At 50.0% G+C, this 57,671-nt stretch carries 50 protein-coding genes and 1 pseudogene (1 of these 51 running past the window's edge); 4 read left to right on the forward strand and 47 right to left on the reverse strand.

All coding sequences use genetic code 11. The features are described from left to right. Positions 1-50 precede the first annotated feature (50 nt). From BLT35_RS14025 to BLT35_RS14035, 3 genes and pseudogenes are all read right to left on the reverse strand, one after another. Positions 51-350, reverse strand: a pseudogene (locus tag BLT35_RS14025) (HNH/ENDO VII family nuclease); the annotation flags it as partial. A gap of 79 nt (positions 351-429) precedes the next feature. Further along, entirely contained in the window at positions 430-2,304 is a 1,875-nt protein-coding gene (locus BLT35_RS14030; protein ID WP_074728502.1) for a PAS domain-containing sensor histidine kinase, read from the reverse strand. 279 nt (positions 2,305-2,583) lie between these two features. After that, the gene (locus BLT35_RS14035) at positions 2,584-2,811 is read right to left on the reverse strand and encodes a hypothetical protein (RefSeq protein WP_054817559.1); all 228 of its coding nucleotides are present in this window, start codon (positions 2,809-2,811) and stop codon (positions 2,584-2,586) included. Positions 2,812-3,576: 765 nt separating this feature from the next. Here BLT35_RS14035 and BLT35_RS14040 point away from each other — a divergent pair. Beyond that, positions 3,577-4,029 (forward strand): Fur family transcriptional regulator, encoded by a 453-nt coding sequence (locus BLT35_RS14040; RefSeq protein WP_074728504.1) that lies wholly within the window; start codon positions 3,577-3,579, stop codon positions 4,027-4,029. A gap of 91 nt (positions 4,030-4,120) precedes the next feature. Here the strand turns inward: BLT35_RS14040 and BLT35_RS14045 are convergent, their stop codons facing one another. The 7 genes from BLT35_RS14045 to BLT35_RS14075 all read right to left on the reverse strand — a co-directional run bounded on the left by BLT35_RS14045 (position 4,121) and on the right by BLT35_RS14075 (position 13,294). Beyond that, positions 4,121-4,966: an ABC transporter permease gene (locus tag BLT35_RS14045; RefSeq protein WP_082660869.1), complete on the reverse strand. Its 846-nt coding sequence runs from the start codon at positions 4,964-4,966 to the stop codon at positions 4,121-4,123. 3 nt (positions 4,967-4,969) lie between these two features. Further along, positions 4,970-5,746, reverse strand: coding sequence for an ABC transporter ATP-binding protein (locus BLT35_RS14050; protein WP_054817557.1), 777 nt, complete (start codon positions 5,744-5,746; stop codon positions 4,970-4,972). A gap of 4 nt (positions 5,747-5,750) precedes the next feature. Beyond that, positions 5,751-6,812 carry an ABC transporter substrate-binding protein gene (locus tag BLT35_RS14055; RefSeq protein WP_074728506.1) on the reverse strand — a complete coding sequence of 354 codons (1,062 nt, stop codon included), beginning with the start codon at positions 6,810-6,812 and terminating at the stop codon, positions 5,751-5,753. 304 nt (positions 6,813-7,116) lie between these two features. After that, complete coding sequence (locus BLT35_RS14060; protein ID WP_249929595.1) at positions 7,117-7,536, reverse strand: PaaI family thioesterase; 420 nt, start codon at positions 7,534-7,536, stop codon at positions 7,117-7,119. A 342-nt stretch (positions 7,537-7,878) separates the two neighbouring features. Further along, the gene (locus BLT35_RS14065) at positions 7,879-9,651 is read right to left on the reverse strand and encodes an acyl-CoA dehydrogenase FadE (RefSeq protein WP_083351299.1); all 1,773 of its coding nucleotides are present in this window, start codon (positions 9,649-9,651) and stop codon (positions 7,879-7,881) included. Positions 9,652-9,687: 36 nt separating this feature from the next. Further along, positions 9,688-10,872 carry an acetyl-CoA C-acyltransferase gene (locus BLT35_RS14070; RefSeq protein ID WP_054817554.1) on the reverse strand — a complete coding sequence of 395 codons (1,185 nt, stop codon included), beginning with the start codon at positions 10,870-10,872 and terminating at the stop codon, positions 9,688-9,690. A 25-nt stretch (positions 10,873-10,897) separates the two neighbouring features. Further along, the gene (locus BLT35_RS14075; protein ID WP_074728510.1) at positions 10,898-13,294 is read right to left on the reverse strand and encodes a 3-hydroxyacyl-CoA dehydrogenase/enoyl-CoA hydratase family protein; all 2,397 of its coding nucleotides are present in this window, start codon (positions 13,292-13,294) and stop codon (positions 10,898-10,900) included. Positions 13,295-13,492: 198 nt separating this feature from the next. Here BLT35_RS14075 and fadR point away from each other — a divergent pair, with 198 nt between their 5' ends. From fadR to BLT35_RS14090, 3 genes are read left to right on the forward strand one after another with little or no spacing between them, the layout of a single operon-like run. Beyond that, entirely contained in the window at positions 13,493-14,080 is a 588-nt protein-coding gene (gene fadR, locus BLT35_RS14080) for a fatty acid metabolism transcriptional regulator FadR (protein ID WP_074728513.1), read from the forward strand. A 38-nt stretch (positions 14,081-14,118) separates the two neighbouring features. Then, on the forward strand, positions 14,119-14,886 hold the full coding sequence (locus BLT35_RS14085) for an electron transfer flavoprotein subunit beta/FixA family protein (RefSeq protein ID WP_054817553.1): 768 nt from the start codon (positions 14,119-14,121) through the stop codon (positions 14,884-14,886). A 25-nt stretch (positions 14,887-14,911) separates the two neighbouring features. Beyond that, on the forward strand, positions 14,912-15,889 hold the full coding sequence (locus tag BLT35_RS14090) for an electron transfer flavoprotein subunit alpha/FixB family protein (protein WP_074728515.1): 978 nt from the start codon (positions 14,912-14,914) through the stop codon (positions 15,887-15,889). A 51-nt stretch (positions 15,890-15,940) separates the two neighbouring features. Here the strand turns inward: BLT35_RS14090 and BLT35_RS14095 are convergent, their stop codons facing one another. From BLT35_RS14095 to BLT35_RS14280, 37 genes are all read right to left on the reverse strand, one after another. After that, positions 15,941-17,215: a TRAP transporter large permease gene (locus tag BLT35_RS14095; RefSeq protein WP_074728517.1), complete on the reverse strand. Its 1,275-nt coding sequence runs from the start codon at positions 17,213-17,215 to the stop codon at positions 15,941-15,943. After that, positions 17,212-17,748 carry a TRAP transporter small permease gene (locus BLT35_RS14100; protein ID WP_074728519.1) on the reverse strand — a complete coding sequence of 179 codons (537 nt, stop codon included), beginning with the start codon at positions 17,746-17,748 and terminating at the stop codon, positions 17,212-17,214. The genes BLT35_RS14095 and BLT35_RS14100 overlap by 4 nt, the downstream gene beginning before the upstream one ends. A gap of 11 nt (positions 17,749-17,759) precedes the next feature. Continuing rightward, positions 17,760-18,809: a TRAP transporter substrate-binding protein gene (locus BLT35_RS14105; RefSeq protein WP_074728521.1), complete on the reverse strand. Its 1,050-nt coding sequence runs from the start codon at positions 18,807-18,809 to the stop codon at positions 17,760-17,762. Between the two features lie 355 nt (positions 18,810-19,164). Then, entirely contained in the window at positions 19,165-19,515 is a 351-nt protein-coding gene (locus BLT35_RS14110; protein WP_062409752.1) for a cupin domain-containing protein, read from the reverse strand. A 2-nt stretch (positions 19,516-19,517) separates the two neighbouring features. Continuing rightward, the gene (locus BLT35_RS14115) at positions 19,518-20,192 is read right to left on the reverse strand and encodes a DUF2848 family protein (RefSeq protein ID WP_054817547.1); all 675 of its coding nucleotides are present in this window, start codon (positions 20,190-20,192) and stop codon (positions 19,518-19,520) included. Between the two features lie 28 nt (positions 20,193-20,220). Next, a complete protein-coding gene (locus BLT35_RS14120; protein ID WP_062409753.1) occupies positions 20,221-20,991 on the reverse strand; it encodes a carbon-nitrogen family hydrolase in 771 nt (256 codons plus the stop codon). A 34-nt stretch (positions 20,992-21,025) separates the two neighbouring features. Continuing rightward, a complete protein-coding gene (locus BLT35_RS14125) occupies positions 21,026-22,501 on the reverse strand; it encodes a 4-hydroxyphenylacetate 3-hydroxylase family protein (protein ID WP_054817545.1) in 1,476 nt (491 codons plus the stop codon). An 80-nt stretch (positions 22,502-22,581) separates the two neighbouring features. Further along, positions 22,582-23,034, reverse strand: a complete 453-nt coding sequence (locus tag BLT35_RS14130; RefSeq protein WP_062409754.1) for a PNPOx family protein — start codon at positions 23,032-23,034, stop codon at positions 22,582-22,584. 457 nt (positions 23,035-23,491) lie between these two features. Continuing rightward, a complete protein-coding gene (locus BLT35_RS14135) occupies positions 23,492-24,151 on the reverse strand; it encodes a GntR family transcriptional regulator (RefSeq protein WP_054817543.1) in 660 nt (219 codons plus the stop codon). 223 nt (positions 24,152-24,374) lie between these two features. After that, positions 24,375-25,772, reverse strand: coding sequence for a dihydrolipoyl dehydrogenase (gene lpdA, locus BLT35_RS14140; protein ID WP_074728523.1), 1,398 nt, complete (start codon positions 25,770-25,772; stop codon positions 24,375-24,377). 381 nt (positions 25,773-26,153) lie between these two features. Continuing rightward, positions 26,154-27,320, reverse strand: a complete 1,167-nt coding sequence (locus BLT35_RS14150) for a dihydrolipoamide acetyltransferase family protein (protein ID WP_074728527.1) — start codon at positions 27,318-27,320, stop codon at positions 26,154-26,156. A 41-nt stretch (positions 27,321-27,361) separates the two neighbouring features. After that, entirely contained in the window at positions 27,362-28,336 is a 975-nt protein-coding gene (locus BLT35_RS14155) for an alpha-ketoacid dehydrogenase subunit beta (protein ID WP_062409757.1), read from the reverse strand. A gap of 14 nt (positions 28,337-28,350) precedes the next feature. After that, entirely contained in the window at positions 28,351-29,298 is a 948-nt protein-coding gene (locus BLT35_RS14160; RefSeq protein ID WP_062409758.1) for a thiamine pyrophosphate-dependent dehydrogenase E1 component subunit alpha, read from the reverse strand. Positions 29,299-29,331: 33 nt separating this feature from the next. Continuing rightward, on the reverse strand, positions 29,332-30,093 hold the full coding sequence (locus BLT35_RS14165) for an SDR family NAD(P)-dependent oxidoreductase (RefSeq protein WP_054817535.1): 762 nt from the start codon (positions 30,091-30,093) through the stop codon (positions 29,332-29,334). Between the two features lie 26 nt (positions 30,094-30,119). After that, positions 30,120-31,640, reverse strand: a complete 1,521-nt coding sequence (locus tag BLT35_RS14170) for a sugar ABC transporter ATP-binding protein (protein ID WP_074728529.1) — start codon at positions 31,638-31,640, stop codon at positions 30,120-30,122. A gap of 42 nt (positions 31,641-31,682) precedes the next feature. Then, the gene (locus tag BLT35_RS14175; protein WP_074728531.1) at positions 31,683-32,813 is read right to left on the reverse strand and encodes a TMAO reductase system protein TorT; all 1,131 of its coding nucleotides are present in this window, start codon (positions 32,811-32,813) and stop codon (positions 31,683-31,685) included. A 23-nt stretch (positions 32,814-32,836) separates the two neighbouring features. After that, a complete protein-coding gene (locus BLT35_RS14180) occupies positions 32,837-33,820 on the reverse strand; it encodes an ABC transporter permease (protein WP_074728533.1) in 984 nt (327 codons plus the stop codon). A 15-nt stretch (positions 33,821-33,835) separates the two neighbouring features. Continuing rightward, the gene (locus tag BLT35_RS14185) at positions 33,836-34,732 is read right to left on the reverse strand and encodes an NAD(P)-dependent oxidoreductase (RefSeq protein WP_074728535.1); all 897 of its coding nucleotides are present in this window, start codon (positions 34,730-34,732) and stop codon (positions 33,836-33,838) included. Positions 34,733-34,808: 76 nt separating this feature from the next. Continuing rightward, entirely contained in the window at positions 34,809-35,276 is a 468-nt protein-coding gene (locus BLT35_RS14190) for a cupin domain-containing protein (RefSeq protein WP_054817529.1), read from the reverse strand. A gap of 189 nt (positions 35,277-35,465) precedes the next feature. Beyond that, complete coding sequence (locus BLT35_RS14195; RefSeq protein ID WP_074728538.1) at positions 35,466-36,266, reverse strand: IclR family transcriptional regulator; 801 nt, start codon at positions 36,264-36,266, stop codon at positions 35,466-35,468. Between the two features lie 219 nt (positions 36,267-36,485). Further along, the gene (locus BLT35_RS14200; RefSeq protein ID WP_074728540.1) at positions 36,486-37,760 is read right to left on the reverse strand and encodes a molybdopterin molybdotransferase MoeA; all 1,275 of its coding nucleotides are present in this window, start codon (positions 37,758-37,760) and stop codon (positions 36,486-36,488) included. A 7-nt stretch (positions 37,761-37,767) separates the two neighbouring features. Then, positions 37,768-38,790 carry a GTP 3',8-cyclase MoaA gene (gene moaA, locus BLT35_RS14205; protein WP_074728542.1) on the reverse strand — a complete coding sequence of 341 codons (1,023 nt, stop codon included), beginning with the start codon at positions 38,788-38,790 and terminating at the stop codon, positions 37,768-37,770. A gap of 12 nt (positions 38,791-38,802) precedes the next feature. Then, positions 38,803-39,852 (reverse strand): XdhC family protein, encoded by a 1,050-nt coding sequence (locus BLT35_RS14210; RefSeq protein ID WP_074728544.1) that lies wholly within the window; start codon positions 39,850-39,852, stop codon positions 38,803-38,805. A 58-nt stretch (positions 39,853-39,910) separates the two neighbouring features. Next, positions 39,911-41,029 (reverse strand): acyl-CoA dehydrogenase family protein, encoded by a 1,119-nt coding sequence (locus BLT35_RS14215; protein WP_074728546.1) that lies wholly within the window; start codon positions 41,027-41,029, stop codon positions 39,911-39,913. Positions 41,030-41,162: 133 nt separating this feature from the next. After that, positions 41,163-41,600 carry an SRPBCC family protein gene (locus BLT35_RS14220; RefSeq protein ID WP_062409768.1) on the reverse strand — a complete coding sequence of 146 codons (438 nt, stop codon included), beginning with the start codon at positions 41,598-41,600 and terminating at the stop codon, positions 41,163-41,165. Positions 41,601-41,672: 72 nt separating this feature from the next. Further along, positions 41,673-44,042, reverse strand: a complete 2,370-nt coding sequence (locus BLT35_RS14225) for a xanthine dehydrogenase family protein molybdopterin-binding subunit (RefSeq protein WP_074728548.1) — start codon at positions 44,040-44,042, stop codon at positions 41,673-41,675. Positions 44,043-44,081: 39 nt separating this feature from the next. Further along, complete coding sequence (locus BLT35_RS14230) at positions 44,082-44,633, reverse strand: (2Fe-2S)-binding protein (RefSeq protein ID WP_062409770.1); 552 nt, start codon at positions 44,631-44,633, stop codon at positions 44,082-44,084. Then, positions 44,633-45,526: an FAD binding domain-containing protein gene (locus BLT35_RS14235; RefSeq protein ID WP_074728550.1), complete on the reverse strand. Its 894-nt coding sequence runs from the start codon at positions 45,524-45,526 to the stop codon at positions 44,633-44,635. The genes BLT35_RS14230 and BLT35_RS14235 overlap by 1 nt, the downstream gene beginning before the upstream one ends. A gap of 396 nt (positions 45,527-45,922) precedes the next feature. After that, on the reverse strand, positions 45,923-47,392 hold the full coding sequence (locus BLT35_RS14240; protein ID WP_074728552.1) for an aldehyde dehydrogenase family protein: 1,470 nt from the start codon (positions 47,390-47,392) through the stop codon (positions 45,923-45,925). Positions 47,393-47,618: 226 nt separating this feature from the next. Continuing rightward, on the reverse strand, positions 47,619-49,382 hold the full coding sequence (locus tag BLT35_RS14245) for an adenine deaminase C-terminal domain-containing protein (protein ID WP_074728554.1): 1,764 nt from the start codon (positions 49,380-49,382) through the stop codon (positions 47,619-47,621). Between the two features lie 65 nt (positions 49,383-49,447). After that, positions 49,448-50,842, reverse strand: a complete 1,395-nt coding sequence (locus tag BLT35_RS14250; RefSeq protein WP_074728556.1) for a UbiD family decarboxylase — start codon at positions 50,840-50,842, stop codon at positions 49,448-49,450. A 38-nt stretch (positions 50,843-50,880) separates the two neighbouring features. Continuing rightward, positions 50,881-51,738 carry a R2-like ligand-binding oxidase gene (locus BLT35_RS14255; protein ID WP_137670371.1) on the reverse strand — a complete coding sequence of 286 codons (858 nt, stop codon included), beginning with the start codon at positions 51,736-51,738 and terminating at the stop codon, positions 50,881-50,883. Positions 51,739-51,776: 38 nt separating this feature from the next. Then, the gene (locus BLT35_RS14260; protein WP_074728558.1) at positions 51,777-52,955 is read right to left on the reverse strand and encodes an iron-containing alcohol dehydrogenase family protein; all 1,179 of its coding nucleotides are present in this window, start codon (positions 52,953-52,955) and stop codon (positions 51,777-51,779) included. Positions 52,956-52,986: 31 nt separating this feature from the next. Continuing rightward, a complete protein-coding gene (locus tag BLT35_RS14265) occupies positions 52,987-54,453 on the reverse strand; it encodes an aldehyde dehydrogenase family protein (RefSeq protein ID WP_074728560.1) in 1,467 nt (488 codons plus the stop codon). 45 nt (positions 54,454-54,498) lie between these two features. After that, positions 54,499-55,833 (reverse strand): MFS transporter, encoded by a 1,335-nt coding sequence (locus BLT35_RS14270; protein ID WP_062409777.1) that lies wholly within the window; start codon positions 55,831-55,833, stop codon positions 54,499-54,501. Between the two features lie 89 nt (positions 55,834-55,922). After that, the gene (locus BLT35_RS14275; RefSeq protein ID WP_062409778.1) at positions 55,923-56,720 is read right to left on the reverse strand and encodes an enoyl-CoA hydratase/isomerase family protein; all 798 of its coding nucleotides are present in this window, start codon (positions 56,718-56,720) and stop codon (positions 55,923-55,925) included. Then, positions 56,721-57,671 carry the 3' portion of an AMP-binding protein gene (locus BLT35_RS14280; RefSeq protein ID WP_074728562.1) on the reverse strand. Its footprint extends 609 nt past the window's final position, so only the last 951 of its 1,560 coding nucleotides appear in the window; the start codon falls outside the window, past its right edge — the gene reads right to left on this strand; the stop codon is at positions 56,721-56,723.

A 57,671-nucleotide genomic window follows, 5' to 3' on the forward strand; every position in this document is an offset into this window, starting at 1 on the left:
GACTGCGTGTTCTCTTTTTGCATTTTTTCAGACTGCTTGGGTTTAGAGACTTACGTTGGGTGTAAATGGAACGAATCTTGTTCAGCAAGCCCTAAATAGCTATCCGTGTCATCCTCTAGTTTATGACTTCTATTTGAACTTGGCAATTCGGGGACATAATGGTCAGGATTATTATGTTCATCTAAAAACTGTTTCCTAGAAATTCCTCTCTCAGCCGCACTAATTTGATGTTTTCTAAACTCGTATCCCGGTTTATGACCCATATCCCACGGTTCTTCTTTGTTCATTACTTTTTTAGTGAGTGGGTCTCTTACTTTACCATCACTATCTTTGGCATTATCCCAAACTTTGCCCTAAAGATGACGCCCATGCTGGGCGTACAAATATAAACAGCGGATCGGGAACCCCGATCCGCTGTTTGCACTTCTATTACAAACTGTTATTGGCGAATACAGGCAATACGATTTCGACCGTTGTTCCTTTTCCTACCTCGCTCGAAATAGATACATGACCGCCGTGTCTTTCAATGATTTGAAAGCTGACCATCATCCCAAGGCCTGTGCCGTGCTCCTTGGTCGTAAAAAACGGATGGCCGATCCGCTCCAATTGATCGGCAGGTATGCCGCTGCCTTGATCAATCACACGCACGACAATCCGGTCCTCTTCCAGCTTGTTCGCCCGAACCGTAATGATACCGCCATGCGGCATCGCCTCTACCGCATTTTTCATCACGTTGATGAATACCTGTTTAAGCTGATTCTCATCGCCGTCAATGAAGGGAAGGCTCTGTTCGCATTCCTTGACGATTTCGATACTGTTCATAATCGCTTGAGACTCGACCAAGGTCGTGACGTGCTCCAGCAAACGGTGAATGTCTACCGGCAGGTATTGAACCGCCCGAGGCTTGGCCAGAATCAGCATTTCACCCAATATCTGTTCAATCCGGTTGATTTCCGATGAGATGATGTCGTAGTACTGCTGCTTATCCGCCGCTCCCGATTTCAGAAGCTGGATAAAGCCTTTGACGGCGGTCAGCGGATTACGAAGTTCGTGGGCAATTCCCGCGGCCAGCTGTCCGACGAGCGACAGCTTCTCCGAATTTTGCAGCAATTCCTGCGCCTTGCGGGCTTCGCTAATATCTTTTGCAATAATGCGCACGGCATAATGCCCTTCATACCAGGTAGGAACCGCCGAAAACTCCACCTCAACCGGCTCTCCCTGCACGGTAATAAACTTGCCTTTAAACGTGGTAACGAAATCATCGTTACTTAACGTTTCGGTCAGACTGGATGCCGCCTGAAGCACGTCCGGATCAATGAAATCGTGGACCGGTTTGTTCAGCAGCTCGCCCCTGTTGGCGGCTCCCAACAGCCGGACAGCCATTTCGTTCACACAGACCCACTTGCCGTCCTGCTGAATAAGGAGCGCTTCCGGCATCTCTTCAATAAGCCTCCTGTATTTCTCCTCGCTTTTCAGCAGCTCTTCCTCAGCCTGTTTTCTAGTAGTAATATCCCGTCCGACCGTCATAATATTACTGATCTGTCCATTTTCATCCTTGATTAATTTAACCGAATTTTCCATCCATATGTAATTTCCTTTTTTATGTAAGACTCGGCATATATGTATACAATCATCTGTATAACCATCCATGTGCTTACTCTGTATCTGCTGAAAATCCTCTGGATGAATCAATTCGGCAGAATTTCTCCCGATCAATTCCTCCTCATGGTATCCCAGCAGGCGGTGTATAGCCGGAGAGGTATAAAGAATGATACCTTCCGGATCACAATACGAAATAATATCATGCGAATGGACCGCGATCAGCTCGTAAAGCTGCGGACATTTTTGTTCCTGCACCGGAATAATCGGATTTGTCCCCAGTGCTGTATCATTCCCCTGCCGTTCATCATGATTCCGGGAATCCCCCCCGGGCTGGGTCAGGTATAAAATGAACCAGGCCTCCGTACCCGTTTCCTCGCTTACGTATTTGGAAGCCGTTATTCTTAAAGGCACCGCATAGCCTTCCCGGTGGCGCCAGTCGAATTCCATCTGACGGGAGGTGCTTTCACTTGAAAGCAGGTTCAGTTCATCCCAAAACTTCCTCTTGTTTTCCAAGCTGTCGGGGTGGCACAAATCATCGATCATTTGTCCGACAAATTCCGACTCCGAATAACCCAAAATCTGGCATAACGCCTTGTTAGCTGCCAATAAACGGCCGGAAGCGGCTGCCAAAGCCATACCTGCCGGGGAATGATGGAAACTAAGGAGAAACAAGGGGTGATTAATAAGATTGTCTATAGCCATTCCATGCCTCCTGCAATTTTTCCAGCCACTAGTATTATTAAAGAAAACATTCTATGTACAGGCCGGTTTATCCTTCTATTCTAATGCAAAAAATTCATCTTTTGGCTGACAATGAGTGAGCCCTTTCGTTGAAAAACAACGGCGGCGCACAAGCAAGAAGGTAACGGCAGGTTCTTCAAGACGCATGCGCATAAGGTAAAGACTACCCGTGTGCAATGATCGCCAAAAAGGTCCTTCGCGCGAAGCAAAGGACCTTTTTGAGGTGATGAGGTTCTTATATCAATAAAGTGAGAGCGCCAATGTGTCTCTCTCGTTAATCGAATGAAGGATCGCTTCACAGCCTACCACTTCAATACTAATCAACGTTTGAAGACATTTCTTCAGTGCATGTCTTCCCGTCTCTAACTTATTGTCCAACGCCGTCTTCAGCAGCTTTAACGTTTTCTTATTCAAGTTGTCGGCGAAAACGGGGATTTGTTTGTTTTCGATCGTGACGAACACTTTCATCCCTAACACCGTCCCTACATATCAGATTTGCTTATTTATTGATAGGATAAATTACGATTATTAAAATAAGCTTAAAATATTATTACAAATTGTCAACATCTTTTTGCATTTTTTTTAAGAAATGATGCTGACTTGAAAAATCGAATATGATTCTCGTGAAGGACAAACCATATATTCGACAAAGTGTGAGGGAAGCAGGAAGAGTGTCCATTTCCCGGGAAATTCGTCGAGTCATTATTTCGGGCTAATGGAATCAGTTATAGGAAAGCTCCCATTCGCGGCTTACAAGGAATTTTCTGCTGCTAAGCCATATATATCCATGCGGCCACCCCTTGGTGCTTATTGCTTTTAGTTGTTATTATATTATAATAATTATAATTTTCAATAGATACAAACAAATTAAATAACCCTCCTCTTTGCGGCTGGTGAACATTTCTCCACGGCCCATATAGGGGGGATTTGAACATCACATTACACTCCGTCTTCCCATTTTCTCTTCATCCTCGAAAAATGAAGGCTGAATATCCCCTTCAAACGCCGGCGATCGTTGCCGATCATGCGTTCCCTGCCTTTTCACCTCCGGCAACTATGGATTTCCCTCCCATCCGCAACCGGGATCTGATCATGAATAACGCTTGAACATCAGATCAGCTTCATCCATTCTTCATCAAACCTTCATATGATGATCATGACCGTTTTGCATAACACTGATATTATTAAATAATAATTAGATTAAGTCTAATTTTAATTTTAAAGGAGGACGCTATGCAAATCACGATCAACGATGCCATTCGTCATTTACAGGCGGCTAATATTCGTATGACAAAACAAAGAGAGCTCATTTTGGAGCATTTATATTTGAAATTATCTCACCCTACGGCTGAAGAATTGTTCGAGTCGATTTATGCCGCTTATCCGAAGTACGTGAGCATGACGACTATTTACAAAAATCTCCGCACGTTAAAGGAGCTGGGGCTGCTGAAGGATTTTCATACTCATCATGGCGATATTCTGCGGTATGATACGAATACCGAGCCTCATCATCATTTGTATTGCGTTCATTGCGGCAAAATCCAGGACTTTACGGCGGCCCTGCCGGCATTAGCCGAATTCGGAGACGGCTTCCGGCCGGAGAACGCCTATCTTGAAGTATCCGGTATATGCGATTCCTGTGAGCAGCTTCAGCTTCAAGGCCAAAGCTTCAAAGTCGCCATTTGAAGGGGAACGTAATCACGAAACTGAAAAAAGCACTCACCGAAAGGAAAACCTTCCGGCGGGTGCTTTTTGAACGTTCACTTGCTTATTCCGATTATTTCCAAGGCAGCAGTTTGCGTTCAAGCCACTGAAGTCCCCGATTGAAGAGAAGGCCTAACAAAGACAGGAGCAGAACCCCAACCATCAGCTTCGTTGTAATCATCAAATTCCCGTAATGCAGAATCATCGATCCGATTCCTTGTTGAGCCGCGATCATTTCCGCCGATACCAGAAGCAGTAAGGAGGTACCGGCCGCGAGCTTAAGCCCGGCGAAGATCATCGGCAGGGCCCCGGGAAGAATGACCTTCCGAATGACGTTCAGATGGCTGGAGCCGAACGTAACCGCTGCTTTGATCCATATGGGATCCACGTTCTTGACGCCCGAGAATGTATTGATCACCACGGGAAAAAATACACCAAGGGCAATCATTGTAAACTTGGGCGCTTCCCCGATGCCGAGCCATAGAATAATCAAAGGCAGCAAAGCAATTTTCGGAATCGGATAAATGGAATACACCACAGGCGAAAGTACAGCGTCCGCCCAGCGCGAAAAGCCCAGAATGAGCCCGATCAGAATGCCGCTGACCGCGCCAATGCCATACCCGACGATAATCCGGGACAAGCTGGCCAGGATGTTCTCATGCAGCTCGCCGCTGGACAGCATCTCCCAGCCGTCCGATAAAATCAGCGTCGGAGCAGGCAGGAACAATGGCGGCACAAGCCCCAGCCGGCAAATGATCTCCCACAGAAGCAGGAGACCGACAATACCGAGCACGGACGCATAAGCCGGTATTTTCTGCTCCAGGAAGGATACGCGGTTGCGAATCACATGCCGCTGCAGTCCTTGTGCCGAAGCATGGGCAGTCCTTTCCGGTATCGATTCATTTGATGCTTGACTCATGCCCTAACCCTCCTTCAGCGCTTCCTGTGCATCATGCCGGATCAGCTGCCAGATTTCATTTGCGTACCGCTCGAAGGCCGCGCGATGCTCTTCCCGGTCTCTTCCCGTCTTGGGAAGATCGATATGAATCACTTCCTTGATTTGTCCCGGATGACGGGAAAGCACGATCACCCGGTCAGCCAAATAGACCGCCTCTTGAATATTGTGAGTGACATATAAAGTGCTTAATCGGGTACGGTTCCAGATGGAAAGCAGCTCCTCCTGCATCAGCGTACGCGTCTGCGCATCCAACGCGGAGAACGGTTCGTCCATCAGCAGCAAATCCGGTTCGACGGCAAGCGCCCTGGCAATGCCCGCGCGTTGACGCATCCCGCCCGACAGCTGTTTGGGATAAGCCGATTCAAATCCCGTGAGCCCGACCATATCGATATAATATTTGCCTTTTTCCTGCTGCTCCTGCTTGCTCGCACCCTGCTCTTCCAGACCGAACACCACATTCTCGTAAACCGTCCTCCAGGGAAAAAGCGCAATTTCCTGAAAAACGATGCCGAGCCGGGGAGGTTTGTCCGAAGATAAACCCTCAAAATATACCTCTCCTCCCGAAGGAGACAGCAACCCGCCGACAATATTGAGAAGTGTAGACTTCCCGCATCCGCTGGGACCGACCAATACCACAAACTCTTGCTCTTCAATCGTAAAGTTGATATTTCTAAGAGCGGTAACCTCTCGCTTCTTCGAGTCGATAAACCGTTTCTCCACGTTGTCCACTACGATTCTCATGGCATTATTTCTCCAGCTTGCTGAGCGCTTCGTCCAGCAGAGCAGTATTTACAATCTCTTGGGTGTCGATGGCTTTGTCGATCAGCTTCTCTTTGGCATACCATTCTACCTGCGTTTTGATGTCTTCGGCCAAAAGCTTCCCGTCACGATCGATATAAGGAAGTCCTTGCTTCACGACTTCTTCGGGTTGGTCCGTGTATTTGGCAACGATCTTAACCACTTCGTCATAATTGGCTCCCGGTACGAGCTTGCCGTCTTTTTTGGTCAGCACTGCATCGTAGTAATAGCGTGTAGCTTTGGCATACGCCTTCAAAAAGCGTACGGCCGCATCCTGGTTGCCCGCCAGCTTGGGTGAGAAGAAAATACCGGAGGTTTGATACTCGATTTCGTCTCCTACCTGAGCGATGACTTTACCGTAACCTTCCTTCACTACAGCGGTGATGTTCGGCTCATTCAGCATAACCGCATCCACCTGCTTGCTCTTGAGCGACTCCATCAAGCCTTTAATACTGTTCAAAGGCACCAATTGAACATCCTTCAGCGTCAGTCCGTGCTTTTCAAGCAGGCGTCCGGCCATGTAATGATAGGTTGATCCGGTTTGTGTAATACCGATTTTCTTTCCTTTCAATTCCTCAATCGCTTTGACCGGAGAATCGGATGGAACCATCAGGGCTGTAGAAGAATAGCCTTCTTGCTCTCTGCCTTTGTCGGCAACAATCACGAGCTTTTGCCCGCCGGCTACCATGTTGTACAAGCTTGCCGTAATTCCGGTTGCCCCCACATCCACGCTTCCTCCTGCAGTGGCTACAGCAATCGGCTGCGCCGCATCGAACCATTTGGCTTTCGCGTCGATATTTTCCTCTTGAAAGAATCCTTTCTCAAGCCCGATAAATAATGGCGCGGAACTGGCCAGCTTGAGCATGCCGATTTCTACCGATACCGCTTCCGTTTGCGTTTTGGGGGATTCTGTTGCGTTCCCCGGTGCTGCTTCCTTATTCCCGCAGCCTGCAAGAGCAGTGGTGATGAACAGCACTGCAGTCAATGCGAAGAGTGATGCTTTTTTCATTCTGTTAACCCTCCAGTTTTTCTAGTTGATTTTGTGGCAAATCTTAAATGCATTCGACACGTATTTGCAATATTCCTTCAAAGCTTCTAAATTTATGGCATGACCGGGTCGAATGGTATGTGCTAATGTAAATCAAAGTCATGAAATCAACAGCCGGCTTTTCCTCCTTCAAGTCTTGTGCTGCGGCATGTCAATACCTCCGCATAAGAAATAGACCGCTCCGCCCAAGGACCCGGTCTACGGTCTGCAGCTCTTATGATAACACTGCACAGTCTGGTACTTCAAGCCAGATCGCAATCCTCCTTCATTTTTTGTCGATAACCCGGAACGATGCGGTTGCCATCGAGCACAAAATGTTATTTTCGTTCTTTAGCGTTGCCTGGGTGGTAATCGTTCTGGCTGACATATGAACGATTTCCGCCACCGCCGTCACTTTGCCCTTGCCTGCCGGCGCGGTAAAATGCATATTCAAGCCCGAAGTGACGACATCGCTGTCCGGACGGGCGGTCATCGCTGCAAGACCCATCGCGGTATCGAGCAGCGACGTATGCACGCCTCCGTGAAGAATGCCGATGAAATTCAGATGGTGCTCTTTCACATCCAGCGTGACGATGGCCCTATGTTCGTTCCATTCCACCAATTCACAGCCCAGATAGCCCCAAAAGGTATGCTGAGCCTCCTCCAGCATGCGTTCGATTTTTTTTTGAATTTGTTCAGTATTCACAGTATCTCTCCATTCGGCGGCCAGACGTTCCTGCCCCAGTGTTCGAGCTCCTTTGCTTTCAAGGACTCTTCTTCCTTCCGGACAATATAAGTTTACACCGTTTCACCGCGGAAGGGGATCGGCACGCCCAAGGCGGCGGCTTCTTCCCTATCCGATGCATAAACGGCGCCTCCTCGATTTCCCGGGGAACCTATTGAAGCCTCCGGCAATTGTTCTATCTCTCATACGGTCCTTGATATCATAATACCCTTTCTCGTCCATTCGCGCCATATCCGCCGCATATATCCAACCATCTTCCGGCATACGGCACGCGGCCGGGATCCTTCAGATGGTTCCATCGGATTAGCGCACGAATTTCTCCGACTCCAACACTCTGGCGGCGATTTGCCGCTTTAGCCCCACCGTATTGACCGGCGTACGGCGGGCCAGCTTCTTTAATACGGAAAGCTGAGTGCGCAGCACGTCTCCGGTCTCTACAGCCGACAGTGTCTCTTTGGCAAGCGACTCTATCCTTTCGAACGCCTCATGCACGAAGACCCTTGTCATATCGATGGCGCATGCCGTTTTGTCTTCGCCCTGTTTTGCGATCCGTTGTCGGGTACGAAGGAGTGAGCTTTCCATAGCATAGATCTGAATCATCATATCCGCCAGATGGCTGAGCGCTTCCTGTTCCTGCTCAAGCTGCGTCTGATATTTCTGGACGGCGGCTCCGCCCGTCATCAGAAATATCTTTTTGGCCATGGAAACCAGGTGCGTTTCTTCCTCTAATATGCCCTCAAACCGCTGCCCCGAAACGAGCTGAAGCAGATCCGACTGAAGCGCCTGCACTTTCTGGATGAGCGGCAGCTCGCCCTTCATGGCGCGTCTCATCAGCGTGCCGGGGATGAGCAAACGATTGATTTCATTCGTCCCTTCAAAGATGCGGTTGATCCGCGAATCACGGTATATGCGCTCGATTTTGTATTCCTGGATAAAACCGTAGCCGCCGTGAATCTGCACGCCTTCATCCGCTACGAACTGGAGGGTTTCCGAACCAAACACCTTATTGATGGAGTACTCCAGCGCATACTCGGCTATCGCCTTGGCGGACTGGACTCCCGCTTCCGGACTGCCGTGATCGATATCGCTGAGCCCCGCATCCATCAAGCCCGCCGTACGGTAGACCATGCTTTCAAGCGCATAAGTACGAACATTCATTTCGGCCAGCTTCTTGCCGATGAGCGGAAAGGCGGAGATTGGTTTGCCGAATTGCTTGCGTGCATTGGCATATTTGGCGGATATTTCGATTGCATCCTTCGAGGCGCCGAGACAGCCCGCGGCCAGCTTGAAACGGCCGATGTTCAGTATATTGAAGGCGATTAAATGGCCTTTGCCCGCCTCCCACAGCAGGTTTTCCACGGGAACCTTTACATCTTCAAGGATGAGCGCGCAGGTGGAGGACCCTTTGATGCCCATCTTCTTTTCCTCCGGACCGATGCTTACGCCTTCCATCTTCCGCTCCACTATGAAGGTGCTGAAGTCCTTTCCGTCCACCTTCGCATAAACGATGAAAATATCCGCGAAGCCCGCGTTGGTGATAAATTGCTTCATCCCGTTAAGGACGTAATAGCGGCCGTCCTCCGATAGACGCGCCGTCGTTTTCGCGCCAAGCGCATCCGAGCCCGATGAAGGCTCGGTCAGGCAGTAGGCCGCGATGAGCCTGCCGCTGGCCAGATCGGGCAAATATTTCTTTTTCTGCTCCGGCGTGCCGAAATAAACGATCGGGAGAGTGCCGATGCCGACATGGGCACCGACGGACAGTGCGAAAGAAGAGGCTTTGGACAACCGCTCACTGATCAGTGTCGTGCTGACTTTGTCGAGTCCGAGTCCGCCCAGCGCTTCCGGCACATCCGCGCCCAGAAGTCCGAGCTCGCCGCTCTTTTTCAGCAGCTTCAAGGTCAGCTCGTAGTTCAGCTTCTCGATTTCCTCATCGACCGGAAGCACTTCGCCTTCCACGAAATCTGCCGTCGTCTCCGCAATCATACGCTGCTCCGCCGTCAGTTCATCCGGTGTAACGATGGCTTGACAGTCCAGGTCTTCCAAGACAAAACCGCCGCCTATCACTTTGTCCGCCATATCCATCTCTCCTCCATCGTATGATATTTCAACCCGCTATTTCGGGTATACTTCAAACACACCGGCCGCCCCCATGCCGCCGCCGATGCACATCGACACCACACCATAACCTCCGCCGCGGCGACGCAGCTCGTAGATCAGGCCTGCCGTCAGCTTCGTACCCGTGCAGCCGAGCGGATGACCGAGAGCAATCGCGCCTCCGTTGACATTCACCAGGCTCTCATCCAGCTGAAGCTCCCGGATAATATGCACACATTGAGAAGCGAACGCTTCATTGATTTCAAAGAGCCGGATATCCTCCAGGCCGAGACCCGCGCGCTCAAGTGCCATGGGGATCGCCTCTACCGGTCCGACGCCCATGATTTCAGGGTTTACCCCCGCCAGGGCGAACGAGCGAAAGGCAGCGAGCGGCGAAAGTCCCAGCTTCTCCGCTTTCTCCCGGCTCATCACGAGTACGGCCGCTGCACCGTCGCTCATCTGCGAGGCGTTGCCCGCGGTAACGGAGCCGCCCGCTTTGAACACCGGCTTCAGCTTGGCCAGTCCCTCCAGCGTCGTATCCGGACGAATCCCTTCGTCCATATCCAGTACAACCGGCTTCTCCCAAGGCTTGCCGTTATCGCCAAAGCCTCTGAGCGACGTGTGAACCGGAACGATCTCTTCCTTGAAGGCTCCAGACCGGACGGCCGCTGCCGCTTTGCGGTGGCTCGACATCGCGAACCGGTCCTGAACCTCGCGGGAAATGCCGAAGCGGTCTGCCACATTCTCCGCCGTGTGGCCCATGCCGATATAGGCCTGCGGCATCTCCTGCACGAGCTTCGGATGCGGCGACAGCTTGAAGCCGGTCATCGGCACGCGGCTCATGCTTTCCACGCCGCCTGCGATGATGATATCGGCGCCGCCCGCGATAATGCGCTCGGCTGCAAAAGCGATCGACTGCAGGCCCGACGAACAGAACCGGTTGATCGTCAAGGCCGGCACCGTCGAAGGGAATCCGGCGTACAGCGACATGATACGGGCGAAATTCAAGCCCTGCTCCCCTTCGGGCATCGCGCATCCGATGATGATGTCCTCTACGTCCTCTTTCTTCACGCCCGGCACCCGGTCAACGACAGCCTGAAGCACCGTTCTCCCCAAATCCTCCGCACGGGTATGGGCCAAGCTGCCTTTTTTTGCCCGGCCTACCGGGGTGCGGACAGCGGAAACAATGACGGCTTCTCTCATGAGCGTTCACCTCTCTTCGATTCGCTTAGTTGCGCAACGGCTTGCCTTTGGAAAGCATATGCTGCATACGCTGCTGCGTTTTCGGTTCGCCGCAAAGGCTGAGGAACGCTTCGCGCTCCAGATCCAGCATGTATTGTTCGGTCACCATGGTTCCCGCAGGAACGTCCCCGCCGGCAAGCACATGAGCCAGCTTGCCGGCAATCAGCAGATCGTGGTCGCTGATATACCCGCTTTGCCGCATGGTATATGCTCCGAGCTGCATAACCGCCTTTCCGTCTGCGCCGACCACCCGGATTTTTTCTTTCGGCGGCAGTACATAGCCCTCATGCACGAGCCGAAGTGCCGATTGCTTGGCTTCATGGATCAAGCGCTCCTGATTTGCGACGATCCTGTCTGAGGCACGAAGGTAACCGATTTTCCGGGCATCGTGGGCGCTTGTCGACACCTTGGCCGTGCCGATATTCATGAACAGCTCGTTGATGTGCGGCTGCAAATCCGCCTCCGGATTTGGATTCGCCCGGCTTAGCCGCAGCGCCAGCTCCTTGCAGCCCCCTCCCGCGGGAATCAATCCAACCCCTGTTTCCACCAGACCGTAATAGGTCTCCGCGTATGCGCACACCTCGTCAGCCGGCAGACAAGCCTCGACGCCGCCTCCCAAGGTCATGTGGTGAGGAGCGGCAACAACGGGTTTTTCAAAACCTTTGAGCTGCATCATCGTGTTCTGGAAAATTCGGATAATGCTGTCGATCTCCTCCCACTCTTCGTTCTGCGCTTCCATCAGCAGCAGCATAATATTGGCGCCGACGCAGAAATTGCGGCCTTGGTTTGCGATGATCAGCGCGTCGTAATTTTGGCGCACCTCTTCCACACTTTGCTGAATCATAAACAGAATATCGGCGCCGATCGCGTTGTTGGGCGAATGGAATTCCAGGCACGCCACGCCGTCGCCCACATCAATCAAGCTGGCGCCGCTGTTGGCGCGGATGATCTTGTTCTGCTCCTTCAAGCTGCGCAGCGAAATGTTCTCGGCAGGCTGATCGGCCGCTTTATATTCCCCTTTGTATACGTAAAATGATTTCCCGTTGGCATGCTGATAGAACGATTCCTTCCCGGATGCAATCCATTCCTTGACCCATACCGGTATGCGCTCCCCCTCCTTCTCCATTCGTTCGACGGATTTTACGAGCCCGATCGCATCCCACGTTTCAAACGGCCCCAGCTCCCAATGAAAGCCCCATTTCATCGCCTTGTCGATATCCGCAATCGAATCGGCGATTTCCCCGACTTTGTCCGCCGAATAAAGCAGCGTTTTCTTCAAAATGTCCCAGGCAAGCCCGGAATAGCGATCCTTGGCGCCGAGCAGCGCCTTCGTCTTTTCCTTGGCTCCTTTGGCCGTTTTGGCCGCCTCAAGCGAGGGGGATGCCGGCTTCCTGCTCTTGCCGTAAGCCATCGCGCCCAAATCGAGGGACAAAATTTCACTGCCCTGCTCTCCCTTGACCTTCTTATAAAAGCCCTGACCGGCCTTCTCGCCGATCCACCCGAAAGACACCATGTCCTTTAGCACCTGCGGCACTTGAAAAGCCTGTTTTTCCGGACCGCCGTCCAATTTTTCATAGACATTATTCGCTACATGCACAAAGGTGTCCAATCCCACAAGATCCAGCGTCCGAAAGGTGGCGCTTTTCGGCCGGCCCATGGCCGGGCCTGTGACGGCGTCTACTTCGTCAACGGTATAGCCTTTGTCGATCATCGTTTGCAGCGTGACCAATAAACCGTAGGTTCCGATTCGATTGGCGATAAAATTCGGCGTATCTTTGGCTACCACCACGCCTTTGCCAAGTCTTTTCCCGCAAAATTCCGTCAATCGGGCCACAATATCCGGATCGGTCGTTTCACCCGGAATGATTTCCAGCAGCTTCATATAGCGCGGAGGATTGAAGAAGTGCGTGCCGAGAACGTGCCGTTTAAACGCTTCGCTCCGGCCTGCTGTCATCCCGTCGATGGAAATGCCCGACGTATTGGAACTCACAATGATCCCCGGCTTCCAATGATTTTCGATTTTGGCCAGCAGCTCCCGCTTTATATGCAGGTTTTCCACGACCGCTTCGATGACCCAATCGACGTCCCGAATTTTACCGAGATCGTCCTCCAGGTTCCCCGGCGTAATCCGGCTGAGGAAGGCGTCGTCATACAGCGGCGACGGTTTGAGTCTGGTCAGTCCGGAAAGCGCGTTTGCCGCCAGGCGGTTGCGGACGGCCGGATGCTCCAGCGTCCATCCTTTGGCTTCTTCATCCGGCGTCAATGCTGCCGGAACGATGTCCAGCAGCAGGCTGGGAATGCCCGCATTGGCGAGATGGGCGGCAATGCCCGCTCCCATGACGCCTGAGCCGATCACGGCAGCTCTATTGATGTTTGTTGCCATGCGCCTCTTACCTCCTGTACCTGTTATTGTTCTTGGACTTTGGCATGACCGAATACCGCTCTGTAACCCCTTACATCTATTGTTATTCCATTTATACAAGAACCATTGACAACGGTTAGCGGATTTCATAAGATGGAATCAGAAAATGAATGAGTATTCATTCATAATGTATTTCAATCTTATCACCGGGGTGCGAAGATGACAAGTAAAAAAATAAACAATAAATTCCATTTGATCCTGGACGCTGCTGTCAAAATCTTCGCCGAAAACGGCTATCATGGATCGCAAGTGTCGAAAATTGCCCGCGAAGCCGGCGTCGCTGACGGAACCATTTATTTATATTTCAAAAACAAGGAAGATATTCTCGTGTCGCTTTTTCGGGAACGGCTGGGCGAGTTGGTGGGCAAGTTCAAGGAAAGCGTCGAAGCGTCGTCCACGGCCGATGAAGCGCTCCGCAAAATATGCGAAATTCATTACACCGAGCTGGAGCAAAACACGGACCTCGCTTACGTTACCCAAATTGAATTGCGGCAAAGTTCATTGGAGCTGCGCAAAGCCATAGGTCAAGCAGTCAAACCATATATTCAATTAATAGAAGCCGTACTGGTCAAAGGCATGGAAGAAGGAACCTTCCGCCAAGGGCTGGATGTCAAATTAACGCGGCTGCTGATCTTCGGAGCCATGGATGAAGCCGTCACCTCCTGGCTGATCTCAGGACGCAAATATTCGCTGAGCAAGCAGATCGAACCGACCGTCGAGTTTTTCCTTAAGGCCCTTAAGCCTTGACCTTCTTCTGCCATTTACCTTGGAAAGGGGAATTCCGGATGAATGTATATGTGATGCTGAAGCAGACGTTTGATACGGAGGAAAAGATCGTCATTGCCAATGGAAAGATCTCGGAAGAAGGCGTCAAATTCGTCATGAATCCTTACGACGAATATGCTGTGGAAGAGGCAATCCGCATAAAGGAGCGGTTCGGGGGACGCATTGTTGTCGTTTCCGTCGGGCCCCAACGCGCTTCCGAGGCGCTGAGGACCGCGCTTGCCATGGGCGCGGACGAAGCCGTCCTGATTTCGGACGACCGCATTTCCCAGGACGAATATGTGGTATCGGAAGTTCTCGCCGCATATTTCGCGGATAAGACGTATGATGTGATTCTCGGCGGCCATTTTTCCATCGATAACGGCGCAGGTCAGGTGGCCGTGCGTTTGGCGGAGCTGCTGCATCTTCCTCACGTATCCTCCGTTATCAAGCTGGAGCTTTCCGCCGGAACCGCCAAAGCAGAGCGCGATGCCGAAGGCAATGTGGAGCTGCTGGAGGTATCTCTTCCGGCCCTGTTCACCGCCCAGCAGGGGCTCAACGAACCACGATACCCGTCCCTGCCCGGCATCATGAAGGCAAAGAGGAAGCCGTTTCAACAGCTGACGCTTGATGATCTGTCCGTAACACCAGAGGCTCTTATACCCAAAACGTCGTTAATCGGGCTGTTTCTTCCTCCGGCAAGACAGGCCGGACAAATATTGCAGGGCGAAATGCCTGAACAGGCAGCCAGGCTTGTCGAACTGCTTCGCACGCAATCCAAGGTCATTTAGACGGCCTGTGAAGGAGGAAATATTCATGAGCAGAACGTATGCGATCATTGCCGAACATCGTGACGGAAAGCTACGTCAGGTCACTCTGGAAGCACTTCAAGCAGCGCAAATCGCGTTACCGGAAGGGGGCCGTATTACGGCCATTATCATGGGAAGCCAAGTGGATTCTCTGGCCGATGAGCTCGCCGCCTATCCCTTTGCAGACATTCATCTGATCGAGCATGACAGCCTTCGGCATTACCATCCGGAGGCTTATCTTGCTGCGCTTGCCGGCGTTCTTGATACGATTCGTCCGGACGCCGTGTTCATAGGACATACGGCTGTCGGGCGCGACCTTGCCCCTGCCATCGCTGCGAAGCTGAAAGCCGGCCAGCTGTCGGATGTCATTGCGGCCGAGTCGTCCGGCGAAGGGATCCTATTCACCCGGCCCGTATATGCAGGGAAAGCCTTTGAGAAAAAAAGGTTTACCGATTTCCCATGGGCTGTCACCATAAGGCCTAACAATTTTCCCGCAGTCCCGACAGCCGGCGGAGCGAAAGCCCCCATCGTGAAAACCGCTTACTCCCCTCCCCCGACCCTTCGATCCGTGGTGAAAGACGTTGTCCTCAAGACGTCAGGCAAGGTAGATCTGACAGAGGCGAAAATTGTCGTATCCGGCGGCCGCGGGGTCAAGAGCGCGGATGGCTTCAAGCCTCTCGAAGAGCTGGCGGAGGTATTAAATGGGGCCGTCAGCGCATCGCGTGGCGCATGCGACGCCGGATATTGCGATTACGCCTTGCAAATCGGCCAAACCGGCAAAGTCGTGACGCCGGAAATTTACATCGCCTGCGGCATCAGCGGCGCCATCCAGCATCTGGCCGGCATGAGCCAATCGCGCATCATCATCGCCATCAATAAGGATCCGGAAGCCCCTATTTTTAAAATGGCCGATTACGGCATTGTCGGAGATTTGTTCGAGGTTGTTCCCCTGCTCATCCGGGAATTCAGGAAAGTACTGGAATAACGAACACAAAGCCCGTCAGGCGTTTAGCCGGCGGGCTTCTCGTTTCGGACATTAAGGACCCAGCAGTTTTTGAAGTCCTAAAGTCGTCCAAGGGATATAGGTGATAATCATAAGAATAAGACATGAAATAATTAAGAACGGAATTAAGCTTCGCGTAAGCCTCTCGACTGAAACGTTCGCAACCGCTGAGGTCACAAACAGGATGGATCCGACCGGAGGGCTGATCAGCCCTAAAGTTAAGTTAATGACCATGATCACACCCAGGTGGATAGGATCAACCCCATAATGAACGGCTATAGGTAAAAGAATTGGAGTTAACAGGATCAAAGCCGGCACTCCCTCCAGAACGGTACCTATGAGCAGCAGCAGCAGATTGACCAATAACAAAAAGACGAACTGGTTATCCGCTACGGCCAGGAAAGCATCGGTAATCAGCTGGGGAATTTGATTGAAATTCAAGACCCAACCGAAAATATCGGACATCGCCAATAAAAAGGTGACAGTCGAGGTGGTGATAATGGTTCGCACCAGAATGCCCGGCAAATGCTTCCATTTCAACTCCTTATAAACAAAACCGCCGACCAGAAATGCAACCAGAACCGCAACCGCCGCCGATTCCGTTGCTGTAAAGATCCCCGTAGTAATCCCAACCATAATGAGCACCGGAATGCTCAAGGCAGGCAGCACATAAACGGTACCTTTCAGCACCTGGGACCAACTGGATCGATCGGATCTCGGAAAATTTCGTTTTTTGGCAATCGTGTAAATATATAATCCAAAGCCCAGACCAAAAATAATACCGGGCAGAATCCCTGCCAAAAACAAGCTGCCGATCGATACGCCCGCCGTTACTCCGTATATAATGAACGGCATGCTGGGGGGAATGAGCGGAGCTACAACCGATGCGGATGCGGTAAGCGCACTGCTGAAATCCCGGCTGTACCCTTCCTTTTCCATTACCGGAACCACCGTTTTGCTCATCACCGCCGTTTGTGCGGTGGATGATCCGATAATCGTGGCGAGAAACATGTTGGCTACGACATTAACATAAGCAAGCCCACCGCGAAAATGTCCGAATATGACTTTGGCAAATTCAAGCAAACGATTGGTAATCCCGCCTTGATTCATAAATTCGCCCAATAGAATAAACATCGGGATCGCTACAAGGCCGAAATTTTGCAATCCGTTAAACAGCTTGGACGGCATAGACTGTAAAATAGTGAGATTGCCCGTCGTTAACACGTAGATCAGTGTCGTAAGACCCAGCACGATCGCAATCGGCACCCCAATAAACATTAATGCAAAAAAACCGATCGCTGTAGTCATTTAGCATCCCCCCTTGCCCTAAAAATATATGCCGACACTAATTTGTTGATATGATCGATAGTAAATACAATAATGCACAGCATAGATATAGGGACGACGGAATACAAAATCCACAAATTGATGGGAATCGTGGCTGAAAGTTGATTGACCACACTGGGACTCTTAACCCACAGGATAGAGTAGTAGCCAATCACCGCTGCAAACAGTAAGGTGCATAAATGAATAAAGATGTCCGTAATCAGCCTGAACTTGGGGGAAAGACGGTCAATGAGGAAGGTGACCGCCGCCATATCGGCACGTTTAACCCCTAAGCTCGCGCCTAAAAAAGTAATCCAACAAAATAGGTACAATGATAACTCATCGGCCCAGAAAATCGGATGGTTTAACACATATCGAAACATAACCGCAACGATCATGTTAAACGTTAATACGACTCCTATGGCTACACTGACCCAAATCAGTAACCTGTCAATGATGTTAGCTATAGTAGAGATGATATTTGGTTTGGGTTGAATTTGTTGGATTTCTTCCATAGAACAGATACCTACTCTTTCGAAATCTCTTTAGCTTTTTCTAGGAACTTGCCGATTTCCGGAGCCTTTGCAATCCACTTATCCTGAACCGCCTTGATGTATGGTTCAAATTCCGCTTTGTTGGTTAATTGATGCGTAGTCAGTCCAAATTTTGTGCTGGCGTTTGCGAGCAAATCTGCCTCATTCTTTTCCACATATTCAACATTGTATTTCATGGCTACATCAACCGCATCTTCTATCAGCTTTTTATCTTCATCGGACAATCCGTTCCATCTGTCTTTGTTGATCAGAATGCCGCCTGCCCAATACATATGTTTGCTCGGCGTCATGTTCTTGGCAATCTCCGTCAATTTCTCGGAAATGACCGACTCCGTATCGATATCCACACCGCCGATTACGCCGGTTTGCAGTGCCGTATACACTTCGGTTAGCGGCATTGGGGTCGGGCTGACTTTGAGCGAAGTCAAGAAGTCAAGAATGGTTGGGCTCGGGGTCGTTCTCAGCTTAAAGTTCTCCAGATCCTTAATTCCTGTCACCGGCTTCGTAGCCAAGAAGTATCGGAAACCGGAGCTTGCATAGCCTAAGCCTTTGACATTGTCATTCGTTAATGTATCAAATAAGGCCATGGATTCCGGGCTTGTCCACAATTCGTAAGCTTGCTTGTGGTCATTCACCAGGAAAGGCATTAACCATGCGCCAAAGGCAGGGGAAGAACTGCTCAATTGAGCTGTGGTGATGATCGCCATATCCAGAGATCCGGTATTTAACTGCTGCATCATATCGGTTTCGTTACCCAATTGCCCTCCCGGGAACAATTGAACGGTAATCCGGCCGTTGGTTTTGGCCTTAAGCTCTTCACCTATTTTCCATGCCGTTTGGGCGAGTCCGCTGTTCTCCTTCGTAATGTTGGCGAATTTCAATACCAGCTTTTGTTGATTCTTCCCGTCATCACCGCTGCTTGTCCCCCCGGCGCTCTCGCCTCCGCCACCGCATGCGGCAAGCAAGGACGCAATCATGATCCCGATTGCCGCGGTTTTAAACACTTTTTTTGTTTTTCTCATTCTGTAAGCCTCCTAACTTAATGTGCACACATGATACAAGAGTAAAAATAGTTCTATATACAGGGCTGGTTTAACCAGTCTGAATAGAATCCAAATCGCAGCTACCCTTCATGAAAAGGGTGTAAAAGCCAGGGTGTAAAAGCCCATGAGCGGAGGCAACCTGCAGCCATTAGCGGCACTCATCGGGCTTCGTTCCCTTTGTCACGTTGCAATCGCAAATCTTTGCCAGGCACGTCCGTACTTCAATCCGTCATTTTCACAATAAGACCTGCTATATACCTATATCGGCATTCCTGCTGCCTTTTTTTCTATCATTTTGACCATTTTTTGCAAATGGTTTTATCACGCATGAATTTTATTGGCCTTTGGAATAATAACGTACCTCAAACGTCTTACAGCCATTTGGAGATATCCAAGGGCCGTGCTTCATACCCGGAGGCCGGCAAGCTACCATTCCCGCTGTAAATTCCTGATTGAGCGTCAGGTCAATCAAGGAGCCTTCGATCACGTAAAGCTCTTCCCAAAAATCATGAATTTGCACACCGTTCGGAGTGGTGTCCGTGCCCGGTTCGAAGATAAGAATCCGTGTAGCCACTCCCGTTTCCGGGTCCTTCGCAATCACTCGTTCACTTAGACCCTTTACGTTGGTAAAAGGCTTTTGTTCAAATTTCGTATAATCGGTAAATTCCAGTTCCGGTTTTGCCATTGTTAATCCACCTCTGAGTCCTTTAAAATTTTGGTTTCATAATTTATGGTAAGTTTTCTATTGTTTATCTTATCATGAAGTTCCGCCTTGAAAATACCTCCAAAGTAAAATTTTTCAGTTTTCAAGGGAAGCGTTCCGCAATACAGTGCAATACCAGGGCTGTCATACCCGCGCTGCTTTACCAATTCAAGCAAATCCATCGGATTCAAAAAGGCGCTAAGCGTACCTGATTGATACAGCACTTCTTCTCCGTCAACTTGAACCCAGCTGTTCAGCTCAATCTCGTCCCAGTGTTCGGAAATCGACTCAAACGTCCACAATTGCTTGGAAATGATTTTGGCGCACACCTGTTTTGACTTCTGAATCGATACGGCCTCAAGCACACGATCGGTATGGTCACTGCCCAAACCGATATACCAGGTGCCGTCGATATCCAGCAGTACGACCTCCGCCTCGCCGCTGCTGTCATTGCCGACAACGCTGATCACGTCAGTATTGCTTAATAATTCCGGCGCCAGGTCGTACATCATCGGAACCTGCCGGGGAGCCGGTATCCCCAATTCTTTTAATTCTTCAATATGGTGTTTGACCGCTTCCTGGTCTTTATTGGTATATCCCGCTATAACCAATCTTTGCGGTACAAAATTTAATATTTTTCTCTCGTGCTGAAATTCCATGTCTGTATCTATCCTCCCGGGTTTATCATTATAAAACGCGATGTTTTAGAGAAGGGAAGACTTCACGAATTTGGTCCACTTGCTCAGGATGGATTTCAGTTTTCACAATCGTTTCGTGTTCCCCGCCGGATGCGACAACCGTTCCCCATGGATCCACAACTCGGCTGTGGCCCCCCATGAAGACGTTTCTTGTCGTTCCGACGCAATTGCAAGAGATGAGGAAGCATTGATTCTCCAATGCTCTGGCTGAATTAAACAGCTGCCAATGCGCCAAGCGGGAATGCGGCCATGCCGATGTAACGAGCAGCAGCTTGGCGCCTGCGTCCACCTGCTTACGGTATAATTCAGGAAAGCGCAGATCATAGCAGGTGGTGAGTCCGACGCGTCCGAATTCGGTATCGTAGACTCCAATGTCTTCTCCCCGCGTCAACAATTCGCCTTCCAATGAACCATAGCGGAACAAATGGATTTTGCGGTACGTACCCACGATGGCTCCCGTCCGGTCAAATAACACGCTCGTGTTATAATACTTATCCCCGTCTTTCTCCACAAAGCTTCCGGCAAACAAGTACGCGTTCAGTTCTTTTGCTTTTGCGGAAAAACGCTTTACGAACGGGCCGTCCATAGGTTCGGCTTCCGCCTTGTAGCGGTCAAACGAGAAATACCCGGTAGCCCAAATCTCAGGCAGCACGATCAAATCGCTGCCCTTGGCCTGATCCAGCAGACCATCCGCCCGTTCGATTCTTTGTTCTTTCGTTTCGCTGTCCTTGATTTCTAATTGAATGGATGCTACTTTCATGCCCTCAGTTCCTTTCTGTTAAGCAGATCCGGAATTATCCTACCTCGATTTCTTTTTCCGTTTTTGCCGTTTCATTCCCAGGCAGCCCGTAGCTTGCCAGGAAGCGGTCAACGATAGCAACCGGCTCTCCGTATCCGTAATTGCGGAACGAGTACCCTTTAACCACAAACGGAGCTCCGTTGTAGAACATTTCGTACTGCTGGTGGCGTCCGCCGAACTCAGATCCGATAATGTCCCAGGCCAATTTGAACAGTTTTACTTTTTCCTCCCCTTTGGCCCCTGTGGAGGAACGGATATATTTTCTCATGTCGTCTTTCGTTTCAGGGTTTATCATTTCCTTATAGGAGGAAGGCACCTGCAGTACGCCGCCGCCTACCAATTCTCTCAAGATGCGGATAACAGACGAATAAATGGTATCCTGCATCCCTACGACGCCATACAGATAACGCGCATTCGGGCGGGCTACGCCGTTCTTATCGATGCTGCACTGATATTCCGAGGCCATCAGCATGCCTTCCACCATGGCCGCTTGCGACGCCAGCTCCCCAAGCCGCTCCTGAACCTGCGGGAATTTATCGGTACCGTTCATTTCCGTTACTTTCCTCGCCACGCCGATCACGAACTTCAGCTTGGCGGACAAGCGGGTTTGCGCCTGGTTGTTGCCCAGGACGTGAGCAGGCGTTCCGTGGAACTGCGCGCGGGTTGCTTCGATGTCTTTGTACACGAATACGTGCTCCCAAGGGATAAACACATCCTCAAATACAACAAGCGAATCGCTCTCATCATACTGCGTCGACAACGGATAATCGAAAGTGCTCGGCTTGTCGGCTGCGAAGCTGGGACGGGCATAAAGCTTCAGTCCCGGTGCATCCATCGGCACGACGAACGAAATCGCATAATCCTCGTCTCCCGGACGCAGCGGTGTAATGCAGCTGCAGAACAAATAGTTGCTGACGGCCGAGCTTGTGCCGAGCATTTGCGAGCCGCGCACGACAATACCGTCTTCTCTTTCCTCGTATACACCTACCGGCAGGAACTTCTCTTCCTGTTCGTTGGCTGCTTTGCTGCGGTCAATTTGCGGTGGAATGATGACGTAAGTGACGAACAGATCGTTGTCCCTTGCATATTTGTAAAAATCAATCACATACTTGGCACGGTCGCCGAATACCTCGGGATGGCTCGCGAACCCTGCCAGGAAACTGGCCACATGATCCGGGCTGCGTCCGGCAAAACCGCAGGTGGCTTCCGCCCATTTATACATTGCCTCACGGCGTGCAGCCAAATCCTCTCTGCTTCTTGGAATCATAAACATCTTGTTGGCAACCGTACCGTCTTCCGTTGTGTACGTCATGCCGTTAGCCGGATCGGCGGACATATCGTACATCTTGGAGAAGGTGTTCACGATTCCTGCGAATGCCGGGTGGGTCGTCACATCTTTTACACGCTCTCCCCCGATATAAATGGTTCTGTTATCCTTCAGAGATTCTACATATTGTTTGCCGTTTCTCATGCTTTTGATCTTCCTTTCCGAAGGTAAATATATATTTTTGAATTTTGTACACTGTGTGATGTATACACTGATAACGATAATTAAGCGTTATAGATGGCCTCTTTGACCTCAGTATCGAGTTTTTTGACCAGGTCAGCATTATATGTTTTAACAAATTCAAGCTTCGTAGTGATTTTCCCGCCGTAGAAAATAATATCTCTGATTCCTTCTACCTGTACTTCAATCAAGGCAAGCTTCAAGGTCAGCCCTTCGGTTTTGGCTACTTTGACAGAAGCTTTTCCCGTTAAGGAGAATACGGACTCTTGAGCAGTAAAATTCAAAAGCACCGCAGGATCTTGTTCAATGATTTTGATGAAATCGGACTTAGCGTCGATCGCAAAACGAATCGTTGTTGCGTTTACGGCATACACCCAAGACAAAGCCGTCGAATAAATAGCCCCGCTTTCCTTCTCAACCACATTAAGCAGCACGATGTTGTTTCCCTGCAGCGCATCCACCATTTCGGGAGTCAATTCCGTTAAAACTTTTGACATGGCATTCCTCTCCTTTTTGGAATATCAGATCTATAGGCATTTTATAAATCAACAGTGTAATAAAACAGCGGGCTTTGGAGCAAAATAGGAAAGGATTTCGTCCACTGTATGATGTATACACAAAAATTTTGTCGTTTTTAATCTTAACTTAGTGACTTATGTTATGGGATAAATAGTAATATAGTTCGATTTTGTTGTCAATATTTTTTTCGCTTGAATGTTATGTTATATCACATGTACTCGTTTTTTTGGATTTTTTGTCGAATAACGTCAAATATTTTCCCATATTGACGACGCTTACAAAATAGAATGTTCAAATTTTTCCATTTTTACTATTTTAATAAAATACAGAATTTTCAAGCTCACTAAAGCGTTAGTTGAACTGAGAAATTCTGTATCAGGTTTGAAGAGATTCCGACAGAAAAAAGCTTCCAGCGGATCTCCAGTTTTTCTTAATCTACTTTTTCCAGGATTCCTTGGTCTTACTCAAATGATGGATCATGGCTTTAGCTGCCAAATCCGAATTTTTCTTTTCCATACAAAGAATAATATATTCGTGTTCCGATAAAACCTCCCTCATCCGATTTCTTTTTTTAATCGCTCTCAGACCAATCAATTGAGATAAATTGTGCAAGTTCAATAATACCTGCTCAATCAAGTGGTAATCTGCAAATCGGGTTAAAGTGATATGGAAGGTTTGGTCCAGGCTGATAAATGAAATTTCATCATCCTTCTCCATGGCTTCCTGCTGATTTTGATAAATTTGTCTTAGCTGCTCCAATTGCTCAGGTGTGATCGTTTCGGTTAATTTCTTAATGACCTCACCCTCAATGGTGGTTCTAAGCAAAAAGATTTGTTCGGCTTCGCTTTCCGTTACGTTCCGCACAGCCATCCCTTTTCTGGGAATCGTAACAATTAAGCCTTCTTTTAATAAATCTTGAAGCGCTTCCCGAACAGGAGTGCGAGAAGTATTCAGCAGTTCGGCCAGCTTCACCTCCGTGAATATTTCTTCTGAAGAAATATACCCATTTAAAATGACATCCTTAATTTCGTTATATGCTCTCTCTTTGGTTGTAATTTGTTTATCGATGGGTTTCAGATTAAAACTAGGCATCATTAACCACACTTTCTTTTCTTTGTGTATACATTGTACATTATACGGTACACGTCTTATGTTAGTCAATCGTTTTCAAAAGTCGCCTTAAATTCTTTTTTTCGTATGTTCAATCTACACCCTGCCGTTTCGGGATCCTATCGAAATCTTCTTAACATACGACGCGTCGAGGCACCGTTTCCGGGCACCTCGACGCGTCGTATTTCATCTTTACTTTTGAGCTATATTACATCGAATGAATTCCTAACCCCAGCGCATTTTCGGCTGCCTCCATGATCATTTCCCCAAGCGTTGGATGAGCATGAATCGTCAAAGCCACATCTTCAAGCGTCGCTCCCATTTCAATAGCCAATCCCACCTCGGCTATCAAATTTGATGCTTCAGGACCTACAATTTGAGCGCCGATCACTACGCCCTCCTTCTTATCGGCAATCAGGGTCACCGATCCTTCCGCTATATGCAGGGACAAGGCTCTGCCGTTGGCTGCATAAGAAAATTTCCCTACCCTGGTTTCAATCCCTTGGTCGTTGGCTTCTTTTTCCAATATGCCCACCACAGCGATTTCAGGATCCGAGAACACAACCGCAGGAATACAACGGTAATCGACCACACTTCCCCTGCCGGCAATCACTTCCGCTGCTGCCTTTCCTTCATAAGAAGCTTTGTGTGCCAAAGCAGGGCCGGGAACAATATCGCCTATGGCATAAATATGGGATACGTTTGTTCTGCACTGGCGATCCACAGCGATCAATTTTTTGTCATTTACTTGTATGCCCGCCGCTTCCAAACCTAATTGATCCGTGTTGGGCTTGCGTCCAACCGTAACCAATACATAATCGGCTGTGAGTTGTTTTTCCTCCCCCGCTGCTTCAAAAGTGACGGTGACCTCATGATTCTTTTCCGAGCAATGTTTAGCAAACGCCTTGGTATATACATCCACGTTCGCCTTTTTCAAATTTCGGTTCACTGTGCTTACTAAACGTTTGTCAAAGCCGGGCAGGATGGAGGCTCCGCCCTCAAGAATGGTAACCTTTGTGCCGAATTTGGCAAAAGCTTGACCCAGTTCAATTCCTATGTATCCGCCGCCGACCACGGCCAGCCGTTTAGGCACTTCTTCCAAATTCAATGCAGCTGTTGATGAAAGAACTCTTTGACTGAACGGCAAATCGGGCAGCTCCATCGGCCGGGAGCCCGCTGCAAGAATACAATGCTGAAAATGGTAATGGTCGGAGCCGTTTGCATGGGTAACGACAATTTCGTTCTTGCTGACGAAGCGGGCTTCGCCTTGGATGACTTCAATCTGATGTCCTTTCAGTAAACTGCTTACGCCGCCGGTCAGTCTGTCAATCACGCTCCGCTTCCACTTCTGCACTTTGGCATAATTTAGTTTGACATGATCGGCATCGATTTCAATGCCCATTTCCTGATAGCGTGACACATTTTGATAGGCTTCAGCCGCCGAGATTAGCGCTTTGGAAGGAATACAGCCTACGTTCAGGCAGACTCCCCCCAGATTCTCTTTCTCAATCACCGTCACTTTTTTACCTAATTGGGCCGCGCGGATGGCTGCCGTATATCCTCCGGGACCCGCACCGATCACCACGACATCAAGCTCAAGAGCCATCTTTCACTCCTCCGTTCCTATTTAAATATTTTTCCAATTTTTGAAATAAAATAGAAGATAGCACAGATACAACCAACCCGTTCGCGATAATGTTGCCTGCAATAGGATGGAGCTGCCTGCAGCATCATAAATATCCCGAGAGAGCTCTGTTTTTTGTACCAGTGCCATCGATTGAATGCTGACCACGATATGGGTTAACATAATCGAACCTGTTGAAGCGAAGCCGCACCAACCATGAAGAAGGTATTGCTCAAAAAAACGGAAGTGTCCGATGCATTGAGGTTAAACAAATGCGCAATGGATAACACCCCTTTAATCCGCAAATGGCCAGAAACCAGGCAAGTCTTTAACTGCCTGGTTTCATCCTATGCCGTATGGCGGTTACAACATCAATCCCGGGGTCTCCAGATAGTCGGCAATCGATTTCAGCAGCTGCGCAGCCGGGGCTCCATCTGCGGCCTGATGGTCCCAAGTCAGTGATAACGATAGAATAGAACGGATCTCGATCCGGTCTTCTACTACCCAAGGACGCTTCAGGATTCTTCCCAGGCCCAAAATGCCGGTTTGGCCGGGATACAATATAGGAGTAAACGTATCGACTCCACTCGCTCCCAGATTGGTGATCGTAAAATTGCCGTTCTCCACATCGCGGGACTCGAGTTTCGAGTTTCTGGCTTTCGTCACGATATCGTTCAGCTCCCTGGCGACCGCTGCCAGCGATTTGCTTTGTACATCCTTGATGATCGGCACCACGAGCCCTTTGTCGGTAGCCACAGCCACATTCAAATCGACGCTTGCGGGGATGACGATCTTCCCGTTCTCCAGCTTCCCGTTGAAGCGCCGATGTATCTGCAGCGCTTTGGCCACAGCCAAAATGATGAATGCTGTAAAGGTGATCTTATCCTTTTGGACCTTTTTTACCGATTCCAGCAGAGCCACGGCATCGGTAACATCGACATCCCTGGTCATCGTAAGCTGTGCCGTCGACTGAAGACTGTGCAGCATTCGTTCTCCGCTGATCGCTTCAATGCGGTTCAACTGATAAATTTCCATGTTCTGCGGCTGCGGCGGGCTGTGATCCTCTGCCTGCGGTTGTTGAATCTCTTCACGGTCCTCAACAACCGTATTCGCCGCTTCTGCATAATTTTGTATATCCTGATGGACAATGCGCCCGTTGGGACCTGTCCCCTTCACCTTGGATATATCTACCCCCAAGGTATGGGCCAGCCTGCGGGCCGATGGGGATATTTTGATGAAGGAATTATTCGGTTGGACATCTTTCCGCTCTTCTTGCTGAGGCGCGTCCGCCTTCGCCGCTGCGGCTCCAATCTCCGCAATCGCAGCGCCTACAGGCACATCATCGTCTTCTTTAAAAAATTGTTTGATCAGAATGCCCTTTTCGGGGGCTTCAATCTCCATATTCACTTTATCGGTGGACACTTCCGCTATCACTTCATTGGCTTCCACGGGATCCCCTTCCGCTTTAAACCATCGGGTAAGGACGGCACTATCCATATTTGCGCCGAGTTTGGGTAAGATGATTTGCATGGAAATCCCTCCTTTCACATCGCTTTGTCCATGGCCTTCGCTTAAACAAGGGACAAGACCGCATTCTCAATTTTTTCGGGAGACGGAAGTGCAGCATCCTCGAGCGGCTTGCTGTGAGGAATCGGAACATTCTCCGTCCCTATTAATTTCGGTGGGGCATCCAAATAATCAAACACCTGCTCCATTACTTCATAGATGATGGATGTTCCGATCGAGCCCCATTTGTGCGATTCTTCCACAACGATAAGCCGTCCCGTTTTCTGAACCGATTGCTTCACGGTTTCCAAATCAAACGGTACCAGCGTACGGGGATCGATAATTTCGCAGGAGATTCCTCTTTCCTGCAACCGATGGGCGGCCTCTTTGGCAAGCTGTACCATCCTTGATACCGCTACAATGGTCACATCGCTGCCACTTTGGATCACGTTGGCTTTGCCGAATGGAATCGGATCCCCGCCCACTTCTACCTCATCCCTTATCCCGTAAAGCAATTTATGTTCGAGAAAGATGACCGGTTTGTTGTTGCGCACTGCGGTTTTAAATAACCCGTAAGCGTCATTGGGGCTGGATGGAAGCACGACCTCTATACCGGGCATATTACAAAATAACGATTCAAAGCTTTGCGAGTGCTGCGCACCGTTGCCTCTTCCCGCGCCCTGCTGACCGCGAAACACGACCGGAACCGGAAACTGGCCGCCCGACATATATGTCAATTTGTTCGCCTGATTAATCAGCTGATCCATGGCAACCGCACAAAAATCCATATATAAAATCTCCACAACCGGCCTTAACCCGGTCAGCGCGGCTCCGATCGCCATTCCGAAAAATCCCGTTTCCGAGATGGGGGTATCCAATACCCGGTCTGATCCAAACTGTTCCCACAGCCCCTTCGTAACTTGGAAGGCACCTCCCGGTTTGCCGATATCCTCCCCGAACAAAACGATCCGGTCATCACGTTCCATTTCTTCCTTGATCGCCAAATTGAGCGCTTGAGTATAGGTCATCTTCTGAGCCATATGTCATTTTCCTCCTATTCTGCGTAATATAACCCGTCAAATAAATGCTTCGGATCCGGCCAAGGGCTTTCTTTGGCAAATTTGACCGCATCTTCGATTTCCTGTTCTATGGACGCATCCAGCTTTTTCACATCGACCTGCAGTTGGGACAGCTTCTCCGCTGCCGTCTTCAGCGCATCTCTGGCCGCCCAGGACGCAACTTCTTCCCTGCTGCGATAAACTTCCTGATCCCCGCACATATGGCCGACAAGCCTATACGTTTTCATTTCCAGAAATATCGGACCTTTTCCGGCACGAATGTCTTCAATCGCTCTTTTGGCCACTTCGTAGACTTCCTCTACATTGTAGGCATCGACCATATGGGCGGGAATTTTATACGCCTCCGCGCGTTCGGCCATATGCTCGACCGGTACGATTTCTTCAATCGGAGTCATTTCCGAATACAGGTTGTTCTCACAAACAAATAATACGGGAAGCTTATATACGGCGGCCAAATTCAACGCCTCATGAAACGCTCCCTGGTTCGTCGCTCCATCGCCGAAGATCGTCACCGTCACATAATCTTCTTTGAGATATTTGGCGCTGTACGCCGCACCAACGGCGTGAGGAAGTCCTGCGGCCACAATCGCATTCGCTCCAAGCACGCCCCGGCTTACGTCAGTAAAGTGCATCGAGCCTCCGCGTCCTTTATTGATCCCGGTCTCCCTTCCCAGCATTTCTGCCATCAGCAGTTTCACCGGTGTTTTTCTTGCAATGACATGTCCATGTCCGCGGTATGTCGTGGTCATTTTATCCTGCGGCGCCATCGCTAAACCAACGCCTGCAGCTACCGCCTCTTGACCGATCGACAAGTGAATGGAACCTCTGATGAAATTCTCGGCGAATAATACGCTTAACGTCTCTTCGAATCTTCTGATGGTCTTCATTATGGTATAAGCTTCTGTCAGCAAATCTTTATCCATGGGAACCTCCTGTTAAGTTTGATAAAATGGGGGCTACACGATCAGTTGGCCCCCATTGACATCGAGACATACACCTGTGATGTGGATAGCCTCTTCACTGGTTAAAAATACAATGGCCTGAGCAATTTCTTCTGGAGAAGCCAACGTTCCACGGGGAATCTCTTTCCCCCACAGGTCCATGACCTCTTCTCCTCTTACGGCGATAGCGCGATCCGTCTTCGTTGTGCCTGGAGCTACGGCATTCACCCGGATCCCATAGGGTCCCAGTTCCGCTGCGAGAACTTTTGTCATGGATTCAACCGCAGCCTTGGCGCAGGAATAATGAATCGGCGTGTTTTTCAGGGCGGTGCGGGCTGCTATGGAGCTCACGTTAACGAACGAACCCTTTCTTGAATACATCATCCGCTTGGCGAACTCCCTGGAGCTGTAGAATATACTGTGCATATTGAGCCGAATGACTTTATCCCATTCCTCATCGGTTAAATGGATCGTGGGTGTATAGCCCGTAAACCCGCCTGTACAATGGATAACGGCGTATAAATCCGTGCTATCCCCTGCAATTTCGGCGAACCTGCGAACCTGCTCCGGTTTGGTCGCATCGGTTTTAACATACGTGATCCGTCCGCCCCGTTCTTTGATCTCCCGGCATAGCTTCATGCTCTTTTCTTCGTTAATATCCGCCAAATAAATGTCAGCCTGCTGTTGTGCATATAGAAAGGCGCACGACTTTCCAATTCCTTCTGCGCCTCCCAAAATAGCAACTGCTTTGTTCCGGAAACATGTATAATGCGCCAAATAAATTCATTTCCTCTCTCTTAACGTTAATTTAACGTTAATTCCATGCGAGAAGCCTCTTCCTGATGACTTACCATATAATTCAAAATTTGGAATTCTGAAATTTCATCTCCTTCCAGATTCGCCTTCAGCTCTCCTTGATGCATGACAAGCACTCTGTGGGATATCCCAACAATCTCCGGAACATCCGAGGAAATCACGATAATGGATTGGCCGTTTCTGGAAAGATCGGCAATCAGATCATATATTTCAGATCTGGCTCCTACATCAACCCCTAGTGTCGGCTCGACAAAAATCAAAATTTTAGCTTGAGCAAACACCCCTCTGGCAATCAGGACTTTTTGACGGTTCCCTCCGCTTAACGTATCCACATGATAATCCACATTCACGGCGCGTACCTTCAATCTTCCCGCAAGCTCTTCAACGTCTTCGGTTTCCTTTTTCCGGTTGATCCTCACGCCGTTGGAATAGTTCCGAATCGCAGGCAGGCTGACATTTTCACAAATCGATTTGGATAAATACAGAGCTTCATTCCGGTTGTCGGGAATCAAAAATATGCCTTTATCAATGGCGGCTTTCGTATTGTGAACACGGGTTTCCTCGCCGTTTATTTTAATCAACCCTCTATCCGGCTCCATTCGTCCGAACAATGCCTGGGCCAGCTCGGTTTTCCCGCATCCCATCAATCCGGCGATGCCAAGGATTTCTCCCTCATGCAGTTGAAAACCGACATCTGAAAAATGCGGTAACAAGGATAGCCCTTTCACTTCGTAAACGACCTTGCTACCTTTCCTCACTTCCTTGGCAGGGTAAATATCCCCGATTTCTTTGCCGACCATCCAATGAACGATTTGTTTTTCGTTGATTCCTTCCGCAGGTGTCGTCGTGACTTTCCTGCCGTCTTTAAGAACGGTGATGCGGTCGCTGATGCTTAATGCTTCCTTCAAATGATGCGAAACGAAAACAATTCCCGCGCCCTGATCCTTGAATTTTTGTACGACCTGAAACAATTTTTCCCGTTCATGCGGGGTTAGTGCGGTAGCCGGTTCATCCAAAATAAGAACCCGTGCGTTATTCAGAAAGGCCCGCGCCAGCTGGACCAGCTGTCTTGTGGCAATATTGAGATGCTTAACCGGAATGTCGGGATGAACGGTGTCCAGACCTACCTGCTTCAGCAAATCCGCCGATCGTTCAATCATGAGGGATTTATTGATTTTCCCCATATGGCTTGGAATCTGGCCCATGAAAATATTCTCTGCGACGGAGAGTTCGTGGAACAGCGCCTCTTCCTGAAACGCTGTACTGATCCCCGACCGGATGGCATCCAACGGACTGTCAAAATGGACCTCCTCATTTTGAACAAATATTTTACCGTAATTTGGGGTGATAATCCCGGCTATGACTTTGATCAATGTAGATTTGCCTGCACCGTTTTCCCCGAGAAGGGTATGGACTTCTCCCGATTGAACATCAAATGATACATCGTCCAAAGCCAGAACCCCGGGATATTGCTTCGTGATTTGTTCCACTCTTAATACTTCAGCCATTTCCCGCCCTCCTCCGTGAGAATCCATATGCTGCTTCCGGTTTTATTGAGCGACCGAAGGTTTGTAATGATCAGGCGCCAAATACTTGTTCACATCAAAACGATCGATATTCTCCTTTGTGATCGTTTCCACAGGAACTCCGATCCGTTTCGGGAGATTTCTCTCGCCGTTCAAATAGCGCACCATTATGTTGACCAGCATTCTCCCCTGCTCCACAGCCTGATAAGGCAGGGACATCGTAATTTCGCCATTTTTAATGAGCATCTGCGTATCCTTACCGATTCCCGACATGGTCACCACTTTGATTTGGCCTGTCTTGCCTACCGCTTTAATCGCATCCGCCACCCCTGCCGCAATCAGATCGGCCCCCGCATAAAAGGCATCGATATCGGGGTTCGCCTGCAGCGCATCCTGGGCGGCGTTGAGTCCCTCGGCCCTGTCGTTTTTACCGTAATGTTTACCTACAATCTCGATATCCGGATGGTTTTTTTGCATGTATTCTATAAATCCCTTTTCTCTGCCGAGCGCCCAGGAAGAGCCCGCTACCCCGGACAGCATATATACTTTACCTTTACCGTTCATTTCCTTGCCCAGGTATTCAGCCGTCATTGCGCCCAGCATTTCTTGCGTCGCCTGAATATCTGTAACAATTTTGTCGGTATTGATTCCTACGGCAAAATTGACGACAGGGACTTTTGCTCTTTCAGCCACCTCCACCGCAGTCACCAATGCATCAGGATTGGCAGGCCCTAGCAGCAGGCCGTCGATACCGCGAGAGAGTAAATCTTCCACTTGCGCAATTTGCTCCATGTGCTTATGATAACCGCCTGCGGCCGTAACGTAAGGCTTGGGCAAGCCCAGCTTTTCCAACTGCTGCTCTATCCCATATTGGAAGCCAACCCAAAGCGGATCGGATAGATAGACAAGCGATGCTCCGATTTGATATTTCTCTTTAGGCACGGGGTCCGGCTGCTGCAGATACCATTTCAGAGCCTCTTCCGGTTCAAGATCGACTACACTGGGTTCATTGGATGCCGTGCCGGCGGGCGTAGTGGCGGGAGCCGAACCTCCCTCGGCGGTTTCGCCGCCTTGGCTGCAACCCGCTGCTATAGCAGTCAGCGCAAAAACAATGGCCATTAGCAATAAGGTCTTCTTCTTGTTCTGTCCGATCATTCTCCGTTCCCCCTTAGCCCGGTTTATGTTTGGTGACGTTTTTTCCTTCTGCGAATTTGATCGAGGCTGACTGCCAATACCAAAACGACGCCGAGTGCAATGTCCTGTACATAAGAAGAAATACCGATCAAGTTCATGACATTATTTAAAAGAGCCAGCAAAAGGACGCCGAAGGCAACGTTGATGATGCTTCCCGCTCCCCCCGATAGTGACACCGCGCCGATCGCTACAGCAGCGATAGCCTCCAGCTCCAGTCCCTCGGCAATCGTCGGCTGCCCGGAATTTACCCTTGATGCAAGCAGAATTCCGCCGATTGCCGCAGCCAATCCGCTGATGACGAAAACCGAAATATCAATTTTGCGAACATTGATTCCGGTAAGCTTCGCCGCCTCTTCATTACCGCCCTTGGCATAAATGTGCCGGCCAAACACGGTTTGGGTTAAAACATAATACGAAACGGCAAGCAAAACGCAAACAATCAGCACGACTTGCGGAATGGGGCCAATAAAGCTGACAACGATTTCTCTGAAAGCAGGAGGAAGCCCGGTAACCGGCTCTCCATTCGTAATGAGAAGACCAAGTCCTCTAAGAATCGTCATCATGCCCAAGGTGACGATCAGAGAGGGAACCATGGAATAAGCAACCAATAGTCCATTGATCAAGCCGATGACTACCCCGAGCAGCAGACCGGCAAGGATGCCAATCGCCATTCCGTATTGATTTATCGTCATCGCGGTGACCACACCGACAATAGCCGCATTGGCAGCTACGGACAGATCAAAATTTCTGGTCAGCATGACAAAGGTTTGCCCAAAAGCCAAAATAGCCAGAAAGGAAGCCTGAATCAACAGGTTTTGAAAATTGAACAAAGTGAAAAATCGGGGTTGAATGATCGTCGTCAACAGCGCTACCACAACAATAATCAAGGGCAGCATAAAGTTAGGCGTGACCTTCATAGCGTACTTTGTCTTTTTCGGTAGTTTGGTTGGTTCTATCGTATTGTTCATAGGCTCCCCCTCTTTTTACATTTTCAGAACCTTTTCAATGAAATAAGGAACGATCGCCCCCCAATCCCGGTCGCCCCAACCGTCCGCAACCGCTGTCGTATAGGAAAGAAGCGTTATACTGGCGGCCGGAGTCGGAACTCCATAGAATTGACCGGCCGATATCATATTGGCCAGATCCTTTTTGACCCCCTTGATATCGAAGGATACTTCTTCCGTCGCTTGAAGTATCGCCGGAATCTTAACGGGAAGGACCTTGATTCCCGCAGGACTTTCCGCAATGAACTCGAGCATGGATTTCAAATCAATACCCGCCTTTACGCCTATGGCCAAGGCCTCCGATAAGGCGTAGGAGTATATATTCATCGGCATATTCAAAACGAGCTTCATTACCATGCCTGTTCCCGCAGGGCCGATATGTTTCATGCTTTTACAAAAAGTCCCCAAAACAGGCTTCGCCCGGGAAATGCTCTCTTCATCTCCGCCCATCAAAGCAATCAGGCTGCCTTCGCGGGCATGCACCACTGTTCCTGATACCGGCGAATCGATCAAACTCCCGCCTTTTTGGCAGATCATTTCCGCTAATTCACGGATGGTGGCCGGATGAACCGTGCTCATTTCAATAAAGAGCTTACCGTTAAGGCCGCCTTGCAGCAGGCCGGCTTCGCTTGTATACATCTCTTTAACCGCTTGATCATCTGCAACCATCGAAAATAAGATTTCGCAATTTTCAGTTAATTCTAGCGGAGTTTCCGCCCACTTCGCACCTTGATCCAACAAATCTTGGGCCTTGGACTTGGTCCTGTTCCAGACGGTCAGATCAACGCCTGCCTGCAATAATCTTTGTGCCATAGCAAAGCCCATTCTACCCAGTCCTGCGAAACCGATTTTCATGTTATCCCTCTTTTGTTTCATAAATTGAAACACTTATGCAGGCCGGTTTAAAAATGGGTTACCCGCCAATCAGATGACGGGTAACACCCGGTTCATTTTAGTTTTTATAGTTCGTTTCCGTTACGTTAGTGAGATCTTCCTTGGCCACAAAAGCGGCTCCCTCGGCATTTGCGCTCGTATTCAATACCAGCAGGCGCCCGGTTCCCCCGCCGACATTATTAAAGCCTCTTAATACCCCTGGCGGAACCGAAATCACGTCCAATGGACCTAATGTTGCTCTCTCTTCGCCGTTAGGACCCCAAAAGAATTCCCATAGTCCATCGAGAGGCATAAAAATTTCTTCGACTTCATGGTCATGCAATCTGGCTTGGGGACCAGGTCCCGCTTCAATAATGCCCAACGAAATTGCGCTGTCCATCAGCACCGGCGGAATGGTGGTTTCCGTAGCCGCCAATGTGCCGATATATCTGTAAGTCGCTTTCTTAAAATCCGGAAATGCATCCCAGTTGGCTTTTACATCCTGTCTGCGAATTACACGTTTGTGAACATCCTTTAGATTACTCATTGGTATTCCTCCTCAAAAAATTTTTTTATGTGGAAAATCAAAATTGATTTTCACTACCTCTGTCGTTTTTTTAATATAAAATGATGGCCGCAAACGCTTTCAGAAAGCGCAGGAGAAGCAGCCTGATCCACTTGATCATCCCGGACTGCAAAGATATTGAACGGATGTTGGGGCTTGCCGGGTTGAATTTCACCTCTGATAAACCTGATAATCACCTCCTTCAAAATCATAATAGCCTAAAGATTGCGAGGCTTGTTTGGCAATCATACAAACCTTCTGGATATACTCGTCTTTATGATGTCTGTATCGTTCGACCGGCATCGTCACGGAGTAGGCTGCTATCGGTTTTTTATTCGCTCCAAAAACCGGAGCTGCGATGCAGCAGATCCCTTTCATAAAATCTTCATCGTCCAAACAATAGCCACGCTTTTTGACTTCAGCCAACTCCGTTTTTAATTCATCCAGGTTCGATGGGGTCGATTCCGTTAATTGCTCGAACGGATTGTCTTTAAAATAATTCACGATTTTGGATTCAGGCCAAAACGCAATGACCGATTTAGGCAGAGCGCGGGCGTGGGGATATTCCTTATACCCGATATAAAGCGTTTTCACTTTTACGGCTTGAGGACAATCGATAATGCCCGTAAGAATCACGGAATCATCAATCTCTTTGCCTAAATAGGCCGTTTCCTGCGTAATGTTGGAAAGCTCCTGCAAATACATGTTCAGTGTGGCATCAGGGGTCATCGATTGCAAAAAAGCATTGTTTAAAAACGGGATCTGATAACCTACCGAGTAGACATCATCCTTGGTTTTGATGACATACCCGTAATCGAGCAGCGTATTGATTAAATGGTAAGTCGTGCTTAAGTTTAAGCGGAGGTCAATACTGATTTCCTTGATGAGCAATCCTCTCGGGTTTTTCCCGAGCAGATTTAAAATTTGAAGTGCCTTGGAAACCGACCTTATCCTAGTTTTCTCCTTTTCCATAGCATCACCCTAATGAAAATATAACAGTGAATATCGTTTAATTCAATGAAAATAAATTCATAATATGAAATATTTCAATAATTCAAAAATATCTGATCATATACGACAAAAAAACCCCTGAAGTTTCAAGGATTTTCGAGTAAAAACGCTAATTTGCATCAAATCAACAGGCTTATTTTATAAGCATTGGGGCTGCACTTAAAAAAGCAAATCGATTGATCAGGGGCAAACGCTTTCCCCCAGCGTTCCTATCAGATCCATTTCAACCCGTTCGCCGGCGGCATACCCTTTTTCCCCGGGCACTCTAACCAGGCAATTGCTTTCCAGAAAGCTGGACAGGATACCGGAAGCCTGCTTGCGGGCAATCTTCACCCGCAATTCACCCGAGGAAGAAATATAAGCGAACCCGCGTAAAAAACGGGTATGAGGCATCGGCATCATGGCAATCGGTTCGTCGCATATCCCGGTTAACCGTTGAGGCAGCGGATTCCTCCGCCCGCACATCCTGCGAATCGCCGGCAACAAATAAAGCCAAGCGTTTACGTAAGACGAGGCCGGATTTCCCGCTAAGGCAAAAATGGGCTTATCCTGCCAGGTTCCAAACAGCGCAGGCATCCCTGGACGGATTAATGTTTTCCAGAACACCACTTTTGCGCCGATTTTCTCAAATGTATTTCCGAGGAAATCATAGTCCCCCATAGAAACGCCTCCGCTGGTGACCAGAACATCCACCTGCTGAAGCGCTTCGGTTATGCGTTTTTCCAGCTCTTCCGGGTGATCCTGCACAATCCCCAAATAAACCGGGTCGCCTCCGGCCGCTCTCACCTGTCCTGCCAGCATGACACCGTTGCTGTCACGGTGTTTCCCGGGGGAGATCTGTTGATCGACATGCAGCAGCTCGCTTCCCGTCGAGAGAATCCCGACCTTAGGTTTATCGTAAACCGGAACAACCCCGACTCCAAAAGTGGACAGAAGACCCGCCTCAACAGGTCCGATAAAGGTCCCTTCCGGGAGGATGATTGTGCCCTCCTCTACATCCGCTCCCTTCCTTAGAATCGATTCGCCGGCCGTAACCGAACGGTAAATCCATACGCTTGATCGCCCCTCATCTTCCCCAATCTCCGTCTCCTCCACTTTGACTACCGCATCCGCGCCTTTGGGGATAGGCGCTCCCGTCATAATGCGGCTGGCCATGCCCGGGGCAATCTGCTTCTCCGGTATATGTCCGGCGGGAATTTCTTCAATAGTGCTCAGCTTCACAGGGGTTGAACGGCTGGCCCATTTCACGTCCTCCGCCCTCAGGGCATACCCGTCTACCGTAGAACGGTCATACATCGGGACGTTATGATCGGACAGCACAGGGTCCGCAAGACAATACCCGTGCGCTCGGGATAAAGGAATAGAAGCGAGCGGAAGGGGACGAACTGTGGCGAGAACAAGACGCTGCGCCTCCTCCAACGGAATGGGCGAAGCATTAGGTATATATAACGCCATATCGGTTTCAGCCTCCAATGTAGGACATCTCGATTTTCTTTTTCTCCGGGTTCTTGGTGTGGAGAAGCCGCTCGTCGGAGTAACGGTCCCGGCGGCTGCCCCATACCCCCATAATCAACCGGCGTATCTCTTCATCCTCCGCTCCGGAATGGATCAGCGAACGCAGATCTGTTCCTTGAGAAGCAAACAGACAGGTGTACAGGAAACCGTCCGCCGACAGGCGAGCCCTTGTACAGGTCGAACAAAAGGAATCGGTTACGGAAGAAATAACGCCGATTTCTTCGTCCGTTCCCTCATAGCGGTAGCGGTCGGCCACTTCCCCCAAATACTCGGAACGCATTCGTTCCAAAGGCATCTCGGCATGAATGCGTTCGATGATTTCTTGCTTGGACACCACATGCTTGAGATTCCAGCCGTTGCTGTTTCCGACATCCATAAACTCAATATAACGTAAAATATGCCCCGTCCCGCGGAAAAATCGGGCCATAGGCACGATATCCTGATCATTGATCCCTCGAATGACGACCATGTTCACTTTGACTTTCATCCCGGCTTTCGATGCGGCATCGATGCCTTCCATTACCGTTCGGACATCGCATCGCCCGCCGTTCATTTGGCCAAACCGGTTCTCGTCTATGCTGTCCAAACTGACATTGATCCGCTGAAGACCTGCATTCTTCAGCTCCTCTGCATATTTTGCCAGCAGTGAACCATTGGTGGTTAAGGTGACGTCATTCACACCTTCGATCGACCGCAGCATCCGGATTAGATTCGGCAGTTCCTTGCGCAGCAGCGGCTCTCCGCCAGTGATGCGGATTTTTTCAACGCCGAGGGATGCGAAAATGCGGGCTAAACGGGCGATTTCCTCAAAACCGAGCAGCTGATCTTTTGGAAGGAACAGATGGTCTGGACCAAACAACTCTTTCGGCATACAATAACGGCAGCGGAAATTGCAGCGATCGGTTACGGAAATCCGCAAATCACGTAGAGGGCGCTGTAATGAGTCTGTCATTTTGCTGATCTGATCCATCTTCTCTCCCCCTCATGTTATTTTTTTATTTTTGATTTTCAGCAGCTCGGCCATAATGCTGACACTGATCTCCTCAGGCCCTTCCGCACCGATACTTAAACCTATAGGTGAATGCACCCAATCAGGCAAAGCATCGGGCGCCATGAGGCGCGTGGTTCTCAATCGGGGTCCCAATACCCCCAGATACTGAGGCGGCGATGCAATCAAATCGCGTAAAATCGATTGGTCCCGCTGGAAGCTGTGCGTCATAATGAGTACATAGCTTGTTTGGGGAATGTTATTTTTTTGCAGATAAGTCTCCGGATGCTCAGGGATCAATTGATCCGCCGTTGGAAAAATTTCTGCGTTACAGCGACTGGTTTTGGGGTCGATAATGGTAACAAAGAAATCCAAATGAGAGGCCAGTCTGGCTATCGGTTCCACATCCGGCCCTGCCCCGAAAATGTATAGCTGCTCTCTGGGTTCGTACAGCTCAAGTAAGAATTCGCCTTCAACGTCTGCTAAACGGATTAATTCAATCTTCCTGCCGCTGATTAAAAACCGCTTTAACTCCGGTATGATCTTCTCCTTCAAGCCTGTTTCCGCGTCCCCAAGGACCGCCCCGTTGTCCGTATAAAATAAATGCACCCTTTGCGCGTCATCGTCACTTACACGTTTTGCGCTTGCAACCTTGCTGCCGTTATTCAGAACCGATTCCACTTCAGGCCATATGGGCTGATGGTGATCAGGAGGGATATATTCCCATTCATTAGGCTCCACATAAACCTTGATGCTCCCGTTGCAGCCGGCTCCCTGCCCCCAGGACAAATCGTCCTCCGACCTTAAGTCATAAATGACTGTCTTGGGCTGCCGATGGTTAATGATCTCACGGGCATGGTAAGCTAAATCTTCTTCCAAACAGCCGGCGCTAATCGTTCCATATTGGCTGTCGTCTTCCCCGATTAACATCTTTGCTCCCGGGTGGCGGTATGTGGAACCATCTACGGCAATGATCGTCGCCATGGCGAATCGTTGTTGTTTCTTTTCTTTCATTTTCTTTAGAATCCGGTAAGAATCATTCATAGCCATTACTCCTCCGACATGAATATATTTTTCATACGCTGCTTTTCTCTTCAACCATTCATTGGATTAGTTCAGAGCCGAGTGTCAACAAGCACTTTCGGGTATTTGGAGGCAATATCCGAGTGGCATATGAATTATTTCTTAAATACATAAAAGGATTGGGAGACTTGATTCCATCCATGCCCAAATGGCGGATAGCGCCTTCCGTCACATCCTGAATCAACGTGTCGGAAGCTGCCTTTGCGCGTCTCAACCAAATGCCGGAATTGCCCTCGGACATGGGTCGGGAATCAATGGATTTATCCAATAATAATTGTGCGCTGTGTGAAAGCACATCGATTTGGCCTAGCCATCTCACGATCTCCATGTCTTCATTTGGTTTGACACAGCGCTGTCTTTCTTTCTCTATAAAAAGCTCTATTCCTAAATCGGCCATGCCGATGTTGATAGCGCATATTCCAAGGGGGAGAATGTCGGGATGGGTTAAACCCGTAATCGCTCCAGGCTGTCCGACCAACTCAGCCGGAGATAATGGATAGGATTTGAAACGGACGCTGTAGGTAGAAGAAGCGACCATGGCATCCAGACCATTGGATTTGATCACTTCAACGGCCGGATGCTTCCCGTTAACCAGGCAAAGCTGTAAAGAGTCCATCGATGGCTGACTCCACTCGGGCTGTGCAAAAACAACATAATAATCAGCCAGACCTGCAAGAGTGCAGAAATCCTTTTGGCCGTTGAGAATCATCGAAGCATGGTTTTGCGAGATTCGGGTAGAAAAATCATACCTGTAGTCTCTTCCGTCCTCTGACCGGGCAAGCGCAAACAGGCTTGCATCATCCAGCCATGTTTTCAGGCGGCTCCGAAACGTTTTCTTTCCCAGCTCATACACCATGTACACAGCAACATTATGAACATGAACCGCCAGGGTCAATGCTCCGTCCCCGTAAGCCAATTGCCTTATCACCTGCAGGTAACTTCTCAGATCCAGCCCCAGTCCTCCGAAACGGGAGTCCACCAGCATGCGGTGAAACCCGGCTTGTATGAGCTGCGACCAAACTTTTAACAGCACCCGTTCCTTATCCGCCTCTTGATCCATATGATTTCGAATGACTTCGGCAAGGTCTTTAGCAGTATCCAATAAGTCTTTCCATACCATAGGTTGCTGTCCCACCATCCTCCCCACCTTCCCCTATTGAAAAATCACACCAAAACCGCTATAAACCACAGACTTGTCTTCCAGCGATTTTGGTGCTCGTGAAATGAAGTTCGAATATTGTCAGCCGTCATGCAGTGTCGCTGCGTGTCATTCAGCTTGCTTCTTTCTTCATCGCGCTAAAAAATTGCCCCATTAATAAACTGGCTACACCCGACATCATCCGCTGTCCGATCCCGGCAATCACTCCCCCGACCGTAGCCTCGCCTTCGCATATGACGTTGGTTCGGTTGTCGGCCACCTGCTCGAGTTTGATCAGCATTTCCTGCTGTACAAATCCTAACGGCCCCTGGCCGTCCATACTCAACCGGAATTGTTCGCCTTCCACCGCATCAAACAGCTTTACCGTCCCTTTGTAACGCCCTTTCACCATCTTGATTCCAACCTCCAGCTCCGCACTGTAAGTATTGTCATCAATGGCTTGCAGCGATTTCAGCCCTGGCATGGTTCGGATCAAAACATCAGGATCCGTAAGCAATTGATATGCCGTAGCCGAATTGGTCGGAAGTTCATAAGTACCGGACACCTTCATTCATTCCACTCTCCTTGAGCATTGTTTATTGAAGAAAAACTTCCCGGGAGAGAACTCCCGAGAATCGTGTTTTTACTTTTGATTTAACGTTCTCCAAATCGATTCCGCAGTCAAAGGCAGATTCAGAAGCTTAAACCCCGGACGGTCGATCGCATCTGTGATCGCACTGGCTAAGGTAGCGGGGACCGGTCCCGGAATTCCCTCTCCCTTGCCCTTTGTGCCCAAAGGTGTATAAGGAGTGGGAACGTTGTACTCGATCATTTCGATATCGGGAACATCGGCAGCCGATGGCATATGATACTCCATTAAGGTCGTGGATAAAGGCTGGCCCGTTTCATCGAAGTAATATTTCTCATACCGGGTGTTGCCTATTCCCAAAACTACACCGCCGTGAACTTGCCCGCGAACGATCATGGGATTAATCGGAACTCCGCAATCGTCTACGACGACGTAACGTAAAATCTTGTAATCTCCCGTTTCCGGATTCACTTCAACCACCGCACCGTGTACACCAATACTCAGCATCCCGGCAATATCCGCTTCAAAGTAAGCGGTCGCTTCCAAACCGGCTTCCATTCCGGCCGGAAGTTTGGTTGGCCCCAGTATCGCTACATCGGCGATATCCCTAAGCTTTATTCTTTTGCTCGGTTCTTTATTCCAAATGACTTCTCCATTGGCAAAAGTAAAATCTTCCGGTCCGGCGTCTACTCCCAGGATGTGGGCGGCGATTTTTTGGATTTTCGGCTTCAGCTTCCGGCAAGCCAGAACAGCGGCACTAACCGTATAGGACGCTCCCCGGTTCCCCAAGGTTCCCGAAGCGAATGGAGTACCGAACGTATCGCCATAACTGATATATACATCGTCAATCGTAATCCCAAGCTCGTCCGCTACGGCTTGCGCAATGGTCGTTTCATGGCCCTGCCCTTGCGGGGAGTCCCCTTCAAATACCTGAACCATGCCATGAGCATCAATCTTAATGGTAGCCGCCCCATAACCCGGTTGATTTTCCATCGGCACAAAGATTTGCGAGCCCAGACCGGACATTTCACAGCCCATAGCAAAGCCGACACCGATCAAACGCCCGTTCTTTCGCGCTTCTTTTTGCTCCTCTTTCACCCGGTCATAATCGAGGTGTTCGAGAAGCTTTTGGAAAGCGCCTTCATAATCTCCGCTATCATGCGTGATTCCTGTAGCTGTAACATGGGGGAACTGCTTGATGATATTCGTTTCAAACACTTGACGGGGATCCAGTTTCAGCTCCCTCGCTACCAAATGCATCGCATAATCCATTGCAAACCGGCCGGGGAATTCTCCGAACGCCCTGCTGGGTGTGGATGAAGGCTTGTTGGTTACTACGCAAGACAAATCGATATGGACACTTGGAACATCGTAAGCGTTCGTTAAGTACGCCGCACCTAACCATGACATGACAAATCCCAGGTAAACTCCGATTCTGCCATCCCCGACATCGGCAATCATACGGTTTCTAAGGCCGAGAATTTTGCCATCCTTGCGAACGGCAAGCTCCAGGTTATGAATTTGGTCACGTTCATGACCGATCGTCATCAGGCTTTCCATTCGGTTTTCGACCCATTTGACAGGTCTTTTCAGCTTTAACGCCAAATAACTGATGAGAAGTTCTTCACGATAGACAGGAGCCTTGGTTCCAAAGGCGCCGCCGACGTCCTTGGGAGCGATGACCCGCACCTTATGATGAGGAATGTTCATGATTTGCGATATCGCCATCCTCAAAATATGCGGCCGTTGTGAATTGACATGAACGGTCAAACCCTCAAATCCGTCATAGGTGGCAAGCGCCCCCCGCGTTTCCATCGGAGCCGCCCCCGTACGATGACCGTAAAACCGTTCGGAAAGGATAAAATCCGCTTCCTCAAAAGCTTTATCCACATCTCCGTTGGCGAGTACGCCATGCCAAAGCACATTATTTTTCCAATCCTCATAGATCTTCGGAGCTTCGGGCTTGAGCGCTTCCTCCGGATTGATAAGAGCAGGCAAAGGTTCATATTCAATCTCGACCAGCTGCGCCGCATCCTCGGCAATATATTTGCTTTCCGCTATCACAGCCACGACCGGATCGCCTACCCATAGGACTTTATCGATCGCCAGCGGATAAACGGTCGGGAGCTGCAGTTCCCCGCCCAAATTAGGGATAATGGATGGAACGAGCATCGGCTTCATGGCTGCGGCCACTTCCGCACCGGTCACAACCGCTACCACACCAGGGTAGTTCTCCGCCTTGCTGATATCGATATGGCGAATCCGCGCATGCGCATGAACACTTCGTACCACATGAAGATATGTTGTTCCGGGTAAGGTGTAATCGGCAATATATTTTCCCTCTCCCACTAATAACCGGGGGTCTTCACGACGACGAATAGGCCGTCCCACCCATTTCGTCTCAGATGCAGTTGTAGTAGTCATACACCGAATCCTCTCCTTAATAGAGAATAGTTATTTATCCTAGTTAGCCAATAATTTATCCCGCTGCTCCTTAGGCATAGAGGCTAAACGATCTGCGGCATATTGTACCGCTTCGATAATGTGCTGATAACCGGTACATCTGCATAAGTTGCCGACCAGCGCTTCTCTGATTTCGGTATCGGATGGATGCGGATTGACCTTTAATAAATTATATGCGGACATCATCATTCCGGGGGTGCAAAAACCGCATTGCAGGCCGTGTTTTTCCCAGAAGCCTTCCTGAATGGGATGAAGATTATCGGCCTCTCCCAGTCCTTCTACGGTCATAATGTTGGAGCCTTCGGCCTGAACCGCCAACATCAAACAAGATTTGATCGCTTCTCCGTTCAGCACCACGGTACATGCTCCGCATCTTCCTTCCACCGAACATCCCACGTGAGTCCCCGTAAAGCCCAGCTCTTCCCGCAAGAAATCCACCAGCAGCATACGGATCGGAACCTGCTTCTCTACGATCCGGCCATTGACGCGAACCTGAATCGTTTTTGTTCCATCTACACCGGCCGTTTGAACGCCCTGTACTGAATTCGCCATTAGAGAATTTCCCCCTTTGCTCTTCGGACTGCTTTGGATAACACATTAACCCCGTATTCCTTGAGAAGAACCTTGCGGTAGGTAGCTGTCGCGCGCATATCGGATTCCACTTCGATTTCCTGGGCCAGGACATCCGCTGCTTCCTGCAGAAGCTCCGTTGTAACCGTTTTCCCGACAAGGAACTTTTCGGTGTCTACAGCTCGCTGTGGACGGGGGTTCACTCCGCCGACGTAAATTCGGGAAGATTGACAAATATCGTCCGCCAGAGTAACCCGGGCTCCAACGCTAATCACCGAAAAATCGCCAAACACGACGGCGTGCTTACTGTAGGCAGATCCCGATCCCGGCTCCGGGGATGGAATGTCAATATATACAAGAAGTTCGTTATCCTCGACAACCGTCGTCATCAAACCAAGGAAAAAGTCTTCTGCAGAATAAATGCTCTCGCCTTCCTTCGAACGAATCCGGAAGGTGCCGTCCAAAACCAGGATCGGTACCGGAAGATCGGCTGCCGGATCCGCATGAACCAAACTGCCCCCAATGGTTCCTCTATTTCTGATCTGTACATCTCCTATATATTTTGCCGCATCAGAAATAATAGGATATTTGGATAACACCAAAGGATGGGTGGCCAGCGTTTTGTGTCGGGTCAATGCACCGATTCTGAGAATCCGATTTCCCGGTTCCCGGAATCTTTCGCCAAATTCCTGAATTTCCATCACCTTGTTAATGTCAATGACGGCTGATGTTTCCATCATTCTCAGCTTCAATATAGGCAGCACGCTTTGACCGCCGGCGACAATCTTCGCCTGGCTTCCGTACTGATCTAGCAGCTCTAAGCACTCCTCTAATGATGACGGAGCATAATATTCAGATATCGGTGCCGGATACATAAACTTTTCACCTCTTAATTTTAAAGTTATGCTTATGTCTACTGACCCTGTGGAGCAGCTACCATATCCATCTTGCTTTTTTAAGTCATATTCATCACCCCTTCATATTTTATAAGTGATCGGGCATTCAACATTTTGCTGCTTGTCATAGCAGAATGTTCTGTATAATATTTCCGGAATTAAGAGTAGTATAACAATTCAGGAAAGCGTTATCAATGAAACTGTTTTCATATTATGAAAAAAAAGATTTTCCTAGTTTTATGTTAAAAAGGCTGTTGATTTACCATCAACAGCCCCGGAAAAACCAAACTATAACCAGCATATGCTGTGATAAAAAAAGTGTACAGCACCGCTGCAAATGTATACCTTGGAAAATGCGCGGGAGCATCCGCAATACTAAGAAAACGGATACTGCCGAGGTTCCTGCTGGACGGAAATCCATTTCACCGTTGTGAATTCCTCCAAAGCTGATTCTCCGCAATACCGGCCCAGTCCGGACGATTTTTCCCCGCCGAACGGGATATGGGATTCCACGTTTACGGTCTGATCATTGACGTGAATCATGCCCGTTACAATTTGCTGCGCCACTTTAATCCCCCGCTCGATCGATCCGGAGTGTACCGCGCCGCTTAATCCAAAATCGCAATCATTCGCGATCCGGATCGCTTCTTCCTCGCCGTCTACAGGAATAATAACCGCCACAGGGCCGAAGATCTCCGTCCTGGCGGCAGCCATATCGTTCGTTACATCCGTAAGAATATAAGGCTCGATGACGTTTCCTGCGACTTTGCCTTCAAGCTCAAGCTTGGCCCCTTCACTCAGGCTTTGTGTAATCAGGCTTTGAACCTTTTCGATTTGTTTTTGGTTGATCATCGGACCGATAATCGTATCGGGCTCGGCCGGGTTTCCGGCTTTCACTTTTAAAGTCGCTTCTTTAAATTTCTCAACAAATTCCGGATAGATTTTGCGATCTACGATAAAACGGTTGGTTGCAATACATATTTGACCCTGATGCAAATACTTGCCGAAGGCTGCGGAAGCGACGGCTTGATCCACATTCGCATCGTCAAGAATAATAAATGCGTTGTTGCCGCCAAGCTCTAAGGCCACCTTCTTCAAATGCCTGCCCGCAATTTCGGCAACTCTTTTCCCTGCCGCTGTAGAGCCCGTAAATGAAATCACTCTTGGAATCGGATGCTCCACAAAATCGTCGCCGACTTCTTCCAGGTCGTACACCACTACGCTGAACAATCCCTTCGGTATTCCCGCTTCCTCAAAGATTTGGGCTATGATCAGGCCGCCTGTGATCGGGGTCTGGGAATCGGCCTTTAATACAATCCCGTTACCGGTCGCAATCGCCGGCGCCACCACCCGGATACTCAAATAGAACGGCCAGTTCCAAGGTGTAATCGCTCCGACGACACCGACCGGATTACGATAAATACGGTTCTCCTTTCCCGGTATAAAGGAAGGAAGAATCTCGCCATTCATCCGGAAGCAATACTTGGCCGCTTCCTTGACATCCCCGATGGCAGCGCCCACTTCAATCGACGCCTTTAATTGCGAGCTTCCGCTTTCTTCCACAAGCCATTTGACAATCTCCTCTTGACGTTCGGCTATAAGTGCTGCAGCCTTTTCCATCAGTGCGGCTTTCTCATGCGGGGGTACCTGCGCCCATTCCGCTTGAGCCTTCCTTGCCGCTTCATAGGCATCATGGATGTCCTGCTTATTGGCGAGCCTAATTTCAGTGATCACTTCATCGCTGAATTTGTTGGTAACCGCTGCGGTCCGCTGACTGGATCCTTCTTTCCATTCGCCGCCGATAAAAATTTTATTCCATAACGTAGCAGGAGACACCGTAGACATGCCGCTTCACTCCTCATTAAGTTTATTATCGATCCTTGACAACCATCATCATCCGGTTCAGTTGTGAATTTACGGCCTTAGCGTGTGTAAGGAACAGACATCACCTCCCCTAAGAAATGCCAACCTGCCTGTCACCACGTTCTTTAACACCTCCTTTTATCGAAATCGAATAGCGCCGCTCCGCTGATGCAACCAATGTCTTCCCCTGTTCATCCGGTCCGTGGTCTCATCTCAACGGGCGGGAAGGAATTAAAATTTCTCCGTTATTGATGTTAATCACCCCTTGGGAAGTCAGCCTTACCTTAGGCAAATGAGTGGAAGATAAAAATTCAAGCGAATAAATCGGGTCGGCAAAACCAAAGCCCGATTCGCGCAGGAGCTCAAGCAATCGTGACGTTTCCGCAATTAAGGCGTCCATATCCAGCAGACTCATCGTACCCAATAAGGGCAGGGACAAATCGAAACGCATGTCCCCTTGATGAACCACGCAAATCCCGCCTTGACCCGCAAGGACATGATTGGCCGCCCGGGCCATCTGAACCGGATCTCTTCCCAGAACGATCAAATCGCCTGTAAGAGAATAAGTAGAGGCCAAAGCATCCACTTCGCCAAAACCCTTCATCACGCCCACCGTGATCCATTCCCCTCTGCGGTCAAGAAGCGAGACGTACACATAACCCGGTGAATCGGTCAGCCGCACTTTTCCGTCGATGACGGTCAGCCGCTCCAATCGATTATGAGTAATCACGGCATTGACCAGTTCGATCACCGGTATTTTATCCTCCGCGCAATATACCTCGAACCATTCCGGCTGTACGCATGGATCCATGACGGCAAGGGGCACGATACCATACCTGCTCCATTCCACCTCAGGAAAGGAGGCGGTCAGCATCCCCCTCTCAGCAGCGATCCGCCCATTGGCCATCACTTTCACAGGTGTGGGATTCCTCAGATCTTCCAGAAAGACAATATCCGCGATCCGTCCCGGACTGATTCCTCCCAAATCCTGATCAAGACCGTAATAGACGGCAGGATTAAGCGATGCCATCCGGTAGGCGTCCACCGGGTCCAATCCTGCGTCGATGGCGATCCGTATACAGGCATCCGTAAATCCCTCGGCAAGGAAGAAGGGCGGTGAGCCGTCGGTTGTCAGCATCATCCGGTCCCAGTAGCGGCAGCCGGTATTGAGCAAGCCTTTGATCAATTCACCCAAATCAGGCCGGATCGAAGAATGACGAAGGGTGGCATAGTAGCCTAAACGAAGCCTTCTCATCACTTCTTCCGCCGTAATACTTTCATGGCAGCCGGTCGCGCCCGCAGCCGCTACAGCATTCAAGGTTTCTACGGATGCGCCGGGGTTGTGGGTTTCGATCCTTTTGCCGGCGAGACGCGCTTCCCGCATGCGGGCGATCATAGACGGATCGCCGTTAATGGCTTCCTTCCAATAGGTAAGCTCCCCCGCTTGCAGCACAGACGGATTCCGCAGCATGCGCCGAACGCGGTCAGCTGTAAACTGCCGCTGCATCTCCTTTTCCCTTACGTTCGGGTCCAGGCGCGCCCACCAAAAATTTTTGACCGGCATCCCCTCTAAAGCCTCGATCAATCCTTCGAATTCATGCTGCTGCAGCTGAAGAAAGAAGGATATATTATCATGCAGGATCGTTGTTGTTCCCCGGGCTAACGCATATTCGCCCAGCGACCGCGGATTGTACATATGAAAGGAATGGGCGTGAGGTTCGATGTAGCCCGGCACAAGGGTATACCCTTGCGCCTCGATGATTTGGGTATTCGCATCGGTCAAAGGCTCTTTTTCACCCACGTAGGCGATGCGGTCTTCAAAAAGGACGACATTTTGTTTACTCCATTCGCCGGTATATAGGTTAAGTATGTGGGCTTCCTTGATCCAAGCGGTTGCCGGTGCTCTGAACCGGGAGACAGAAATCAACTCGCTTAATTTTTCCTCTGTAAAATGACGTAAAGTGCTGTTCATGATTTCTACCCCCTTCTCATGATGAGTGACCGCCAGAAACCTCGAATCCGGCTCTGTTCATGCCGCTACCTGCTTTTTCCTTCCAGGTGAATTGAACGGACTCCCGCTTCGGAATTCACATAATCCTCCAATTCGATCTTTTCGAATCCCGGAATCCGAACCCGCAAGTACCGCATGGGCTCGCTTTGCAGAGGAATCGTGCAGTCGAGCCCCATTTTTGCCCCCGTCCCCTCGTCCGTAGAGGGATCGAGCTTGGAGCCCTGTGCTCCATGGACGACCACCAAATCCCTATCCGCCTGAAAACGCGTGGCGATCGCCCATTCCACTTCCTCCATATTGAAGATGTCCACGTCTTCATCCACAACGACGACATGCTTGATGTCAAAGCTGTTTGCAAAGGCGGCGAATATCGCATTTTTGGCTTCCCCTTCGTTTCTTTTTTTGATGGAAACGACAGCATGGTAGCGGCAAGTCCCGCCGGCGCTCATATGGACTGCCCGGACCGTCGGTACGGTTTGGCGAATCGTTTGGAACAGGCTCGCTTCCCGGGGAATGCCCCCAAGCAGCAGATGTTCATAGCCTGCGGGAACGATGGTGTAAAACATCGGATGATTGCGGTGCGTCACTGCGGTAATTTGGACGACTTCTTTATCGCTGCGGGGACCATAGTACTTGGGAAATTCACCGAAGGGCCCTTCCGGCTCGCGTACGTGAGGCAGGATTTGTCCCTCCAGCACGATCTCCGCATACGCCGGGACGTCAATATCGACCGTTTCGCAGCGGACTACCTCCAGGGGCTCTCCGCGCAGGGCTCCTGCGATTTCCAGCTCATCTACCCCAAACGGAGTGCTGGCTTGAGAAGCCAGCAGCGTGACCGGATCAACGCCGATGACAATAGCGCATTCCAGCGGCCTGCCGGTCTCCTCGGCTTGTTTAAATAAGTAGTGCGTATGGCGGGGCAGCAGCAGGGCTCCCAGTTTGTCTTTTCCCGAAACCTGCAAACGATGAATCGAAACGTTCTGTTTGCGCGTGACCGGATCGCGCACGATAAACAACCCTGCGGTGATGTAATTTCCCGAATCCTTCTCATGGTGAACCGGAATCGGCAGCATCTTCATCAAATCGATATGCTCCCGAATGATATTTTCTTTGACAGGCGCTTCCGCGCGATCAACCGGTTTGCAAGGAAGCGGAGAGGAGACGGCCTGGGTAAACCTCGGAATGACTCCGTTTAGATCGGTTTCCAATGCTTCCGCAAAATCTTCCCGCGTAGAGCATATTCCCGACACAACCGGAATCGGATAGTCCTCCACGTGTGAGAAATATACGGCTTTCACACCGTCAAGCTTTTTGGCGACAGCCGCCGCTTCGTACTGCAAGCTGACCTTTTTGTCAACGACCGCCAAACGGTCTTTGGAGTGAAGGTACTCTATCCATGTGCGAAATGTCTTGGCCTTCATAAAGAATAGCCTCCCCCGCATGATTGTTTCCTGCTTGCTTACACTGCGGCAGGCTTACCGAATATATCTTTAAGCCGCCGTTCGAACATTTTGGTTAAACGTTCACGTCCGCGAACTTCAGGAGGCGTCGGATACTCCTTCCCGTTCACGACAACCGGCTGGTCATAACGGATCAGAATGTACGGAAGATAATCGTCGTACACTGCGCGAATACGCTTGGCATGGACAGGATTGCGTGCAAACAGCTTCAACATGCGCAGTCCGAAGCCGACATGGCGGCCCTCGTCTTCCTTAATGCGGGCGAATCCTTCCGCCAGTCCCGGGAGCAGCCCTTTGCTTCCGTATACCGCTTCAAATACTTCGTACCCGGTCATGGCCTGAACGCCTTCAATGATCCCTTGGTAATGGGTCAGCCCTTCTACCAGTGCGGCCTCACGGTCCCCGGGTCCTTGCTCAAGAGCCGCCAGCATCTTTTTCACCCGATCATCGAGCTTCTGCTGAACGATATTTTTCACACCGGGAATGCGTTCCTTACCGAAAACCTCCTTGAAATAACGCATGAAAAACTCCGTATGCTTAAATTCCTCAAGCAGCTGAGTGCTTAAAAAAGCCTGCTGCTCCGTAGAAGAACCGAGCATAATCCACGGACAGAACTTTAGGGCCACGTTTTCTTCCGCATCCAGGAAGCCTGTGCAAAAATGAATGAGATAGCCTTGAAGATCCGGATCAAGAGACTCAAAATCAGCTTTGTCCTGACTCAGATCAATGGCGGCCGGGTCCCAGGTGCCGAAGCGGATCGCTTTGCGGTACAAGTCCCACGCCACTTCGTCCGTAGACCGGTCAAGGCTTGGGATCAGATCCCCGGATTCAACTTGCTTCTCGTTTAGACTCATCATCAATTACCTCCCCAATATAATATACATTCTTTGTAAAACTAGAAAATTCCTTCTAATAACTCCAATACTTCATGTTCCGTCGGCGTACGCGGATTAAACTTCATCATACCGCTTTTGAATGAATCCCTGGCGATATCCGTCAGCTTCTCTTCCGGTACGCCGACATCCCGAAGCCGGGTTGGAAGCCCGATATCGCGCACCATCTGGGCAACAGCCGATGCGGCTCCTTCCGCTTTGGTTCCCGCACCATTGGCTATGGCAACCATCAGCTGGGCAATCGTCGCCGCCTTTTCCGGACGGACGGAGGCGTTGAATTCGACGACGGAGGGAAGCAGCAGCCCGATCGCGACCCCGTGCGGAACGTGGCAATGTCCTGACAGAGCGCTGCCTATCGCATGGGCCAAGCCTAAAAATCCGTTATTGAAAGCCATGCCGGCGAGCAAGCTTCCATGGGACATTCCGATGCGGGCCTCGATATCGGACCCGTCATGAACGGCACGGCGCAAGTTGGCGCTGACGGCGGCAATGGCCCGCATGGCCAGGGCATCGGATGCCGGGCGGGATCTTACGGAGAAGAACGTTTCGATCCCGTGCGCCAAGGCATCAATACCTGAAGCCGCCGTCATCCTTGCCGGCAGATTCATCGTGAGCTCCGGATCAACCAAAGCGATCGTCGGAGCCATGTGCTGGCTTGTTACGGTTACTTTCACTTGATTATGCCAATCCGAGTAAACGCCGAATATCGTTACCTCGCTTCCCGTACCGGAAGTCGTCGGGATGGCAATAAGGGGAACGGGATTGGCCGCAGGGATTCGATTGACACCGGCATAATCTCCGATACTTCCCCCGTTGGCCGCTACTACGCGAATGCCTTTGGCGGCATCGATCGAGCTGCCCCCGCCGACGGCAACGATGCCGTCGTAAGGTTGGGACCTGAATGCGGCAGCTCCGCGATCGATCGTCTCCAGGCCGGGATCGGGCTCCACATCCGTATAGAGATCGAACGTGATCCCGGATGACCGCAGCGATTCCGTCATCGCGGTAAGCAAGCCCGCTGACGCTACCCCTTTGTCGCTGACTATGAATACTTTTCTTACATCAAGCTGCAGCAATCTTTCTCCAAGACGAGCCGCCTTGCCGTATCCGAACTCAATTAACGTAGGAAGATGGAAGGAAAACTCAAATTCCTTCGGTTCGACCGCCAGCTTTCCGATCATCGTTGTCCTGCCTCCTCTCGCAATCCGTTAGTTAATCCATTTCAAAATGGATATGCTTGGTTTCGCAGTATTCCATCAGGCCGTCCACACCTCTGGTCCGTCCCAGACCGCTCTGCTTGTAGCCCCCGAATTCGGCCTCCGGAAAGTTCTTATTATAGGTGTTGATCCAGACAGTCCCGGCCTGAATTCCGCGGGACATCTGCATCGCACGGTTCAAGCTGGACGTCCACACCCCCGCCGACAAGCCAAAGTCGGTATCGTTGGCCAGCGCAAGCGCTTCTTCGTCACTGGAAAAGGATTGCACCGCAAGCACCGGGCCGAAAATTTCTTCCCGGACGACACGGCAGTCCGATGAAAGATCGTCAATGATCGTTGGCGCAAAGAAATAGCCTTGATCGTACGCTCCGCCAGTCAGACGGTAACCGCCTGTAATGATGTTCCCTTCCCGGCGGCCGATTTCACAATATTCGTTCACTAAATCAAGCTGACTTTGCGAAACCAGCGGGCCCATATCCGTAGATTCCAGCAGTCCGTTGCCGACTGAAAGCTTCTCGGTATATTGTTTCAAGCGGAAGAGTACCTCCTCCTTGACGGACTCGTGAACCAATAGTCTGGAACCGGCCATACAGATCTGTCCGGCGGAAATAAAAATGGAACGTCCGATCAGAGGTATCGCTTTATCCAACGGGGCATCCTCAAACACGACATTCGGCGACTTGCCGCCCAGCTCCAAAGCCAGTTTTTTGATGTTGCTTGCGGCAAGCGCCATGATCGTTTTCCCGGTGGATGTATCTCCCGTAAAGCTGATCATATCTATTTTTTTACTCGATCCCATGACGGCGCCGATCGATTGTCCGGGACCGGTCACAATACTGACAATGCCTTTGGGAAAATGCGGGACCTGATCAATCAGTTTAAACAGCTCTACGGAAATGATCGGCGTAAGACTCGCCGGTTTGACAATGACTCCGTTGCCTGCCGCCAAAGCGGGGGCCAGCTCCCGAATCATCAGCAGCGCCGGCCAGTTCCAGGGCGAGATAATCCCTACGACGCCGATGGGCTCTTTGGCTATAACGCCGAAATTCCCCGGCTCCAGCTGTACCGAGCGGCCGAATACGGTCCGGGCGGCGCCCGCAAAATATTTCAAGGTATCCACACACCCCGCAAGCTCCACACGGGATTCACGGATCGGCTTTCCTTGCTCCATCGTCATCAGCCGGGCCAAATGTTCGATATTGTTCTCGATTTGCCGGGCCAATTCCAATAAAGCTTCATAACGCCGCTTCGGATTCACTCCCCAGTCACTGGTGCGATAGGCTTCGTATACAGAATCGATGGATTGCAGAATATCCGTCTCCGTTGATTTCTGCGCATAGCCGACCAATTCCCCGGTAGCCGGATTTCGCGATTCCAGCCATTCCCGCGATGCGGACTCCGTCCATTCGCCGCCGACGTAATTGTAATAAACAGCCGGTTTCTGTTCGGTTAAAGAAGACATGTTTATCATCTCCCGCAGCATGATAATTTTGCAGTGCAGACGCGATTACTTGAACTCTCCCTTGGTTTCCGGTATGATGACGCTTCCAATCAGATAGATAACAAAAATCCCTATGGTAAAATAGCCGAGCATCGCAGGAATGTTTTGCGTCGTTCCGCTGGCTAATTGAACAAATGTCGGCATGATGCCTCCAACCGCAAACCCCATATTCCAGGAAAGTCCGGTACCGGTGGACCGTATGGCTGTAGGGAAACGTTCGTTGAGGAAAATGAGAACCGGGGCGTATGCGGCATTGCCCAAAAAAGCCAGCCCCCAGACATAAGCTGTGATGGAAGCAATTCCGGTTGCGCCTCCCAATTGGTTATAACAGATGGGAAGCATGACAAGATTGATCGTTCCGATGATCAAAAACGTTTTTTTGCGCCCGATAAAATCGCTGAGGGTACCAAACAACACGGAGGATATAATCGCGATCACACTGGCGCCCATGAGAATCATCGATGCGGTTTCCGCAGGGATCTGGTTGATGATTTTAAGAAAAGTGGGGAGATACCCGCTGGTCAGGTAATACGCCGTCCCGCCGCCGGCCACAATCATCACATTCACAATCAGAATGGAGCGGTAATTCCGCGAAAATACGACACGGGCAGGCGCTTTTTGGGGTTTGGAATCATCTTGGGCCTGCTTAAGCTGCGCCCAGTAGGGGGACTCCTCCAGCGACTTGAAAACAAAAAGGCCAAGGATGGAACTGAGAATCCCAGTAAAGAACATAAACCGCCAGCCCCACTCGCCGAAGGCCTCTCCCGGAAAGATGGCCGATACGATAAAGTAAACAATGGAGGCAAGCAGCGCACCCAGTCCGGCTCCGCCGCCGCCGATCAGCCCTGACATGAATCCGCGATACTTGGGCGGAACCGATTCGGTGCCGATCGTATGTGTGGAGGCAACGACACCGCCGACGAATATACCCTGCACCAAACGCAGAATGATAAACAGGACCGATGCAAAAATCCCGATCTGCATAACGGTAGGCAGCGCTCCGAACAGGGCGGTAGAAATACCTACGCCGGTAACGGCGATGGTCATCGCCCGCTTTCTGCCGGTTCTGTCCGCCAGGTTGCCGAAAATCGCCGAGCCGAGCGGTCTCATAATCAGAGTGATGGCAAACGAAGCATAGACGGCAGCCAAAGAAAGTGTCGGTATACTCGTTGGGAAGAAGAGCCTTCCGATCTCAGGCGCCACAAAAAGCAGGATAAACAAATCAAACAAATCCAACGACCAGCCCAAAAGTGACGCAATTGAAGCATTAATCATTTGTCTGCGGCTTACCGTAACATTCGGCACATTGATATTGGTATTTTCCTGAGTAGCGAGTGACATCTTCTTTCCCTCCGATATTGGGTATATGATGCATGTGATCGCTTTGCCCCCGGGTTGAAACAATCAACCCGGGGCGGATGAATAACCATTTACTTGCCGGTAAAATTGGGCTTCCTTTTGCTGTAGAAGGCATCCACGCCTTCCTTGAAATCATCTGTGCTTCTAAGCATTCCGTATGCATATCCCTCGATCTCCAGACCGCTGCTGAGCGGACCCTCCTGAGAGGCGTTAAGCACCTGCTTCAAGGTCCTGAGCGCCAAAGGCGAGAATTCCAGCAGCTCATCCACCAGGCTTTGTACCGCAGCCTCCAGTTCATCCTGCGGCGTTACCAGGGTCAGAAGTCCCCATTGATAAGCCTCCGCTGCAGGAATTCGCCGTGCGCGCATGATCATGTCTTTGGCACGGCCCAGTCCTGCGATTCTTGCGACTCTCTGGGTGCCGCCGCTTCCCGGAATCATTCCCAATTTCAGCTCCGGCAGGGCAAGTAAAGTCGTGTCCGATGCGACCCGGAAATCGCAAGCCAGGGCGATCTCCAGCCCGACTCCGAACGTATAGCCCTGCAGCTGGGCGATGACCGGCTTAGGAGAACGTTCCGGAGCGGCTACGTTCTTGTGCAGTACGGAAAGCTCTTCCGGGGACCGCTCCAAAAATTCGCCGATGTTGCCTCCGGAAGTAAACGCCTTATCCCCCTCCCCTTTGATAATAATGACACGCACTTCGTCATCCTTGTTTAACTGTTCGAATATTTGATTTAGATGAGATCGCGCAATGTAGCTGAGCGTATTCATTTTTTCGGGACGATCCAGAATAATGGTCGCCGTCTTGCGTTCCGGTCTTTTTTCCACGCGGATATGATCCCATTCGATTTGTCCTAGTTTTTGTTCCATTTACGAAGCACTCTCCTTTTTCAGATATAATTCTTCATATTCTCCGCTGCGCAGCTTCCGGCGCAATATTTTCCCGACGGGACTCTTCGGTATGGCGGCAACCAATACATACTTCCTCGGTCGCTTAAAGTTGGATAATTCATTGCTCTCCTTGCAAAATTCGTCCAGCTCCTCTACCGTCAGAGAAGAATCCTTAGGGACTATAAAGGCGGTGACCACCTCTCCGAAACGCGGATCGGGCAAGCCTGCTACAGCCACCTCGGCTACCTTCGGATGCTTCGCAATTACATCCTCAACCTCCAGCGGATGGATATTCTCCCCGCCGGATATAATCGTATCGTCCAGACGTCCGAGGACAAACAGGTCGCCGTCTTCGTCGAGCATCCCCATATCGCCCGTGAAGTACCATCCGTCCCGGATCGACTTCTTGGTGGCGTCAGGACGGTTCCAATATCCCTGGAACGCTTCACTCGACCTTAGATCGACGATAATTTCACCCGGCTCACCGTAAGGCACGATGTCATCGGGAGTGGAGTTGCCTTCCGGATCGGGAATGACTACGCGAAGATGCTGATGAAATCCTGCTTTTCCCGCACATCCCGCTTTTTTGTTCAAATAATTGCAATAGGAGAACGTATACACCTCGGAGGAGCCGTAATGATTAACAAAAACCTCAGGCTTCAGCTTGTTGAAAATTTCCTGTGTCAGGACTTCCGTCATCGCCGCCCCGGCATATCCGACCTTCTTTAATGAAGAAAGATTATAATTTGCAAACTCGGTATGGTATACTACATCATGGAATATGGTTGGCACCAGATACACGCAGCTGATTTTTTCCTTTTCGATCAGCTCAAGAACAGCTAGCGGGCTGTAATCGGGTATCATCGCCATCTTTCCGTTCAGGAAAGCCATCGATAGGAGGGAACGCATGCCCATGGTATGATACAAGGG

The organism is Paenibacillus naphthalenovorans, from assembly GCF_900099895.1.
GTDB lineage: Bacteria > Bacillota > Bacilli > Paenibacillales > NBRC-103111 > Paenibacillus_G > Paenibacillus_G naphthalenovorans.

Bases quoted from the DNA above. Each gene is read 5' to 3' on its own strand.
- BLT35_RS14030 (WP_074728502.1), bottom strand. From the start codon at position 2,304: ATGGCTATAGACAATCTTATTAATCACCCCTTGTTTCTCCTTAGTTTC.
- BLT35_RS14035 (WP_054817559.1), bottom strand. From the start codon at position 2,811: ATGAAAGTGTTCGTCACGATCGAAAACAAACAAATCCCCGTTTTCGCC.
- BLT35_RS14040 (WP_074728504.1), top strand. From the start codon at position 3,577: ATGCAAATCACGATCAACGATGCCATTCGTCATTTACAGGCGGCTAAT.
- BLT35_RS14045 (WP_082660869.1), bottom strand. From the start codon at position 4,966: ATGAGTCAAGCATCAAATGAATCGATACCGGAAAGGACTGCCCATGCT.
- BLT35_RS14050 (WP_054817557.1), bottom strand. From the start codon at position 5,746: ATGAGAATCGTAGTGGACAACGTGGAGAAACGGTTTATCGACTCGAAG.
- BLT35_RS14055 (WP_074728506.1), bottom strand. From the start codon at position 6,812: ATGAAAAAAGCATCACTCTTCGCATTGACTGCAGTGCTGTTCATCACC.
- BLT35_RS14065 (WP_083351299.1), bottom strand. From the start codon at position 9,651: ATGGCGGACAAAGTGATAGGCGGCGGTTTTGTCTTGGAAGACCTGGAC.
- BLT35_RS14070 (WP_054817554.1), bottom strand. From the start codon at position 10,872: ATGAGAGAAGCCGTCATTGTTTCCGCTGTCCGCACCCCGGTAGGCCGG.
- BLT35_RS14075 (WP_074728510.1), bottom strand. From the start codon at position 13,294: ATGGCAACAAACATCAATAGAGCTGCCGTGATCGGCTCAGGCGTCATG.
- fadR (WP_074728513.1), top strand. From the start codon at position 13,493: ATGACAAGTAAAAAAATAAACAATAAATTCCATTTGATCCTGGACGCT.
- BLT35_RS14085 (WP_054817553.1), top strand. From the start codon at position 14,119: ATGAATGTATATGTGATGCTGAAGCAGACGTTTGATACGGAGGAAAAG.
- BLT35_RS14090 (WP_074728515.1), top strand. From the start codon at position 14,912: ATGAGCAGAACGTATGCGATCATTGCCGAACATCGTGACGGAAAGCTA.
- BLT35_RS14095 (WP_074728517.1), bottom strand. From the start codon at position 17,215: ATGACTACAGCGATCGGTTTTTTTGCATTAATGTTTATTGGGGTGCCG.
- BLT35_RS14100 (WP_074728519.1), bottom strand. From the start codon at position 17,748: ATGGAAGAAATCCAACAAATTCAACCCAAACCAAATATCATCTCTACT.
- BLT35_RS14105 (WP_074728521.1), bottom strand. From the start codon at position 18,809: ATGAGAAAAACAAAAAAAGTGTTTAAAACCGCGGCAATCGGGATCATG.
- BLT35_RS14110 (WP_062409752.1), bottom strand. From the start codon at position 19,515: ATGGCAAAACCGGAACTGGAATTTACCGATTATACGAAATTTGAACAA.
- BLT35_RS14115 (WP_054817547.1), bottom strand. From the start codon at position 20,192: ATGGAATTTCAGCACGAGAGAAAAATATTAAATTTTGTACCGCAAAGA.
- BLT35_RS14120 (WP_062409753.1), bottom strand. From the start codon at position 20,991: ATGAAAGTAGCATCCATTCAATTAGAAATCAAGGACAGCGAAACGAAA.
- BLT35_RS14125 (WP_054817545.1), bottom strand. From the start codon at position 22,501: ATGAGAAACGGCAAACAATATGTAGAATCTCTGAAGGATAACAGAACC.
- BLT35_RS14130 (WP_062409754.1), bottom strand. From the start codon at position 23,034: ATGTCAAAAGTTTTAACGGAATTGACTCCCGAAATGGTGGATGCGCTG.
- BLT35_RS14135 (WP_054817543.1), bottom strand. From the start codon at position 24,151: ATGATGCCTAGTTTTAATCTGAAACCCATCGATAAACAAATTACAACC.
- lpdA (WP_074728523.1), bottom strand. From the start codon at position 25,772: ATGGCTCTTGAGCTTGATGTCGTGGTGATCGGTGCGGGTCCCGGAGGA.
- BLT35_RS14150 (WP_074728527.1), bottom strand. From the start codon at position 27,320: ATGCAAATCATCTTACCCAAACTCGGCGCAAATATGGATAGTGCCGTC.
- BLT35_RS14155 (WP_062409757.1), bottom strand. From the start codon at position 28,336: ATGGCTCAGAAGATGACCTATACTCAAGCGCTCAATTTGGCGATCAAG.
- BLT35_RS14160 (WP_062409758.1), bottom strand. From the start codon at position 29,298: ATGGATAAAGATTTGCTGACAGAAGCTTATACCATAATGAAGACCATC.
- BLT35_RS14170 (WP_074728529.1), bottom strand. From the start codon at position 31,640: ATGGCTGAAGTATTAAGAGTGGAACAAATCACGAAGCAATATCCCGGG.
- BLT35_RS14175 (WP_074728531.1), bottom strand. From the start codon at position 32,813: ATGATCGGACAGAACAAGAAGAAGACCTTATTGCTAATGGCCATTGTT.
- BLT35_RS14180 (WP_074728533.1), bottom strand. From the start codon at position 33,820: ATGAACAATACGATAGAACCAACCAAACTACCGAAAAAGACAAAGTAC.
- BLT35_RS14185 (WP_074728535.1), bottom strand. From the start codon at position 34,732: ATGAAACAAAAGAGGGATAACATGAAAATCGGTTTCGCAGGACTGGGT.
- BLT35_RS14190 (WP_054817529.1), bottom strand. From the start codon at position 35,276: ATGAGTAATCTAAAGGATGTTCACAAACGTGTAATTCGCAGACAGGAT.
- BLT35_RS14195 (WP_074728538.1), bottom strand. From the start codon at position 36,266: ATGGAAAAGGAGAAAACTAGGATAAGGTCGGTTTCCAAGGCACTTCAA.
- BLT35_RS14200 (WP_074728540.1), bottom strand. From the start codon at position 37,760: ATGGCGTTATATATACCTAATGCTTCGCCCATTCCGTTGGAGGAGGCG.
- moaA (WP_074728542.1), bottom strand. From the start codon at position 38,790: ATGGATCAGATCAGCAAAATGACAGACTCATTACAGCGCCCTCTACGT.
- BLT35_RS14210 (WP_074728544.1), bottom strand. From the start codon at position 39,852: ATGAATGATTCTTACCGGATTCTAAAGAAAATGAAAGAAAAGAAACAA.
- BLT35_RS14215 (WP_074728546.1), bottom strand. From the start codon at position 41,029: ATGGTGGGACAGCAACCTATGGTATGGAAAGACTTATTGGATACTGCT.
- BLT35_RS14220 (WP_062409768.1), bottom strand. From the start codon at position 41,600: ATGAAGGTGTCCGGTACTTATGAACTTCCGACCAATTCGGCTACGGCA.
- BLT35_RS14225 (WP_074728548.1), bottom strand. From the start codon at position 44,042: ATGACTACTACAACTGCATCTGAGACGAAATGGGTGGGACGGCCTATT.
- BLT35_RS14230 (WP_062409770.1), bottom strand. From the start codon at position 44,633: ATGGCGAATTCAGTACAGGGCGTTCAAACGGCCGGTGTAGATGGAACA.
- BLT35_RS14235 (WP_074728550.1), bottom strand. From the start codon at position 45,526: ATGTATCCGGCACCGATATCTGAATATTATGCTCCGTCATCATTAGAG.
- BLT35_RS14240 (WP_074728552.1), bottom strand. From the start codon at position 47,392: ATGTCTACGGTGTCTCCTGCTACGTTATGGAATAAAATTTTTATCGGC.
- BLT35_RS14245 (WP_074728554.1), bottom strand. From the start codon at position 49,382: ATGAACAGCACTTTACGTCATTTTACAGAGGAAAAATTAAGCGAGTTG.
- BLT35_RS14250 (WP_074728556.1), bottom strand. From the start codon at position 50,842: ATGAAGGCCAAGACATTTCGCACATGGATAGAGTACCTTCACTCCAAA.
- BLT35_RS14255 (WP_137670371.1), bottom strand. From the start codon at position 51,738: ATGATGAGTCTAAACGAGAAGCAAGTTGAATCCGGGGATCTGATCCCA.
- BLT35_RS14260 (WP_074728558.1), bottom strand. From the start codon at position 52,955: ATGATCGGAAAGCTGGCGGTCGAACCGAAGGAATTTGAGTTTTCCTTC.
- BLT35_RS14265 (WP_074728560.1), bottom strand. From the start codon at position 54,453: ATGTCTTCTTTAACCGAACAGAAACCGGCTGTTTATTACAATTACGTC.
- BLT35_RS14270 (WP_062409777.1), bottom strand. From the start codon at position 55,833: ATGTCACTCGCTACTCAGGAAAATACCAATATCAATGTGCCGAATGTT.
- BLT35_RS14275 (WP_062409778.1), bottom strand. From the start codon at position 56,720: ATGGAACAAAAACTAGGACAAATCGAATGGGATCATATCCGCGTGGAA.